The organism is Novosphingobium sp. BL-A-41-Hi4B-X5A (genome assembly GCF_055521705.1).
Map to the genome: position 1 here is coordinate 908771 of NZ_CM145500.1, position 55941 is coordinate 964711.

At 64.6% G+C, this 55941-nt stretch carries 53 protein-coding genes (2 of these 53 only partly in view); 17 read left to right on the forward strand and 36 right to left on the reverse strand.

Translation table 11 applies throughout. The features are described from left to right. The 5 genes from ACZ1JY_RS04160 to ACZ1JY_RS04180 all read right to left on the reverse strand — a co-directional run. Positions 1-1141, reverse strand: the 5' portion of a protein-coding gene (locus tag ACZ1JY_RS04160) for a type III PLP-dependent enzyme (RefSeq protein WP_465130454.1). The gene continues 83 nt to the left of window position 1, outside the view; the window shows 1141 of its 1224 coding nt (coding positions 1-1141); the start codon lies at positions 1139-1141; its stop codon lies off the left edge, out of view. A 172-nt stretch (positions 1142-1313) separates the two neighbouring features. Further along, complete coding sequence (locus ACZ1JY_RS04165; RefSeq protein WP_465130455.1) at positions 1314-2540, reverse strand: serine hydrolase domain-containing protein; 1227 nt, start codon at positions 2538-2540, stop codon at positions 1314-1316. Between the two features lie 41 nt (positions 2541-2581). Next, entirely contained in the window at positions 2582-3781 is a 1200-nt protein-coding gene (locus ACZ1JY_RS04170; protein WP_465130456.1) for a carboxynorspermidine decarboxylase, read from the reverse strand. 59 nt (positions 3782-3840) lie between these two features. Beyond that, positions 3841-4230, reverse strand: coding sequence for a GxxExxY protein (locus tag ACZ1JY_RS04175; protein WP_465130457.1), 390 nt, complete (start codon positions 4228-4230; stop codon positions 3841-3843). A 54-nt stretch (positions 4231-4284) separates the two neighbouring features. Continuing rightward, positions 4285-5490, reverse strand: a complete 1206-nt coding sequence (locus tag ACZ1JY_RS04180; protein ID WP_465130458.1) for a saccharopine dehydrogenase family protein — start codon at positions 5488-5490, stop codon at positions 4285-4287. 90 nt (positions 5491-5580) lie between these two features. Between ACZ1JY_RS04180 and ACZ1JY_RS04185 the strand changes: the two genes are divergently transcribed. From ACZ1JY_RS04185 to ACZ1JY_RS04195, 3 genes are all read left to right on the forward strand, one after another. Next, entirely contained in the window at positions 5581-6573 is a 993-nt protein-coding gene (locus tag ACZ1JY_RS04185) for a threonine ammonia-lyase (protein WP_465130459.1), read from the forward strand. A 64-nt stretch (positions 6574-6637) separates the two neighbouring features. After that, positions 6638-7069, forward strand: coding sequence for an MAPEG family protein (locus ACZ1JY_RS04190; protein ID WP_168904526.1), 432 nt, complete (start codon positions 6638-6640; stop codon positions 7067-7069). A gap of 27 nt (positions 7070-7096) precedes the next feature. Next, on the forward strand, positions 7097-7531 hold the full coding sequence (locus ACZ1JY_RS04195) for an MAPEG family protein (protein WP_465130460.1): 435 nt from the start codon (positions 7097-7099) through the stop codon (positions 7529-7531). Position 7532: 1 nt separating this feature from the next. Here ACZ1JY_RS04195 and ACZ1JY_RS04200 read toward each other — a convergent pair whose 3' ends face one another. The 8 genes from ACZ1JY_RS04200 to ACZ1JY_RS04235 all read right to left on the reverse strand — a co-directional run bounded on the left by ACZ1JY_RS04200 (position 7533) and on the right by ACZ1JY_RS04235 (position 16090). Next, positions 7533-8738, reverse strand: coding sequence for a class I SAM-dependent RNA methyltransferase (locus tag ACZ1JY_RS04200; RefSeq protein ID WP_465130461.1), 1206 nt, complete (start codon positions 8736-8738; stop codon positions 7533-7535). A 12-nt stretch (positions 8739-8750) separates the two neighbouring features. After that, positions 8751-10160, reverse strand: coding sequence for an NAD(P)H-hydrate dehydratase (locus tag ACZ1JY_RS04205; RefSeq protein ID WP_465130462.1), 1410 nt, complete (start codon positions 10158-10160; stop codon positions 8751-8753). Continuing rightward, positions 10144-10500 carry a hypothetical protein gene (locus tag ACZ1JY_RS04210; protein ID WP_465130463.1) on the reverse strand — a complete coding sequence of 119 codons (357 nt, stop codon included), beginning with the start codon at positions 10498-10500 and terminating at the stop codon, positions 10144-10146. Before ACZ1JY_RS04210 ends, ACZ1JY_RS04205 begins: the two co-directional genes overlap by 17 nt. Then, entirely contained in the window at positions 10500-12347 is a 1848-nt protein-coding gene (gene ilvD / locus ACZ1JY_RS04215) for a dihydroxy-acid dehydratase (RefSeq protein ID WP_465130464.1), read from the reverse strand. Before ilvD ends, ACZ1JY_RS04210 begins: the two co-directional genes overlap by 1 nt. Before the next feature lie 122 nt (positions 12348-12469). Beyond that, positions 12470-13192 (reverse strand): N-formylglutamate amidohydrolase, encoded by a 723-nt coding sequence (locus ACZ1JY_RS04220; RefSeq protein ID WP_465130465.1) that lies wholly within the window; start codon positions 13190-13192, stop codon positions 12470-12472. Then, the gene (locus ACZ1JY_RS04225; protein WP_465130466.1) at positions 13189-13986 is read right to left on the reverse strand and encodes a 4-(cytidine 5'-diphospho)-2-C-methyl-D-erythritol kinase; all 798 of its coding nucleotides are present in this window, start codon (positions 13984-13986) and stop codon (positions 13189-13191) included. Before ACZ1JY_RS04225 ends, ACZ1JY_RS04220 begins: the two co-directional genes overlap by 4 nt. Then, on the reverse strand, positions 13983-14327 hold the full coding sequence (locus ACZ1JY_RS04230) for a hypothetical protein (RefSeq protein WP_465130467.1): 345 nt from the start codon (positions 14325-14327) through the stop codon (positions 13983-13985). Before ACZ1JY_RS04230 ends, ACZ1JY_RS04225 begins: the two co-directional genes overlap by 4 nt. A gap of 113 nt (positions 14328-14440) precedes the next feature. Then, complete coding sequence (locus tag ACZ1JY_RS04235) at positions 14441-16090, reverse strand: electron transfer flavoprotein-ubiquinone oxidoreductase (protein ID WP_465130468.1); 1650 nt, start codon at positions 16088-16090, stop codon at positions 14441-14443. A gap of 110 nt (positions 16091-16200) precedes the next feature. On the opposite strand from ACZ1JY_RS04235, the gene ACZ1JY_RS04240 reads away from it, so the two are divergent. From ACZ1JY_RS04240 to ACZ1JY_RS04255, 4 genes are read left to right on the forward strand one after another with little or no spacing between them, the layout of a single operon-like run. After that, positions 16201-16980, forward strand: coding sequence for a uracil-DNA glycosylase family protein (locus tag ACZ1JY_RS04240; RefSeq protein WP_465130469.1), 780 nt, complete (start codon positions 16201-16203; stop codon positions 16978-16980). Between the two features lie 2 nt (positions 16981-16982). After that, positions 16983-18767 (forward strand): lytic transglycosylase domain-containing protein, encoded by a 1785-nt coding sequence (locus ACZ1JY_RS04245; RefSeq protein ID WP_465130869.1) that lies wholly within the window; start codon positions 16983-16985, stop codon positions 18765-18767. Continuing rightward, the gene (gene moaB, locus ACZ1JY_RS04250) at positions 18757-19284 is read left to right on the forward strand and encodes a molybdenum cofactor biosynthesis protein B (protein WP_465130470.1); all 528 of its coding nucleotides are present in this window, start codon (positions 18757-18759) and stop codon (positions 19282-19284) included. The genes ACZ1JY_RS04245 and moaB overlap by 11 nt, the downstream gene beginning before the upstream one ends. 51 nt (positions 19285-19335) lie before the next feature. Continuing rightward, positions 19336-20403, forward strand: a complete 1068-nt coding sequence (locus ACZ1JY_RS04255) for a PA0069 family radical SAM protein (protein WP_465130471.1) — start codon at positions 19336-19338, stop codon at positions 20401-20403. A gap of 861 nt (positions 20404-21264) precedes the next feature. Here ACZ1JY_RS04255 and ACZ1JY_RS04260 read toward each other — a convergent pair. The 9 genes from ACZ1JY_RS04260 to ACZ1JY_RS04300 form a co-directional block, all read right to left on the reverse strand. Then, positions 21265-21678 (reverse strand): DUF1330 domain-containing protein, encoded by a 414-nt coding sequence (locus tag ACZ1JY_RS04260; RefSeq protein ID WP_162896013.1) that lies wholly within the window; start codon positions 21676-21678, stop codon positions 21265-21267. 2 nt (positions 21679-21680) lie between these two features. Next, positions 21681-23300 carry a long-chain fatty acid--CoA ligase gene (locus ACZ1JY_RS04265; RefSeq protein ID WP_465130472.1) on the reverse strand — a complete coding sequence of 540 codons (1620 nt, stop codon included), beginning with the start codon at positions 23298-23300 and terminating at the stop codon, positions 21681-21683. A gap of 19 nt (positions 23301-23319) precedes the next feature. Then, positions 23320-26910: a DNA polymerase III subunit alpha gene (dnaE, locus tag ACZ1JY_RS04270; RefSeq protein WP_465130473.1), complete on the reverse strand. Its 3591-nt coding sequence runs from the start codon at positions 26908-26910 to the stop codon at positions 23320-23322. A 75-nt stretch (positions 26911-26985) separates the two neighbouring features. Beyond that, positions 26986-27474: a glutathione peroxidase gene (locus tag ACZ1JY_RS04275; protein ID WP_465130474.1), complete on the reverse strand. Its 489-nt coding sequence runs from the start codon at positions 27472-27474 to the stop codon at positions 26986-26988. Then, the gene (locus ACZ1JY_RS04280; RefSeq protein ID WP_465130475.1) at positions 27471-27704 is read right to left on the reverse strand and encodes a hypothetical protein; all 234 of its coding nucleotides are present in this window, start codon (positions 27702-27704) and stop codon (positions 27471-27473) included. Before ACZ1JY_RS04280 ends, ACZ1JY_RS04275 begins: the two co-directional genes overlap by 4 nt. A gap of 59 nt (positions 27705-27763) precedes the next feature. Beyond that, complete coding sequence (locus ACZ1JY_RS04285) at positions 27764-28027, reverse strand: hypothetical protein (protein WP_118073658.1); 264 nt, start codon at positions 28025-28027, stop codon at positions 27764-27766. A gap of 53 nt (positions 28028-28080) precedes the next feature. Beyond that, entirely contained in the window at positions 28081-28755 is a 675-nt protein-coding gene (locus tag ACZ1JY_RS04290; protein ID WP_465130476.1) for an ABC transporter ATP-binding protein, read from the reverse strand. Further along, the gene (locus ACZ1JY_RS04295) at positions 28748-29989 is read right to left on the reverse strand and encodes a lipoprotein-releasing ABC transporter permease subunit (RefSeq protein WP_118074738.1); all 1242 of its coding nucleotides are present in this window, start codon (positions 29987-29989) and stop codon (positions 28748-28750) included. The genes ACZ1JY_RS04290 and ACZ1JY_RS04295 overlap by 8 nt, the downstream gene beginning before the upstream one ends. 112 nt (positions 29990-30101) lie before the next feature. Beyond that, the gene (locus tag ACZ1JY_RS04300; RefSeq protein WP_465130477.1) at positions 30102-31037 is read right to left on the reverse strand and encodes an MASE1 domain-containing protein; all 936 of its coding nucleotides are present in this window, start codon (positions 31035-31037) and stop codon (positions 30102-30104) included. 348 nt (positions 31038-31385) lie between these two features. On the opposite strand from ACZ1JY_RS04300, the gene purF reads away from it, so the two are divergent. The 3 genes from purF to ACZ1JY_RS04315 all read left to right on the forward strand — a co-directional run bounded on the left by purF (position 31386) and on the right by ACZ1JY_RS04315 (position 34030). After that, the gene (gene purF / locus ACZ1JY_RS04305) at positions 31386-32876 is read left to right on the forward strand and encodes an amidophosphoribosyltransferase (RefSeq protein ID WP_118073655.1); all 1491 of its coding nucleotides are present in this window, start codon (positions 31386-31388) and stop codon (positions 32874-32876) included. A gap of 1 nt (position 32877) precedes the next feature. Continuing rightward, positions 32878-33585, forward strand: a complete 708-nt coding sequence (locus ACZ1JY_RS04310) for an SDR family NAD(P)-dependent oxidoreductase (RefSeq protein WP_465130478.1) — start codon at positions 32878-32880, stop codon at positions 33583-33585. 91 nt (positions 33586-33676) lie between these two features. Then, a complete protein-coding gene (locus tag ACZ1JY_RS04315) occupies positions 33677-34030 on the forward strand; it encodes a PilZ domain-containing protein (RefSeq protein WP_118074737.1) in 354 nt (117 codons plus the stop codon). A gap of 3 nt (positions 34031-34033) precedes the next feature. On the opposite strand, the gene ACZ1JY_RS04320 is transcribed toward ACZ1JY_RS04315, so the two are convergent. Both ACZ1JY_RS04320 and ACZ1JY_RS04325 read right to left on the reverse strand, forming a co-directional pair. Next, on the reverse strand, positions 34034-35302 hold the full coding sequence (locus ACZ1JY_RS04320; RefSeq protein ID WP_465130479.1) for a class I SAM-dependent methyltransferase: 1269 nt from the start codon (positions 35300-35302) through the stop codon (positions 34034-34036). A 37-nt stretch (positions 35303-35339) separates the two neighbouring features. Next, the gene (locus ACZ1JY_RS04325; RefSeq protein WP_465130480.1) at positions 35340-36737 is read right to left on the reverse strand and encodes a cryptochrome/photolyase family protein; all 1398 of its coding nucleotides are present in this window, start codon (positions 36735-36737) and stop codon (positions 35340-35342) included. A 66-nt stretch (positions 36738-36803) separates the two neighbouring features. Here ACZ1JY_RS04325 and ACZ1JY_RS04330 point away from each other — a divergent pair, with 66 nt between their 5' ends. After that, positions 36804-37544, forward strand: coding sequence for a phosphatase PAP2 family protein (locus tag ACZ1JY_RS04330; protein ID WP_465130481.1), 741 nt, complete (start codon positions 36804-36806; stop codon positions 37542-37544). Here the strand turns inward: ACZ1JY_RS04330 and ACZ1JY_RS04335 are convergent. The 3 genes from ACZ1JY_RS04335 to ACZ1JY_RS04345 all read right to left on the reverse strand — a co-directional run bounded on the left by ACZ1JY_RS04335 (position 37541) and on the right by ACZ1JY_RS04345 (position 41509). Then, entirely contained in the window at positions 37541-38479 is a 939-nt protein-coding gene (locus tag ACZ1JY_RS04335; protein ID WP_465130482.1) for a metal-dependent hydrolase, read from the reverse strand. The two genes, ACZ1JY_RS04330 and ACZ1JY_RS04335, sit on opposite strands and share 4 nt — an antisense overlap. Positions 38480-38561: 82 nt before the next feature. Continuing rightward, positions 38562-39614, reverse strand: coding sequence for a 2-oxoacid:ferredoxin oxidoreductase subunit beta (locus ACZ1JY_RS04340; protein WP_465130483.1), 1053 nt, complete (start codon positions 39612-39614; stop codon positions 38562-38564). Positions 39615-39625: 11 nt separating this feature from the next. Continuing rightward, positions 39626-41509: a 2-oxoacid:acceptor oxidoreductase subunit alpha gene (locus ACZ1JY_RS04345; protein WP_465130484.1), complete on the reverse strand. Its 1884-nt coding sequence runs from the start codon at positions 41507-41509 to the stop codon at positions 39626-39628. A gap of 203 nt (positions 41510-41712) precedes the next feature. Between ACZ1JY_RS04345 and ACZ1JY_RS04350 the strand changes: the two genes are divergently transcribed. Both ACZ1JY_RS04350 and ACZ1JY_RS04355 read left to right on the forward strand, forming a co-directional pair. Further along, positions 41713-42666 carry an alpha/beta hydrolase gene (locus tag ACZ1JY_RS04350; protein ID WP_118073650.1) on the forward strand — a complete coding sequence of 318 codons (954 nt, stop codon included), beginning with the start codon at positions 41713-41715 and terminating at the stop codon, positions 42664-42666. Next, a complete protein-coding gene (locus ACZ1JY_RS04355) occupies positions 42663-43148 on the forward strand; it encodes an RNA pyrophosphohydrolase (RefSeq protein ID WP_118073649.1) in 486 nt (161 codons plus the stop codon). The genes ACZ1JY_RS04350 and ACZ1JY_RS04355 overlap by 4 nt, the downstream gene beginning before the upstream one ends. A 12-nt stretch (positions 43149-43160) precedes the next feature. On the opposite strand, the gene ACZ1JY_RS04360 is transcribed toward ACZ1JY_RS04355, so the two are convergent. The 5 genes from ACZ1JY_RS04360 to ACZ1JY_RS04380 form a co-directional block, all read right to left on the reverse strand. Further along, a complete protein-coding gene (locus ACZ1JY_RS04360) occupies positions 43161-43667 on the reverse strand; it encodes a tetratricopeptide repeat protein (RefSeq protein WP_240344607.1) in 507 nt (168 codons plus the stop codon). Between the two features lie 66 nt (positions 43668-43733). Next, positions 43734-44921, reverse strand: a complete 1188-nt coding sequence (locus ACZ1JY_RS04365) for an RsmB/NOP family class I SAM-dependent RNA methyltransferase (RefSeq protein WP_465130485.1) — start codon at positions 44919-44921, stop codon at positions 43734-43736. Positions 44922-44931: 10 nt separating this feature from the next. Continuing rightward, positions 44932-46389 carry an IMP dehydrogenase gene (guaB, locus tag ACZ1JY_RS04370; RefSeq protein WP_465130486.1) on the reverse strand — a complete coding sequence of 486 codons (1458 nt, stop codon included), beginning with the start codon at positions 46387-46389 and terminating at the stop codon, positions 44932-44934. A gap of 91 nt (positions 46390-46480) precedes the next feature. Continuing rightward, on the reverse strand, positions 46481-48013 hold the full coding sequence (locus tag ACZ1JY_RS04375; protein ID WP_465130487.1) for a M28 family metallopeptidase: 1533 nt from the start codon (positions 48011-48013) through the stop codon (positions 46481-46483). A gap of 118 nt (positions 48014-48131) precedes the next feature. Continuing rightward, a complete protein-coding gene (locus ACZ1JY_RS04380) occupies positions 48132-48917 on the reverse strand; it encodes a 3-hydroxybutyrate dehydrogenase (protein ID WP_465130488.1) in 786 nt (261 codons plus the stop codon). A gap of 95 nt (positions 48918-49012) precedes the next feature. Here ACZ1JY_RS04380 and ypfJ point away from each other — a divergent pair, with 95 nt between their 5' ends. Both ypfJ and ACZ1JY_RS04390 read left to right on the forward strand, forming a co-directional pair. Continuing rightward, positions 49013-49870 (forward strand): KPN_02809 family neutral zinc metallopeptidase, encoded by an 858-nt coding sequence (ypfJ, locus tag ACZ1JY_RS04385; RefSeq protein WP_465130489.1) that lies wholly within the window; start codon positions 49013-49015, stop codon positions 49868-49870. A gap of 75 nt (positions 49871-49945) precedes the next feature. Then, complete coding sequence (locus ACZ1JY_RS04390) at positions 49946-50620, forward strand: hypothetical protein (RefSeq protein WP_465130490.1); 675 nt, start codon at positions 49946-49948, stop codon at positions 50618-50620. A gap of 24 nt (positions 50621-50644) precedes the next feature. Here the strand turns inward: ACZ1JY_RS04390 and ACZ1JY_RS04395 are convergent, their stop codons facing one another. The 4 genes from ACZ1JY_RS04395 to sdhC all read right to left on the reverse strand — a co-directional run bounded on the left by ACZ1JY_RS04395 (position 50645) and on the right by sdhC (position 54149). Then, positions 50645-51367, reverse strand: a complete 723-nt coding sequence (locus ACZ1JY_RS04395) for a hypothetical protein (RefSeq protein WP_465130491.1) — start codon at positions 51365-51367, stop codon at positions 50645-50647. 123 nt (positions 51368-51490) lie between these two features. Continuing rightward, a complete protein-coding gene (gene sdhA, locus ACZ1JY_RS04400; protein ID WP_465130492.1) occupies positions 51491-53302 on the reverse strand; it encodes a succinate dehydrogenase flavoprotein subunit in 1812 nt (603 codons plus the stop codon). Positions 53303-53305: 3 nt separating this feature from the next. After that, positions 53306-53689 (reverse strand): succinate dehydrogenase, hydrophobic membrane anchor protein, encoded by a 384-nt coding sequence (gene sdhD / locus ACZ1JY_RS04405; RefSeq protein WP_465130493.1) that lies wholly within the window; start codon positions 53687-53689, stop codon positions 53306-53308. Positions 53690-53723: 34 nt separating this feature from the next. Continuing rightward, positions 53724-54149, reverse strand: coding sequence for a succinate dehydrogenase, cytochrome b556 subunit (gene sdhC, locus ACZ1JY_RS04410; protein ID WP_465130494.1), 426 nt, complete (start codon positions 54147-54149; stop codon positions 53724-53726). A gap of 162 nt (positions 54150-54311) precedes the next feature. On the opposite strand from sdhC, the gene bla reads away from it, so the two are divergent. Continuing rightward, complete coding sequence (gene bla, locus ACZ1JY_RS04415; protein WP_465130495.1) at positions 54312-55172, forward strand: subclass B3 metallo-beta-lactamase; 861 nt, start codon at positions 54312-54314, stop codon at positions 55170-55172. Beyond that, positions 55169-55941, forward strand: the 5' portion of a protein-coding gene (locus tag ACZ1JY_RS04420; RefSeq protein ID WP_465130496.1) for a 50S ribosomal protein L11 methyltransferase. It continues 184 nt past the right edge of the window; only the first 773 of its 957 coding nucleotides appear in the window; it begins with the start codon at positions 55169-55171; its stop codon lies beyond the right edge, outside the window. Before bla ends, ACZ1JY_RS04420 begins: the two co-directional genes overlap by 4 nt.

Consider the following 55941-nt stretch of genomic DNA (forward strand, 5'->3'; position numbering starts at 1 on the left):
CTTCGAACACTTCCGTGGCGCCGAAGCCGTTGAACGCGGTCTTCATTGCCGCGCCATAGGCGCCGAGCATGCCGATCTCGATGTAGTCGCCCACCTTCATGTCCACCGGCAGTTCGAACGGACCTTCCATGTGGTCCATGTCGTCGCAGGTCGGGCCATAGAAGCTGAACGGCTCCAGCTCGATCTCGGTGTCGACGTCGTTCGCCACCTCGTCGCGCAGCACGCGGACGGGGAAGCGCCAGCCGACGTGGGCCGCGTCGAACAGCGCGCCGTAAGCGCCATCGTTGATGTACAGCTCGGCGCCGCGGCGACGTTCGACGCGCACGATCATCGAGTTGTATTCCGCGCACAGCGCACGGCCCGGCTCGCACCAAAGTTCGGCCGAGTAGGAAACCGGCAGCGATTCATAGGTGCGGTCAATCACGCCGAAGTAATCCTCCAGCGGCGGCGGTTCCATGCCCGGGTAGATCGACGGGAAGCCACCGCCCACGTCGATGATGTCGACGAGGACCGAAGCGTCGACGATGGCAGCGCGCACGCGCTCGAGCGCCTGGACATAGGCATGCGGGCTCATCGACTGGCTGCCGACGTGGAAGCACACGCCAAGCGAGTCCGCCACCTGGCGCGTCGCCTGGAGCAATTCCGCCGCATTGGCCAGATCGCAGCCGAACTTCGATGCGAGGCTCAGCTCCGAATATTCCGACGAGACGCGCAGCCGCACGCAGAGCGTCAGGTCTTCGGGCACGTTGCCTTCCGAATCTGCCGTCGCAGCCTTGATCTTCTCCAGCTCCTCGATCGAATCGAGGCTGAACACGCGCACGCCATAGGTTTGATAGGCTTCGCGGATCGCAGCCGGAGCCTTCACCGGATGCATGAAGCACAGCACTGCCTCGGGCAGCGTCTCGCGCACCAGGCGCACTTCCGCGATCGAGGCAACGTCATAGTGCGTAACGCCCGAATCCCACAGGATGCGGATCAGATCGGCCGACGGATTCGCCTTCACCGCGTACAGCGACTTGCCCGGAAACTTCTCCACAAAGAAGCGGGCAGCGCGCGCGGCGGCGTGCGGACGGTTCAAAATGGCGGGTTGTTCAGGCGCGGAGGCGCGAACTACAGCCAGTGCGTCAGGATGGATGTGCAACTCAAGGGACCCCCAAACGGAACGTTGAACGAAGCTGCCTTGCGGTTTGGAAGTCCCCATGGGGCAGCGAGAGGGGGGTAAATAAGGCCCTGCGCATGAATCTCAAGTGAAAATAACGCTGCCCAAAAGTCCCGTCAGGAAAATGAAACAAATCCAGACAGATCGCGAAAAATCAGGAACTTAATGCTTCGGCCAGTGCAGCCCATGCCGGGAGTGACAGCGGATCGTTGGCGCCATTGGCAGCAGTGGGGTGCGATGCGAATCGTGCCACCGTCATTTCCGCTGCAGGATCGACCCAGAGAGTCTGCCCGTGGATGCCGCGCGCAGAGAAGCAGCCACGGTTGTTGTTGCTGATCCACCACTGGCTGCCATAGCTCCAGCCAGGCAGTTGCGGATAGCGGTTGCGGTCGAAATGCGCCGGATCTCCGCCATGCGTCGCCCGCCGCACCACGGCTTCGGGAATGACCCCCAGCCCACCAAGGCGCATCGCCTCGCCAAACCGCGCCAGGTCCTCCAGCCTCAGGTTCAGCCCGCCACCCGCAAAGGCCGTTCCCGCCTGGTCCACGATGAGGTCGGCATCACCCCGCATCCCCAGCGGCCGCCAGATCCGCTCCGACAGCACATCAGCAAAGTGCTTGCCCTCGATCCGCGCGATCATCCACGCCAGCACCTCGGTATTCGGCGTGCGATAGGTGAAGCCCTTGCCATGCTCTCCGGACTTGCCGATCGTGGGCAGGTATGAGGCAAGATCGATCGGCCCTGCATAGTCCGTCGGGCGCGGTGTAAGCCCCAATGCCGCGCTGTAGGCGCCGATGCCCGAATTGGGATCGGCATAGTCCTCCGAGAAATCGAGGGCAGTGGTCATGTCCAGCACCTGGCGCACTGTCGCATCGGCAAATCCGCTGCTCGCCAATTCCGGCAAGTAGTCCGCCACCAGCGCCGCCGGATCGACCCTGCCCTCCTCCACCAGCATCTCGGCAACGGTGCCGACAAAGCTCTTGGTAACCGAAAAGGCGATATGCCGCGTCTCCGGCTCGGTCACCCCGAACCAGCGTTCGAACACCACCTTGCCGCGATGCAGGACAAGGATGCCGTCGGTGAACGCCTGGGTGAGCGACTGTTCGAACGTGACGGGCGCATCGGCATTGAGCGGCGTGAAGCTGACCTGCCCCAATCGCTCGTCAATCGCCCGCTCGAATGCCGTGCCTTCACCGCCCGCCGCCACGCGCCGCGAGGGCACGAACTGGCGCATGTTGGAATAGGACCAGCGGATCATCGGAAACCGCATGTGATCCGCGCGCGAGGCGAGCAGAATCTTGTCAGCAGGCGGCGGCGCGCCTTCCATCCAGCCCATCCGCACCGGATCGCTGGTCACGCCATCGAGCAAATCGCCCGCCATCGCCTTCTCCCGCCAACATTCTTGTCAGCGAGCAGCATGCCTCAGGAAAGCCGGTCGCGGAAGTCCTCGTAAGTGAAGCCGCGCACCTTCTCCAAGGCATCGCTCTCGCTGTCCCACAGCCAGATCGACGGCAGCGGCACGCCGTTGAAGGTCGTGGTCTTGACCATCGAATAGTGCGCCTGATCGAGGAATGCGAAACGCGTGCCCGGTTCGGCCCCATTTGGCAGCCGATAATCGCCGATCACGTCGCCCGCGAGGCAGGAAGGCCCGCCAAGGCGCACCGGCACACCGCCCTCACCGCCATCTTCGTACTCGTCGATCGGCAGTTCACCCAACATCGCCGGACGATAGGGCGCCTCGATCACGTCGGGCATGTGGCACGTCGCCGAAATGTCGGTGATGCCAAGCTGCATCCCGTTCCAGTGCGTATCCAGCACAGTGCCGACAAGTATGCCCGCGTCGAGCGCCACCGCCTCGCCTGGCTCAAGGTAGATTTCGCAACCCGTCCGCACCTTCACCTCGTGCAGGAAGGCAATCAGGTCCTCGCGTTGGTAATCGGCACGGGTGATGTGATGCCCGCCGCCGAAGTTCAGCCACTTGAGCTGCCCGAAGAACGGCGCAATCCGCGCTTCCAGCGCCTCCCACGTGCGCTTGAGCGGTTCGAAATCCTGCTCGCACAGCGTGTGGAAGTGCAGCCCCGAAACTCCCTCGAGGTGCTCCGGCAGCAACTGGTCCACCGGAAAGCCCAGCCGCGAATGCGGCGCACAAGGATCATAGCGCGGCACCTCGCCCTCGGCATGGAGCGGATTGATCCGCAGGCCGATGTCGAACGCCTCGCCCGCAGCCTTCGCCGCAGCGATCTCCCCGCCAAAGCGCGCGTGCTGCCCCGGCGAATTGAAGATCGCATGGTCCGAAAGCCGCAGGATCTCGCCCATGTCCTCGGCCTTGTAGGCCGCGCAATAAGTCGCGATCTCGCCCGAGTAATGCTCGGCCGCCAGCTTGGCTTCCCACAGGCCCGATGTGCAGACGCCATCGAGGTATTCGCCAACAATCGGCGCCACCTTCCACATCGAAAACGCCTTGAGCGCCGCCAGCACCTTGATCCCGGCCCGGTCGCGCACGTCGGCCAGCACCGCCAGATTGGCCCGCAACTTCGCCGCGTCGACGACGAACGCGGGGCTATCGACACGGTTAAGATCGAACGTGGCAAATGCGCCCGGATCGCCGGCCCTGGTTTCCATTTTCATACCTCGGATTGGTTCACGCAGAGACGCGGAGAAGAAAGGGGAGACGCAGAGATTTAGGCAGGCTGGTAGTCGTTTACCACCCTGCGAATGCCGTTCTTGAGGGTAGCTTCCGAGAAATTGAGAAGCAGCCCGACGGGCTGCTTCAACAATCGAAGATAGGTCAGCAACTGTTTGCCATGGGCCTTGCTCAACTGCTCAACGGCCTTGATCTCAAGGACTAGTCTTCCGTCAACAAGCATATCGATTTTGAACGCAGGATCGTAGGTAACGCCGTCGAAGACGGCCTTCACCTGCACCTGCCGCTCGACGTTGAAACCCTGTCGCCTCAGGCGACCAGTCAGTACGGACTCGTAGACCGCCTCATACAGACCAGGCCCAAGCTCCTTGTGAATGGCGATAGCCTCCGCAAGAACGATGGAGCACAACTCGTCAATCGCAAGCAAGGCCCCCTCCGCGTCTCTTCTTCTTCTCCGCGTCTCTGCGTGAAACAGAGAAAATCAGAACGCCAGCGGCCCCGCCAGTTCCTTGACCTGCCAAGGCAGGCCGTGGTTGTTCAGCATGTCCATGTAGGGATCGGGATCGAACTGTTCCATGTTGAACACGCCCGCGCCCGACCAGATGCCCTGCACCATCATCGCCGCGCCGATCATCGCGGGCACGCCGGTGGTGTAGCTGACCGCCTGGTTGCCGGTCTCGCGATAGGCGTCTTCGTGGTCGCAGATGTTGTAGATGTAGAAGGTCTTTTCCTCCCCATCCTTCAGGCCCGTGGCGATGTCGCCAATGTTGGTCTTGCCCTTGGTCGTGGGGCCGAGCGAGGCGGGTTCCGGGAGCACGGCCTTGAGGAACTGCAGCGGGATGATCTCCTTGCCCTCGTAGATCACCGGGTCGATCCGGGTCATGCCGACGTTCTGCAGCACGGTGAGGTGCGTGATATAGGCATCCCCGAAGGTCATCCAGAAGCGGATGCGCTCAATTTCGGGCAAGTGATGCGCGAGGCTTTCGAGCTCCTCGTGATACATCAGGTACATGTTCTTGGGGCCGACTTCCTCGAAGTCGAATTGCTGGCGGATGGTCAGCGCCGGCGTCTCTACCCACTCACCGTTGAGGTAGTGCCGCGCGGGCGCGGTCACTTCGCGGATGTTGATTTCCGGGTTGAAGTTGGTGGCAAAGTGCTGGCCATGATCTCCGCCGTTGCAATCGAGGATGTCGAGCGTGCGGATCGTGTCCAGCTTGTGCTTCTTCAGCCAGGTCGCGAAGACGCTGGTCACGCCCGGATCGAAGCCCGAGCCCAGCAGCGCCATCAGGCCCGCTTCCTTGAACTTGTCCTGATAGGCCCACTGCCACGAATACTCGAACTTGGCCTCGTCGATCGGCTCGTAGTTCGCGGTGTCCATGTAATTGACGCCCGCGGCAAGGCAGGCATCCATGATGTTGAGGTCCTGGTACGGCAGCGCAAGGTTCACCACCAGCACTGGCTTGACCTCGTTGATCAGTGCGGTGGTCGCGGCGACGTCATCGGCATCGATCTGGTAGGTGTCGATGGTAACGCCAGTGCGCTCCTTCACCGAAGCGGCGATCGCATCGCACTTGGACTTGGTGCGGCTCGCCAGCGCGATGCCGGTGAAGATATCCGAATTCATCGCCATCTTGTGGACCGCGACCGAGCCGACGCCGCCTGCGCCGATGACGAGAACTTTTGCCATGGTAACTCCAAATGCCAATTGTCCCGCCGCGTTCCAGACCTTGGGCCGAACGCGCAGGACATTCATGGAAAGGCCCTTTAGAGGAGAGCCATGACAAACCCAAGTCCTTCTGTCGAAACCCGCCAACCAACGCATGAAGGCGTGCTCCGCGCGGCAGAGAAGATGGCGCAGATTCTGCCACGAACCCCGCTGCTTCCGCTCGAACTGCCGGCGGGCGGCACCGTGTGGTGCAAGGCCGAAAGCCTCCAGCCGGTCGGCGCGTTCAAGATCCGCGGCGCCTGGCACCGGCTGTCCGACCTGACCGATGAGGAGCGGAGCCGCGGAGTCATTGCAGTATCCAGCGGCAACCACGCGCAAGGCGTCGCGTGGGCAGCCCGCAGGCTAGGCATCGCAGCCCGGATCGTGATGCCCAACGACGCGCCGCAGGTAAAACTCGCCGCCACCCGCGAACTCGGCGCAGACGTCGTGCTCTATGATCGCCCCGGCGGCGAGGATCGCGACGCCGTCGCCGCCACGCTCGTGGCGCAGAGCGGCGCGACGCTGGTTCACGCCTATGGCGATCCCTGGGTGATCGAAGGCCAGGGCAGCGCCGGGATCGAACTGGCCGCGCAGATGGAGTGCTTCGCCGACGGTGGCCCGACCCGCGTCGTCACCCCATGCGGTGGCGGTGGCCTTGCCGCCGGTCTCGCCCTTGCCCTGCCCGACGCCGAGATCGTGCCTGTCGAACCCGAAGGCTGGGACGACGTCGCCCGCAGCCTCGCCAGTGGCGCGATCCAACGCGTCTCCAGCGATGCCCCTCGCACCGCCTGCGACGCGCTGCAGACGCCTGCCACCTTCCCCATCAACTTCGCCATCATGTCCGCGCGCGGTCTCAGGGGATTGAGCGTAACCGAGGCCGAGGTGCGCGCCGCCCAGCGCTATGCCTTCAGCAGGCTGAGGCTGGTGGTCGAACCGGGCGGAGCCGCCGGCCTCGCTGCGTTGCTGGCTGGCAAGGTGGCGGCAGATGGACGCACCGCCGTCCTGCTCTCGGGCGGCAACGTCGATCCTGCCGCCTTTGCCCAAGTGATTGCGCACGAGGGATAAGTTGCATTTGACAATCTAACTCGCACCCCGCACTCTCCCGGCAATTCTCGGGGGAGATCTGAAAATGCAGGCGCAAATCCTCACGCCCGCCGCGGTCCTCGTGCTGTGGTCGATTGTCATGTTGTTCTGGATGGCCGGAACGCGACTGCCAGCCCTCAAGCAGAAGGGCGGCCTCGGCAAAGCGAAACCGGGCGGACGCGGACAGGACCTCGAAGGCGTCCTGCCCGACGAGATCAACTGGAAGGCGCATAACTACACCCACCTGATGGAACAGCCGACGCTGTTCTACGCGACCGTGATGATCCTTGCGATCATGGGCGCGGCTTCGCTCGATGTCGTGTTGGCATGGGGTTACGTTGCCTTACGCATCGTCCACTCGATCTGGCAGGCCACGGTCAACCGCGTGCCCGTGCGCTTCAGCCTGTTCCTGCTGTCAACGCTGTGCCTGATCGGCCTGGCATTGCGCGCCTTGGGAGCGACCATGGGCCACGGATAAAGACATCAAAAGAGGGGGAGAATGCCAATGAAGATTGCTCATATCCTGCAACCGGCTGTCGCACTCATGGCGTGGACCATGGTCATGTGGCTGTGGATGTACGTCACGCGCATTCCGGCCATGAACGCCGCCAAGGTCGATCCCGATGGCCTTGCCAAGGACCCCACCAAGACGCTCGACGATCTGCTGCCCGCCAGCGTCCAGTGGAAGGCTCACAACTACAACCACCTGCACGAAGCGCCGACGCTGTTCTATGCCGTCTGCTTGGTCATTGCGGTTGCGGGGGCAGGCAATGGTACCAGTGCCACCGTCGCATGGGCCTATGTGGCCTTGCGCGTCATCCACTCACTGGTGCAGGCGACCGTGAACAAGGTAATGGTCCGCTTCATCCTGTTCTCGCTGTCGAGCATCGCGCTCATGGCGCTGATCTACCACGCCGCGAAGATCGTCTTCGCCGCGTGACTCAATCGCGGACGAACAGGCTGGCCAGTTCCACATGGGTCGACCAGCGGAACTGGCCCACCGGCCGCAGCTCCGCCAGCCTGTATCCTCCCGCGATCAGCTTCACCGCATCGCGCGCCCAGCTGGCCGGGTTGCAGCTGATATAGACCACCCGCGCCACCTTGCTCAGCGCGATCTGCTCCACCTGCTCCTGCGCGCCCGCGCGCGGGGGATCGAGCACCACCGCCGCAAAGCGATCCAGCTCCTCTACCCGCAAGGGATTGCGGAACAGGTCGCGGTGCAGCGGGTGGACCGGCCGGCCGTTCATCCGCGCCGCGGCCTGGCAGGCAAGATGCGCATCGCGCGCTGCTTCGGCTGCGAGCACCTTGGTCTTCGGACCCGCCAGGGCAAAGGCGAAGGTGCCCAGCCCTGAAAACAGATCGGCCACCGTCGACGCCCCGGCCAGCCACTCGCGCGCAGCAGACACAAGCGCCGCCTCGCCATCGGCAGTCGCCTGTAGGAAAGCGCCGGGAGGCAGCGAAACCGGCGTACCGCCCAGCGTGACAGTCACCGGCTCCGGCTCCCACACCCCCTCAGGCCCATAGCCCGAATCCATCGTCAGCCGCGCCAGACTGTTGTCCCGCGCAAAGTCGAGCAGTGCCTCGGTCTTCGCCAGCCCCTCGGCGCTCAGGCCCTTCAGCCCCGCCGAAACGCCCTGATCGGTCAGCGCCAGTTCGATATCGACCGCCAGCTTGCGGTCACCCCATTGCTCCAGCAGCGCCCGCAGCGGCGCAACCAGTGCGAACAGTTCGGGCGCCAGCACATGACACTCCCGCATATCGACGATCTTGTGCGAACCCTGCTCGCGAAAACCGATGACCACGCGCTTGCCGATGGCCTGGGCATGCAAGGTCGCCCGGCGGCGCGAACGCGGCGGCGAGATGTGCGCCGCCGTGGCCACCACATCCTCGATCGCCTGCCCCTTCGCCGCACCGACGACGCGATCGTGCACGTATTCGACCAGCGCGTCCTCGGACAAGTGCTGCAACTGGCAACCGCCGCAGGTGGGAAAGTGCCGACATGGTGGATCGACGTGGTTCGGGCCATAAACCAGCGAACCATCAGCCTGCAGAACATCGCCGGGAGCCGCCAGCGCCGCATATCTGCCATCTGCCGTTGCGCCTTCCCCCTTCGCGGCAACACGCACGATCAGACCGGACTCACTCATTCAAGACATTCCCTAAACGCTACCGGCCCTAAAAGCCGCCTGCACGGCATGAGCCAGTTCGCCGGCCGTTAACGCAGGCCCGCACAGCCGCGCCGCTTCGCCGTGGAGCCATAGGCCTTCCTCCGCCGCGCGCAAGGCTTGGCCATTCGTGGCGAGCCGACTGGCTATCGTGCCGGCCAGTACATCGCCCGTTCCCGCAACCGAGAGCCACGATGAAGCGCGCGGGGCCACGACAACCTCGCCCCCGGGCGCCGCGATCAGCGTGTCCGGCCCCTTCAGCACCACGACTGCGCCCGAAACCTCGGCCAGAGCCTGTGCACGTTCCCGCCGCAGGCCTTTTCCCGAAAGCCCGAACGCCCGCTCCAGCGCCGCCATCTCGCCTTCGTGCGGGGTCAGCACACACGGCGCGCCCGAAAGCATCGCCGGTCGCAACAGAACCAGCGCATCAGCGTCCACGACCGTTGGCCGACCCGCATGAAGCGCAGCGGCGAGCAAGCGCGACGCCCCATCAGACCGTCCAAGACCGGGGCCGACCAGCAGCGCCGAAGTCCGCGCGTCAGCCAGCAGGGCCGCGCTGTCGCTCGTCACAACCAGTTCGGGCGGCACTCCCGCTGGCGCCGACTGCGCCGCGAGCTTGACGTACCCGGCGCCTGTGCGCAGCGCTGCCGTCGCCGCCAGCATGGCTGCCCCAGGCATTTCTCCACCCACGATCCCGAGCATCCCGCGCCTGTACTTGTGCGCATCAGGCGCCGGCGACGCCAGCCGCAGCCGCTCCAGCACTCGCGCTGCACCAGGCACCTGCGCTACACCAATGTCGACCAGCCTGGTTGCCCCCATCGCCGCACACGCGGGCATGGCAAAATGCGCATGCTTCCACGCCCCCAGGGCCACCGTCAGCGTCCAGTCCGGCAGCCCAGCGTTCAGCGCCGCGCCGCTGTCGCTCTCGATCCCGCTCGGCACATCAATGGCGATGCGATGGCGATGCAGCGCCGCGAGCCGTGCCAGCAGCGCCAGAAGGTCATCCGGCAAGGCCCGCGTCAGCCCGCTCCCGAACAGGCAGTCGACGAACACATCCCCCGCGCTCACGCTGTCAGCCGAAACGACCGCTCCTCGGTACAATGCTCTTGCATTGCCCGCCGCATCGGTCGCCGGCTCGCGCGCCTGCACGACCTGCACGGCATTGCCATGTTCGCGAAGATATTCGGCGATCACCCAGCCATCGCCGCCGTTGTTGCCGGGTCCGCACAGCACGGTCACCGAACCGCCGCCCGCGATCCGCCGCACCCATTCGCCCGCGCCGCGCCCCGCCACGCGCATCAGCGCATCGACGCTCGTACCCGCCGCGATCAGGTCCTCCTCGGCGGCGCGCATCTGCGCCACGATGAGGACCTGCGAGAGCACGGCGTCACGGCTGCGGGGCATCATCCTTCATCCTTGCCGGGAAGCGGTAGCGGTCCCCCGCCACCGAAACTTCGAGCACGCCTTCGGAGGACCACTGCGCGGTCGCTTCATCGGCGCCATCGGCCGATACCACGCCGCGCCCGTCGTCCACCATCTCGAACCGGCGAAAGCCCCCGGCCTTGTGCCGAACCGTCAGGAAGCGCTTCTCGCCAACCCGCGAATCCTCGACGAAGCATTCCGGCAGAAACTTCGCCGCGCCGCCCACCGCGCAATCGATCACGCGGCCCTTGGGCACTTCCTCAGCCTTCGAACAGGCCGCCAGTACGGCGCAGATCAGCAGCGCTGGCAGGCCCGCGCGCATCAATCGATGCCAAGCTGCTTGAGATCGCGCACCGCGCCCCGCGCCGCGCTCGTGGTCATCGCGGCGTAGGCTTTCAGCGCGGTCGAAATCTGGCGCGGCCGCTCCTGCGCCGGTTTCCAGCCCTTCGCGTCCTGGCCTGCGCGACGGTGCGAAAGTTCCTCGTCGCTGACCGCCAGATGGATCGTGCGGTTCGGGATGTCGATCTCGATCATGTCGCCGTTCTCGACCAGACCGATCTCGCCGCCTTCCGCCGCTTCGGGCGAAGCATGGCCGATCGAAAGGCCCGAGGTGCCGCCCGAAAAGCGCCCGTCGGTCAACAGCGCGCAAGCCGCGCCAAGGCCCTTCGACTTGAGGTAGCTGGTGGGATAGAGCATTTCCTGCATGCCCGGCCCGCCCTTCGGCCCTTCATAGCGGATCACCACCACATCGCCAGCCACGACCTGCCCGGTCAGGATCGCCGTCACCGCCGCGTCCTGACTTTCATAGACCTTGGCAGGGCCTGCAAACTTGTGGATCTTCTCGTCCACGCCCGCCGTCTTCACGATGCAGCCATCGCGCGCAATGTTGCCATAGAGCACGGCAAGGCCGCCGTCCTTGCTGAAGGCATGGTCCGCCGAACGGATCACGCCGCTTTCACGGTCGAGGTCCAGCTCGTCCCAGCGGCGGCTCTGGCTGAACGCCACCTGCGTCGGCACGCCGCCCGGCGCCGCCTTGAAGAATTCCTGCACGCTAGGCGAATTGGTGCGCTTGATGTCCCAGCGATCCAGCGCCTCGGCCAGCGTGCGGCTGTGCACGGTCGGCAGGTGGGTGTGGATCAACCCTGCCCGGTCCAGTTCGCCAAGGATCGCATAGATGCCACCCGCCCGGTGCACGTCTTCCATATGCACGTCGTTCTTGGCCGGAGCGACCTTCGACAGGCACGGCACGCGGCGGCTCAGGCGGTCGATGTCCGACATGGTGAAGTTCACGCCCGCCTCGTGCGCGGCGGCCAGCAGGTGCAGCACCGTATTGGTCGATCCGCCCATCGCGATATCGAGGCAAACCGCATTCTCGAACGCATCGAAACTGGCGATCGAGCGCGGGAGCACGCTGGCATCGTCCTCTTCGTAATAGCGCTTGCACAGGTCCACCGCGAGGCGCCCCGCTTCGAGGAACAGGCGCTTGCGATCGGCGTGGGTGGCCAGCGTCGAGCCATTGCCTGGCAGCGACAGGCCCAGCGCCTCGGTCAGGCAGTTCATCGAATTGGCCGTGAACATGCCCGAGCACGAACCGCAGGTCGGGCAGGCCGACCGTTCGACGGCGGCCACTTCCTCGTCGGTCATCGTGTCGTCGGCTGCGGCCACCATCGCATCGACCAGATCGAGCGCGTGCTCCTTGCCCTTGAGGATCACCTTGCCTGCTTCCATCGGCCCGCCCGAGACGAACACGACCGGAATGTTGATTCGCATCGCCGCCATCAGCATGCCCGGCGTGATCTTGTCGCAGTTGGAAATGCAGACCATCGCATCGGCGCAATGGGCGTTGACCATGTATTCCACGCTGTCGGCGATCAGGTCACGGCTTGGCAGTGAATAGAGCATGCCGTCGTGGCCCATGGCGATGCCGTCATCGACTGCGATGGTGTTGAATTCCTTGGCAACGCCGCCAGCCGCCTCAATCTCGCGCGCGACCATCTGGCCAAGGTCCTTGAGGTGAACATGGCCCGGCACGAACTGCGTGAACGAATTGACCACCGCGATGATCGGCTTGCCGAAATCCTCGTCCTTCATGCCGGTGGCGCGCCACAGTCCGCGCGCGCCCGCCATGTTGCGGCCATGGGTGGTGGTGCGTGAACGATAGGCGGGCATTGTGCGAACTCCGGACAGGGAATCAGTTTTTATGGGCGACTTGGGAGCGTTCCCTAGCCCACGGAATCGGCCGCTGTCGAAAGTATTAATTACAACTATGTCAGCCAAAAGTGGCGGAAAACCTAACTGATTGCGACCGCAACCTGATTGGCAATCCGCGCCAGCCGCTCGGCCCATTCAGCTTGGCCCTGAGCATCGCTGATCAGGTCTTGTCGCACCTCTATGCCCAGGTAGGGCCTTCCGTCCGCCTCGGCATGGCGGTTCATTGTCGCGTTCAGCAGCCTGCCCGAATAGGGCAGCTGATCCCCAACGCAGAGTCCTTCGGCTTCCAGAAGCGGAATAGCGATCCGCGCTGCGCGATCATCCTCGTTGTAAAGCACGCCCACATGCCAGGGCCGAGACTCGTCGCTCGAGGCTAGTTGCGGCGTAAAGCTGTGCAAGGACAGGATCAGCGCCTGCGGCACATCGGCCAGAAGGTCGGCCAGCGCATCGTGATAGGGCCGGAAGAACCGCGCCAGCCGCGCCTCGTGGCCGGCATGATCGAGCGCATTGCCGGGGATCGCATGGCCATCGCTGGCAATCGGCACGACGGTCGGCAGATGCTCGTCGCGATTGAAATCGCAGACCAGACGGCTGACCCCGCCCTGAAACGTCGCGATTCCCGGCCGCTGCGCCATGAACGCGCCCACCTCTGCAACGCCGATGTCCACGGCGATATGCTGGTTCAACAGGTCCGCAGCGATGCCGAGCTCAATATCGTCCGGCACGTGGTTGGAAGCATGGTCCGAAACCACGAGGATGCCGCCGAAGCGCGGCTGACCGAGGATGGCGAAGGCCTCGCTCACCGCAACGCCCCTGCCAACGTCCACCACTCGGCTGGCATTGCCGCCTTGGCCGCATCGCGCAGTTCAGGCGTATCGTAGAGCGCAAAGCACGTCGCGCCCGATCCTGACATGCGCGTCAACCAAGCCCCCTTCCGCGCCAATGCCGCCAGCACATCACCAATTTCTGACACCAGCGTCAGCGCCGGGGCTTCCAGATCATTGCGGCCAGCAAGGGCCATTTGCCGAAGGTTCTCGCCCTCCATCGGCCCGCGATCAACGCCATCCCAGGCCTTGAACACCGGCCCGGTAGCCAGCGGAATACGCGGATTGACCAGCAGAACCGGCGTGCCCGCAAGATCGTTGGCAATCGGCTCCAGCTCGGTCCCGGTCCCGCGCCCGATACAGGTCACGCTTTCCACGCAAGCCGGCACGTCCGCCCCCAGCTTCGCCGCCCGCGCATGCCAGTCCTCCGGCAAACCATGGCTGTCCCGAACCATCCGGAATATCGCCCCGGCATCGGCTGATCCGCCACCCAGCCCGGCCGCCACCGGCAGATTCTTCTCCAGCGTGACCGCCCAGCCCGGCCCATGCGGCAGCGATTGCAAGGCTTTGGCCACGATATTGCCGAACGGATCGTCCAGAGCGCCGCCAAACTCGCCGACAACGCGCAGCGAATCCGCCTGCGCAGGCGAAGCGCTCAGCACATCGCCTGCATCGACGAAGGCAAACAGCGTCTCCAACTCATGATACCCATCCTCCCTGCGCCGCCGCACGTGCAGCGCAAGGTTGATCTTGGCGTAAGCGGTTTCTTTCATCTCTTTGGCCTATGGGTGCGGCAAGAGATAAGCCACCAATGCGAGAAAACCGCCGCTCCAACGGAAACCGCCCCGAGCAGCCCCAGGCTCAACCACCCCCAGAAGTTCATTGTGGATCCAAAAAACCAAACTGAAATAAAAATTGACCAGTAACCAACGATACCTCCCCATCTCGAGGCGGTTCGATATTTCAATGAAAGCTTGGTCACCGTGCTTGCCGTCGAGACATGCTTCAAGTCAGTCTTCGAAGGGCGGACATTTCCCCAAGGCATCCTGCCATATAAATCAAGCATCCAAGCAAGCGCAGCAGAGAACAGCATCACCACCAGCGAGTAGGCCATAAACAAGCGCCTCCAGCCTCGGTTTACCAATGTCAATGCGATGTTCGCAAGCTCATGACTTCATGTATGCTGAACAGAGTGAATTCCTCCCCGTGCCGGGGAGGAATTGAACATCACATATTCGGATAGTTCGGCCCGCCGCCACCTTCCGGCGTGACCCACTCGATGTTCTGGGTCATGTCCTTGATGTCGCAGGTCTTGCAGTGGACGCAGTTCTGGGCGTTGATCTGCAGGCGCGGGTTGCCTTCCTCCACGCCGACGTACTCGTAGACGCCCGCCGGGCAGTAGCGCTGCTCAGGCCCCGCATAGATCGGCAGGTTGATCCGCGTCGGCACCGTCGGGTCCTTCAGCACGAGGTGGCTCGGCTGGTCTTCCTCGTGATTGGTGTAGGAGAACGAGACGCTGGTCAGGCGGTCGAAGGTGATCACGCCATCGGGCTTCGGATAGGCGATCGGCTTGTACAGATCGGCGCGCTGCGTCGCCTCGCTGTCGCGGTGGTGCTTCATCGGCTTCCAGATGCCAAAGCCGCCGATGGTGCGCAGCCACATGTCAGCGCCCGCCAGCACCGTGCCCAGCTCGCCGCCGAACTTGGCCACCAGCGGCTGCGCGTTCTGGACCTTCTTCAGTTCCTTGGCGATCCAGCTGTCACGCACGGCCGCATCGTACTCGACCATGTCGTCCTTCTCGCGGCCCGCGGCCATTGCCGCCGCGATGGACTCCGCCGCCAGCATCCCGCTCTTCATCGCGGTGTGGCTGCCCTTGATGCGCGGCACGTTGACGAAGCCGGCCGAGCAACCGATCAGCGCACCACCGGGGAACGACAGGCGCGGCACCGACTGCCATCCGCCCTCGTTGATGGCACGCGCGCCGTACGACACGCGGCGGCCGCCCTCGAGGATCGCGCGGATTTCCGGGTGCTGCTTCCAGCGCTGGAATTCCTCGAACGGATACACATAGGGGTTGGCGTAATCGAGCGCGGTGACGAAACCCAATGCCACCTGGTTGTTCGCCTGGTGGTAGAGGAACCCGCCGCCCCACGAATTCGATTCCGAAAGCGGCCAGCCTTGCGTGTGGATCACGCGGCCCGGCGCGTGCTTTTCGGGATCGATGTCCCACAGTTCCTTGATGCCGATGCCATAGACCTGCGGCTCGCAATCGCGCTCAAGGTCAAAATGCGCCTTGAGCCGCTTGGTCAGGTGTCCGCGCGCGCCCTCGGCAAAGAGCGTGTACTTGGCGTGGAGTTCCATGCCGGGCTGGTAGTCAGGCTTCTTCTCGCCATCCTTGCCAATGCCCATGTCGCCGGTGGCGACGCCCATCACCGCGCCGTTCTCGTCGAACAGGATCTCCGCCGCCGGGAAGCCGGGGAAGATCTCGACGCCCAGTTCCATCGCCTGTTCGGACAACCAGCGGCACAGGTTGCCGAGCGAGCCGGTATAGTTGCCATCGTTCGACATGAACGGAGGCATCGGCCAATGCGGGATAGACATCTTGCCGGTCTTCGACAGCACCCAGTGCCAATTGTCGGTCACCGGCACTTCGGCCATCGGGCAGCCCTGTTCGCGCCATTGCGGAAGCAGTTCATCAAGCGCCTTCGGGTCCACCACCGCACCCGAAAGGATGTGCGCGCCGATCTCCGAACCCTTTTCCAGGATGCAGACCGAGATATCCGGGTTCACCTGCTTCAGCCGTATCGAGGCAGCCAGGCCCGCAGGTCCCCCGCCAACGATGACGACGTCATACGGCATCGATTCCCGTTCGCTCATGCCTCGATATCTCCCGACTGCTGCTAAACGCACGATTGAATTTCGAATGTGCCTTGAAAGAGGGCACTGGCAAGGTCAAGACCGCAAATTGGACTGGAAGGAAAGACAGGTTGCCCGATACCGCTAACGCGAATGGCCACGATTGGGATGCTGCCGTTACGGCGGCGCTCGACTGGTGGCGCGATGCGGGCGTGGACCATGCCTTCGTCGATGATCCGCAGGACTGGCTGGCCGAAGCGCGCAAGCCCAGGGAAGCCGCGCCACCTGCCCCGATGAAGCCGCTGCGCGAACTCGCGGCAGAGCGCGATGATTCGCCAAAGGTCGCAAAGGTCAGTGCCAAGTCCGATTGGCCGCAGACGCTCGAAACCTTCGCGCCATGGTGGCTTGCCGAACCCGCGCTCGCCCCGGCGGGGCTCAAGCGCCTGCCTCCGGTCGGTGCGCAAGGCGCGGACTTGATGATCCTCGTGCCGATGCCCTCGGCCGACGATGGCGACGCATTGCTCTCGGGCCGGGCAGGGCGGCTGCTCGATGCCATGCTCGCCGCGATGAGCATTGCCCGCGAACAGACCTACCTCGCCTCGGCCCTTCCCGCACATGTCCCAATGGCCGATTGGCAAGTCCACAAGGAGTCCGGCCTTGGCGACGTCCTGCTCCACCACATCGCGCTGGCGGCTCCCAAGCGGCTGCTGATACTCGGCGCATCGGGCATTTCGGCGCTTCTCGGCCACGACCCGCCGAATTTGGCTCAAAGTTTACGGGCAATTAATCAAGAAGGGCCACCACTCCCTGCGCTGCCGGCGTGGGATCTCGAAGCCATGTTGCAGCGCCCTGCCCTCAAGGCAGGTTTCTGGAGCCGCTGGCTCGAATGGACGGGGACTGAAACGATTTGAAGCTGGCTCGCGCCAAGACGTTCACGCTGCTCGCGCTCGCGACCTCGTCGCTTGGGCTTTCCGCTGTCCCGGCTCACGCCAACAGCGCAGCGGTCGACTATTTCCGTGGCCGCGCCGATCGCACCGCCGTCCCCTCGCTGTTGAGCGCGGACGATCGCTCCTACTATAAGAGCCTGTTCTCCGCGATCGAGCGGGAGGATTGGACGCAAGTCCAGACCCTGTTCGCCCAGCGCACGGACGGACCGCTGCACACCGTCGCCCGCGCGCAGTACATGCTCGCCGCTACCTCGCCCAAGGCAGAGCTCGCGCCGATCACCGAAGTGCTGACCAAGGCACCCGACCTGCCGTGGGCCGAGCAGCTTGGCCGCCTTGCCCTCAAGCGCGGAGCGACCGAACTGCCTGCCCTGCCCGCAGCGCAGCGCCTCGTCAGCCTCCCCAACGTCTCGAAGCGCATCAAGCCGCGCCCGATCGATGACGGGACGATGCCGGCCGGTGTCGCCGCTGCCATTCAGGACCGTATCAAGTTTGACGATCCGGTCGGTGCGCGCGTGCTGCTCGATGGCGTCGACGCCACGCTCTCTCCCGCTGCCCGCGCCGAATGGCGGCAGAAGGTCGGCTGGGCCTTCTATATCGAGAACGACGACGCCACCGCGCGCGCCCTCTCGCTGACGGCCGCCGAAGGCTCGGGTCCTTGGATTTCCGAAGCCTACTGGACCGCAGGCCTTGCCAGCTGGCGTCTCGGCGATTGCCTTGCTGCCGCCGATTCGTTCGAGAAGACCGCAGGCTCTGCCCATAACGACGAGCTGGCCTCGGCCGCGCATTATTGGGCCAGCCGCGCCTGGCTGCGCTGCCGCAAGCCGGAGAAGGTCTCGGCCTCGCTGCGCAACGCCGCCCGTTTCCGCGAAACGCTTTACGGGATGATGGCGTCCGAAGCACTGGGCATGCGCGAGAGCACGCCGCCGGTGGCTCCGGACTTCTCGCAGAATGATTGGCAGCAGCTGCGCGACGTCCCCAACATCCGCACCGCCGTCCAGCTGGCCGAGATCGGCGAAGACGGCCTCGCCGACGAAATCCTGCGTCACCAGGCCCGCATCGGTGCGCCCGGGCAATACGCCCCGCTCTCGCGCCTCGCCCGCGACCTTGGCCTTCCCTCCACCCAGCTGTGGATGGCCTACAATGCTCCGGCAGGGGCGCGGCCCGATGAATCCGCGCGCTTCCCTGCGCCGAAATGGACACCGGCCACGGGCTGGAAGGTCGATCCGGCGCTGCTCTTCGCGCACTCGCTGCAGGAATCGAACTTCCGCACCGCCGTCACCAGCCCCGCCGGGGCCAAGGGGCTGATGCAGGTCCGCCCGGGCACGGCCAAGGACATGGCCCGCGTCGAACCGATGATGGCCGGGCGCGATCGCCAGCTCGATCTGCCTGACGTCAACCTCGCCTTCGGCCAGCAGTATCTTCAGCAGCTGCGCGATTCCGACGCGACGCAGGGCCTCCTGCCCAAGGTCATGGCCGCCTACAACGCCGGGCCCCTGCCGATCAGCCGCTGGAACACCGAAATCCGTGGCGGCAGCGATCCCCTCCTGTGGATGGAATCGATCCCGTATTGGGAAACGCGCGGCTACGTCTCGATCGTCATGCGCAATTACTGGATGTACGAAAAGCAGGCGGGCGGCCCGTCCGAAAGCCGGATGGGGCTCGTCCAGGGCATGTGGCCGAAATTCCCGGGTCTGGATGGTGCTGGCAACATAAGGCCAGAGAACTTGAGGATAGCATCGCGTGGCAATTGATACTTCGCGCGAATTCAAGCCGATCAACATTGCCCTGCTCACCGTTTCCGACACGCGCGGCCCGGCCGAGGACTCTTCAGGCGACATCCTTGCCGAACGGATCAAGGCAAAGGGCCACAAGCTTGCCGCCCGCGCCATGGAAAAGGACGATGCCGATCGTATCGCCAGTCGCCTCAACAACTGGATCGACGATCGTACGGTCGATGCCGTGGTCATCACTGGCGGCACCGGCCTCACCGGGCGTGACGTGACGCCCGAAGCGCTTGATCGGGTCAAGACGCGCGACATTCCGGGCTTTGGCGAACTTTTCCGCTGGTTGTCCTACAAGACCATCGGCACCAGCACGATCCAGTCCCGCGCCTGCGCCGTTGTCGCGCGCGGCACCTATATCTTCGCCCTGCCCGGCTCGAATGGCGCGGTGAACGACGGCTGGGACGGCATCCTCGACGAACAGCTCGACAGCCGCAACCGGCCCTGCAACTTTGTCGAACTTATGCCGAGGCTCCTGGAAAAGTAAGTCTTTCCAGTCGCTATTGCATTTTCGTTCCACTTATGTTCCAATCCAGCCATGGCAGTCCATGGCAGAGGCGCACAATCCGCAAATGTCCCGACACGCTTCGGCCTCGCCACGCGCGAGGTTGACGGCGACTGGCTCGACGCGCGCGAGGATATCGACGGTCCCGGTCCCAAGCTGCGCACGACGGTCACCGAAGAACATTCCCGCTCGATCCTCACCTTCAACCGCTCGCCCGACATCCCCTTTGATCGTTCGGTAAACGCCTACAGGGGGTGCGAGCATGGCTGCGTGTACTGCTACGCTCGGCCCACCCACGCCTGGCACGATCTCTCGCCCGGCCTCGATTTCGAAACGAAGCTCTTTGCCAAACCCGATGCGGCAAAGCTGCTGCGTGAAACCCTGGCCAAGCCCGGCTACATGCCCGCTCCCATTGCCATGGGCACAAATACCGATCCCTACCAGCCGATCGAAAGCCGTTACCGCATCACCCGCCAGGTGCTCGAACTCTGCCTCGAATTGCGCCACCCGGTCACCATCACCACAAAGTCCGCGCGCGTACTGGATGATCTGGACCTGCTGGCCGAACTCGCCCGCAGCAATCTGACCGCGGTCGGCATCTCGGTCACCAGCCTCGACCCGCGCCTGTCCGGCCTTCTCGAACCGCGTGCAAGCAGTCCTGCCAAGCGATTGGAAGCCCTTGGAAAGCTTGTTGCCGCCGGCATCCCCACCCATGTTTCGGTCGCCCCGGTCATTCCGTCGATCACCGACCAGTTCATGGAAGGCATCCTTGAGGCCTCCGCAGACCGTGGCGTGCGGTCGGCCAGTTGGATCATGCTGCGCCTTCCACACGAAGTCGCCCCGCTGTTCCGCGAATGGCTCGACACGCACTTCCCGGATCGCGCATCGAAAGTCATGGGGATCGTCCAGTCGGTTCGCGGCGGCAAGGACAACGACGCGCAGTTCTTCACCCGCATGAAGCCGAATGGCATCTGGGCCGACCTCATCCGCACCCGCTTCCGCGTCGCCTGTCGCAAGCACGGCATCGGCAGGGCCCACATCGATCTGGACTGCGCGCAGTTCAGAAAGCCCAGCCCCAACGGCCAGTTGGACCTGTTCTGATCAGCCCATCCTGCAAACCTCACCTTGAAAAATCCTCGTCACCCCGGGCTTGACCCGGGGTCCCGCTATTCTTCTGCACCCCCTCGCAACAAGAAAGCGGGATCCCGGGTCAAGCCCGGGATGACGAGGAAGGGCTGCGGACAACTCTTGACAAAACGAACCATATAGGTTATAAGCCCCGCCCACAGGTCAGGAGAGGGCACAAGGCCAACCCGCTCCTCTCCCTTCGGACGCCGATGCTGTGGCAAAGGCTTCCGGCGCGATCGGTGCGGCAGGTGCGCGCGGGTTCAACGAGGGGCGTAAAGCCCAAGACCCACCGGGCAATCCCTGTCGTTACCAAAGGACAGACAGGACACCCCAGGGCTGATAGCACGGCGCCGAACCCTGAGCGACGCTGCGGATGCGGAACCCGCCATGATTGTGCGACAAAGTCAGCACAAACGACAGGTTCTTTTCACGCAGCCGCTTGCCAGAAGCCAAGGCAGCCCGCGAGCCGCTGCCAACGCTTCGTCCCGTCACCTATGTCCGACCATCAGGCTGAGCCGATCAGGGGTCCGGAACCGCCCCCCGGCCACTCGCAACCGGTCCCGCGCCCCATCCCTTGCGTGCCACAACGGCACCGCACCGGTCGCGCGATCTGTCAGCTTCCCCTCGGCGTTACCGTCCGCACTCGCCAGCGGATGCTTTTTTGCATCGAGCGTGGAATGGTTCACGCAGAGACGCAGAGGAAGAAAGCGAGACGCAGAGTCTTTGGGAAGGCGCCTGCGGCGCAGCCGCCTCAAACTCTCTTCTCTCCTCCGCGTCTCCCCTTTCTTCTCCGCGTCTCTGCGTGAAACAGGAAAACGCTGGGCCAGCGAAAAACTAAGCTCCCCGAAACCGGATCAACCGGCTATCGGCCACCGCCGCGGTGCGATGCGGCAGAGCATCGCGCGCATAGACCTCGTCCTTCACCATCGCGAAGAACGCCCCGGCGTCGGGGTAGCCCATCACGAAAGCCTCGTCCCATTCGCCCTGCGGACCGGTAACGACGCATTCCATCGGCGCATGCCAGACCATCGCTGCGCCTGAATCCTTGACCAGCGCCTGAAACGCCTGCTTGTAGATCGCGTAAGCCTCGCGCCCGGTCAGGCCCTTGCCGTGGTTCGGATGCCCTTCCGGATACTCGGCCAGATCGCGATACTTGATCAGGTTGAGCATGTGCAGCGGGGTATCGCGCGGCAGGGACTTGAAGACCTCGAAGTTCTCCCGGCTCGGATCGATATAGGTCTCGGCCACGCTCAAGCCACCTTGTCCCAGGCGAAGTCCCTGAACTGCTCACGCAGGTCCTTCTTGCTGATCTTGCCGGTGCCGGTATGCGGGATCTCGTCCACGAACACCACCGCATCGGGCACCCACCACTTCGCCACGACTCCACTCAGGAAGCTGCGGATTTCCTCCTGATTGCACTCCATGCCCGGCTTCTTGACCACCACCAGCAAGGGCCGCTCATCCCACTTGGGATGATAGACGCCGATCGCCGCCGCCTCGGCCACCGCCGGATAACCGATCGCCGCGTTCTCCAGTTCGACCGAGCTGATCCATTCGCCGCCCGACTTGATCACGTCCTTGGTCCGGTCAGTCAGCTGCAACGTGCCATCGGCATGGATCACGCCGACATCGCCAGTGTCGAACCACTGCCCGGCGACGACCGCGTCGGCTTCGGCCTTGAAATAGCGCTTCACGATCCACGGACCGCGAACCTGCAGCGCCCCTGCCGTCGTGCCATCGCGCGGCAGCACCTTCTCGGGATCGTCCAGATCGACGCAGCGGATTTCCACCCCGAACGGCGGCCGCCCCTGCATCGCCTTCACCGTGACCTGCTCGTCGAACGAAAGTTCGTCCCAGTTCCAGGTCTCGGCCCCCGTCGTTCCAATCGGCGAAGTCTCGGTCATCCCCCAGGCATGAGCCACCCGGCGCCCAGCACGCATGAACCGCTCGATCATCGCGCGCGGCATCGCCGAACCGCCGGTGACGATGGTCTGCAGGCTCGGCGGGATTTCGCCGCCGTTGTGGGTGTCGACATGTTGGAGCAGCGCCAGCCACACCGTCGGCACGCCGGCCGAGCAGGTCACCTTCTCGCGGTTCATCAGCTCGCACAGCACCGCGCCATCGTTCACCGCCGAATAGACGAACTTCGCCCCCGCCGCCGCACCCGCCCACGGCAAACCCCAGCTCGCCGCGTGGAACATCGGCACGATCGGCAGCATGACCGAACGACAGTCCATCCCGAACACCGGCGGACTGATCGCGCTTAGGGCATGGAGCATCGTGGAGCGGTGCTCGTAGAGAACGCCCTTGGGATTGCCGGTGGTGCCGCTGGTGTAGCAGAGCATACAGGGATCGCGCTCGTCACCGTCGTGCCATTCGGCATTGCCGTCCTCGCCCGAAATCCATTCCTCGAAGTGCAGTGCCGGTTCGCTGCTGTCGAAGCAGATGTAGTGCTCGACCGTCGGCCAGCGCGGCTTCATCCGCTCGACAATCGGCGCCCACTGCCGGTCGAACAGCATCACCCGGTCTTCGGCGTGATTGACGATATATTCGAGCTGGTCATCGAACAGCCGGGGGTTGAGGGTGTGGAGGATGCCGCCAACGCCGACCGCGCCGTACCACGAAACCAGATGCCGATGGTGGTTCATCGCCAGCGTCGCGATGCGGTCGCCCGGCTGCACGCCCAACTTGCGCAAGGCCTGGGTCATGCGCAGGGCATCGTGACGGATGCCGGCCCAGTTGGTCCGCGTCTCGCTGCCATCGGCCCAGCGGCTGACGATCTCGCGGGTCGCATGCTCGCGCGCGGCATGATCGATCAGATGTGTGACCCGCAGCTTCCAGTCCTGCATTGCGCCAAGCTGCTGAGTCATGTCTCTCTCCATCCGGTTCTTATTCGACCAGCCGCAGATGCCTTTCCGGTCTTGCGGTCAGGGCGACATTGGCGAGTCCTTCTATCGGAATCAATCGCTCGATTAAGTCGCTGTCCAGTTTAAAATCATTGCCAAGGCGCACGAGCGGCTCCTTCGGCCCGCCGGTGCGCAGGCGCGCGAGCACTTCGCCCGTACCGCCGGACCCGCGCGGCAGCAGCAGCGCCAGCTCGGTAACGGCCTCGGGCCTGCTCACTTCCAGCTTGAGCAACATCCGCGACGAACTCGTCACCGAAGCCAGCGGGCGCGCCCCGCGCACCGTCACGCGCGGCGGTTCGTCCGGATTGGGCCGATCCAGTTCGACATTCAGCAGGACGCAAGTCCCTTCCTTCGCCCATTGCTGGAATGCTTCGACCAGCGATTCCTCGAAGCACGAGGCCGAGAACAGCCCCGAGCTGTCGGAGAAGTCGGCCATGACGAAGTCCTTGCCCTTCTTCGTCTTGCGCTTCTGCACGTTCTCCACCAGCGCCGCCATCACCGCGCCGGAACGCCCGCCCGGCTCGCCGCTGCTGGTCATCAGGCTGCCATAGGAACGCGCCCCATTGGCCGAGGCGACCGCGCGATATTCCTCCACCGGGTGCGCGGCGAAGTAGAACCCGAAGTTTTCCCGCTCCGCCGCCATCTGGTCGGCCCGGCTCCACGGCTTCGTCTCGGCAAGGCGCGTGGCGGGCGTGGCGTGGTCATCCCCGCCGAACAGACCGCCCTGCCCCGACGTGCGCGAGCGTGCCGCCTCGTCCGCCACCGCCATCAGCAATTCGGCATTGGCGATCACTTGCGCGCGGTTCGGTTCGAGGCAATCGAGCGCCCCGCCTGCCGCCAGCGCCTCCAGCTGCCGCCGGTTCATCGATCCTGCCGGAATGCGCCGGAACAGGTCGTCGAGCGAGGCATAAGGCCCGTTGGCCACGCGCTCTTCGACGATCTGCTCCATCGCCTTTTCGCCGACGTTCCTGAGACCCGCCAGCGCATAGCGCACGGCAAACCCGTCCTGCGTCCGCTCGACGGTGAATTCGGCCTCGGAATGGTTGATGTCGGGACCTGCCAGCGCCACCCCGTTGCGGCGCATGTCGTCAACGAAGACCGAGAGCTTTTCCGACTGGTGCATGTCGAAGCACATCGAGGCGGCATAGAACTCATGCGGATAGTGCGTCTTCAGCCACGCCGTCTGGTACGCCAGCAGCGCGTAGGCCGCCGCGTGAGACTTGTTGAAACCATAGCCCGCAAACTTGTCGATCAAGTCGAACAGCTCGTTGGCCTTGGCCGCCGGAATGTCGGAGACGGTCTTGCAGCCATCGACGAAGCGCTGGCGCTGCGCGTCCATCTCGGCCTGAACCTTCTTGCCCATCGCGCGGCGCAGAAGGTCAGCGTCGCCCAGCGAGTAGCCCGCCAGGATCTGCGCGGCCTGCATGACCTGTTCCTGATAGACGAAGATGCCGTAAGTCTCGGCCAGAATGCCCGCGAGCTTCTCGTGCGGATACTCGATGCTTTCGAGGCCGTTCTTGCGCCGCCCGAACAGCGGGATGTTGTCCATCGGGCCGGGGCGGTAGAGCGAGACGAGCGCGATGATGTCGCCGAAGTTTGTGGGCTTCACCGCCGCAAGCGTGCGCCGCATGCCTTCGGATTCCAGCTGGAACACGCCGACGGTATCGCCCGATTGCAGCAGCTTGTAGGTCTGCTCGTCATCCCAGGCGAGGGCCGAAAGATCGATGCTGATGCCGCGCTTGGCCATCAGGTCCACCGCCTTGCGCAGCACCGACAGCGTCTTGAGGCCAAGGAAGTCGAACTTGACCAGGCCCGCATCCTCGACATGCTTCATGTCGAACTGCGTGACCGGCATGTCCGAGCGCGGATCGCGGTAGAGCGGCACCAGTTGCGCCAGCGGACGGTCACCGATCACCACGCCCGCCGCGTGGGTCGAGCTGTTGCGCGGCAGGCCTTCGAGCTGCATGGCAAGGTCGATCAGGCGCTTGACCTCGGGATCGCGATCGTACTCGCGCTTGAGTTCGACCACTCCGTTCAGGGCGCGCGGCAGCGGCCACGGATCGGTCGGATGGTTGGGCACCATCTTGCACAGCCGGTCGGTCTGGCCATAGCTCATCTGCAGGATGCGCCCGGTATCGCGCAGCACCGCGCGGGCCTTCAATTTGCCGAAGGTGATGATCTGCGCCACGTGGTCCAGCCCGTACTTGCGCTGGACATAGCGGATCACCTCGCCACGCCGGGTTTCGCAGAAGTCGATATCGAAGTCCGGCATCGAGACGCGTTCCGGGTTGAGGAAGCGTTCGAACAGCAGGCCCAGCTTGATCGGATCGAGGTCGGTAATCGTCAGCGCCCAGGCGACCAGCGAGCCTGCGCCCGAGCCGCGCCCCGGCCCCACCGGAATGTCGTTCTCCTTGGCCCACTTGATGAAGTCGGCCACGATCAGGAAGTAGCCGCCAAAACCCATGCGGTTGATGATCGCGATCTCGAACTCGAGCCGCTTGCGGTAGTCGAGCACTTCCTCCCACACCCCGGCAACATTGAGCTGCGGATAGTCAGCGGCATCAGGCTCGGCATCGGGGCCAAGGCACAGCACGCGCTCCAGTTCGGTATGTGCGGCTTCGGGATAATACGGCTGCAACCGCAGGACGAGGCCCTTGCGGCTGTCCTGCGCGCACATCCGCGCCTCGCCTTCCTGGTCGCCGGCAAGGCTGGGCAGGATCGGCTTGCGCTTGGGCGGCATCACCGCGCAGCGTTGCGCCACGACGAGAGTGTTCGCCAAGGCCTCCGGCAGGTCCTTGAACAGCTCCTCCATCACCGGCGCGGGCTTGATCCACCATTCCTTGCTCGAACGCGGGCGGTCGGCGCTGTCGACGTGGGTGGAACTGGCGATGCACAGCATGGCATCGTGCGCGTCATAGAACCCGCGCTCGGCAAAGCAGGCGGGATTGGTCGCCACCAGCGGCAGGTTGCGCGCATAGGCCAGATCGATCAGCGCCTCCTCGGAGGCTTCTTCGACAGGCTCGTTCCGCCGTGCAATCTCGATGTAGAGCCGCTCGGGGAACAGCTCCTGCAAGCGGTCGAGATAGGCCTCGGCGGCGCTCTGCTGCTGTCCTGCCAGCAGTCGCGCCAGTGCACCCTCTCCCGCTGCGGTCAGGCAGATCAGGCTGTCGGTATGGCCGACAAGGTCCGCCAGCACAACATGCGCCTCGAACTCCAGCGGCCGGTCAAGGTGCGCGCGGCTGACGAGATGGCAGAGGTTGTCATAGCCCTTGGCATCCTGCGCATAAAGCGCCAGCCAGTCGACCGTCGGCGCGGCGGGTCCGAAACCCGTCGCCGCGCCATCGCGCTCGGGCCGCGCCACGGCGAGCATCGTGCCGATGACCGGCTGCACCCCCATGTCCTTGCACGCCTTGGCATAGGCGACGCTGCCATAAAGCCCGTTGCGATCGGTAATCGCCGCCGCCGGAAACCCCCGCTCCGCCGCCGTCTTGGCAATAGCCTTGGGATCGATCGCCCCGTCGAGCATCGTGTAGGACGAGAAGATGCGCAAGGGAACGAAGGGGGCGTGGGGCATGCGCTCAAGGTAGGAAAAAGGCCGCGCTCTTGCGAGAGGCGCGGCCTGCTTTTTCCCCCGAACCGAATGCCGGTCTCAGAGCAGCTTTGCGATATCCTTGGCAATGCTCTCCGGCTTGTCTGTCGGCGCATAGCGGCGCACGACCTTGCCATCGCGGCCGATCAGGAACTTGGTGAAGTTCCACTTGATTGCCTTGCTGCCAAGGATGCCGGGCGCTTCCTTTTTCAGCCAGTCATATAGCGGATCAGCGTTGTCGCCATTGACCTCGATCTTGGCCATGAGCGGGAAGCTGAGGCCGAAGTTGACCTTGCAGAAGCTCTCGATCTCGTCCGCCGTGCCCGGCTCCTGCCCGCCGAACTGGTTGCAGGGAAAGGCCAGCACCTCGAAGCCCTGGTCGCCATAGTCCTTCCACAGCTTCTCGAGGCCATCGTACTGCGGGGTGAAGCCGCACTTGGAGGCGGTGTTGACCACCAGCAGGACCTTGCCGAGCTTGTCGGCCAGGTCGATCATCTCACCGTTGGGCTTCTTCGCCTTGAAGTCGGCGATGGTCGCTGGTCCGCTCATGCCAGTCCCTCCCTTGCCGCCAGCTCAAGAATCTCGCCGACGTTGAGCGATTTGCCGCCAGCAACGTCAATTACCAGCCGGGCGCGCTGCGAAGCATCCATCGCGGCCACTTCCGCTACCAGTTCGCGCAAGGGCGCCTTCTTGAGGACGCTGAAATTGTACTGCATTTCCGAGCCGGCATCATTGCGTTCATGCAGCGTGGCTTCGGCATTCCAATCAAGACTGGACATGTATTCTCCCCTTGTCGTGCAAATGGTTCGCACGACAAGGGGAGCGGATCAACGGCAAATCAGGCGGGAAAGTCGATGCGGTGGGCCAAAGCCTGAATCTCGGCAGGCGAATACTGGCGGTCGCCGGATTTCTCGATAACCAGGTTCACCCGCTCGCTTTCGGACATGCGCGCGACCATGCGCACCATGTCGGCAAAGGTGCCGGCGTGCAGCGAGGCAAAGCCGTGGAACACGCCATCGGCGGCCTCCCGGCGCAGGACAACGGCGTGGTCATTCCAGAATGCAGCCGCATCTGCGGCTTCGGCGCGGATCGTGGTGTTCATGAGATACGATCTCCTTCTTCACGCCAAAAACGCGCGAAGGAGACGTTGTATCCCTATTCGAGCACGCCTTCGTGCAGGCGCACCACCCTGTCCATGCGCATGGCGAGACGCTCGTTGTGCGTGGCGATCAGCGCTGCGCTGCCCTCGCCCCGCACCAGCTTGAGGAACTCCTCCAGCACGCGATCGGCGGTAGCCTCGTCAAGGTTGCCGGTCGGTTCGTCGGCCAGCACCAGTTCGGGCCGGTTGGCCAGCGCACGCGCCACCGCCACGCGCTGCTGCTCGCCGCCCGAAAGCTGGCTGGGCCGGTGATCGAGACGCTTGGCAAGACCCAAGGCCGTGAGCAGTTCGGTTGCGCGCGCTTCGGCCTCGGCCCGGGTCCTGCCCGCCACCATCTGCGGCAGGACCACGTTCTCGGTGGCGTTGAAATCGGGCAGCAAGTGGTGGAACTGGTAGACGAAGCCAAGGTGATCGCGGCGCAGCGCCGTGCGGTCATCGCCTGAAAGCTGCGAGGCATTGGTGCCCGCAATCTCGATCAGCCCGGAAAACCCACCTTCGAGCAGACCGATGGCCTGCAGCATGGTCGACTTGCCCGAGCCAGAAGGCCCCAGCAGCGCGACGATCTCGCCGGGGCGGATCTCGAGGTTCACCCCCCGCAGGACGTCGATGGTCACCCCGCCTTGGCTGAACGAACGGCGCAGGTCCTTCAATCTGACGACTGGATCACTCATAACGCAGCACCTGAACCGGGTCCGTGCTGGCAGCCTTCAGCGCGGGATAAAGCGTGGCAAGGAACGAGAACAGCAGCGCCATCAAAGAGATCGTGGCGATCTCGACCGGGTCTGACCGGCTGGGCAGTTCCGTCAGAAAGCGGATCGACGGGTCCCACAGGTTCTGACCCGTAAGCCACTGGATCGCATTCACGATCGGCTGGCGGAAGAACAGGAACACGAAGCCCAGCAGAAGTCCGGAAACGGTGCCCAGCGCGCCGATCACGAAGCCGATCGTCACGAAGATCTTGAGCAGGCTCTTCCGCGTCGCGCCCATCGTCCGCAGGATCGCGATGTCGCGCGTCTTGGCGCGCACCAGCATGATCAGCGACGAGAGGATGTTGAACACCGCCACGAGCACGATGATCGACAGCACGATGAACATCGCCACGCGCTCCACCGCCAGCGCCTCGAACAGGCTGGCGTTGATCGTCTTCCAGTCGGTGACGACGGCAATGCCATCGAGGCTCTTGGCAACGGGAGCCAGGGTCTGGGACACGGTGTCCGCGTTGGTCGTCGTCACCTCGATCATGCCGATGGAATCGCCGGTCAACAGCAGGGTCTGCGCATCGGCGATGGGCATGACGACATAGGCATTATCGTAATCGTAGATGCCCACTTCGAAGATGGCGGATACGGTGTAGGCGATCTCGCGCGGGACCGTCCCAAACGGCGTCGAGCGCCCTTGCGGATTGATGATCGTGATGCTGTCGCCCACTCGCGCACCGAGGTTCTGGGCAAGGCGCGAGCCGATTGCGACATTGCCCGAACCTGGCCGCAGCGAGGCGATCACCCCGTCGACGCGCTTGTCCTCCAGCCGCTTGATGTCACCCGCAGTGTTGCCGCGAACGAGGATGGCCTCGACCCGGCCGTTGAAGCTGGCCAGCAGCGGCTGCTCGATCAGCGGCGAGGCGTGCGTCACGCCGGGCGTTGCCTCGACCTTCTTGAGGATGTCCTGCCAGTCATCGAGCCGCCCTCCATAGGCCTGGATGATCGCATGGCCGTTCAGCCCCACGATCTTGTCGAGCAATTCGGCGCGGAAGCCGTTCATCACGCTCATCACGATGACCAGCGCGGCCACGCCGAGCATCACCGCGACGAGGCTGATGCCGGCAACAAGCGCGATGAAAGCCTCACCCCGCCCCGGCAGCATGTAGCGCTTGGCGATGGTCCATTCGAATGGCGACAGGATCAAGCAGAAGTCCTCAGACAGGAATAGGCCGCCGGAATGCCGGAGACGGTTGCGGATGTAGGCTGGAGCGCGGCAAACGGCAATGTCTTCGGCAATCGGTATGCCCAGGCGCCTTTCAGAACACGCCTCTGGTCCGTTCCAGTTCGGCGATCCGCGTCTGCATCTCCTGCATCTCGATGATCCGGCGATGGCGCTCGCACGAGAGCGGGAGGGCCGCCAGAACGCTCACGCCGACGTAGAGCTGGAAGAACTGGATGCGATCGCCGAATTCGACGTCCATCCCGGCAATCGGGCCGTGCCCCAGGATCGTCATCGCGCCGCCGATGACGATCAGCAACAGTGGCATCAGGGTGGTGATCGCGGCAGGCACCAGCGCTGAGGCAACCATCAGGAATACCAGCGGGAACACCAGCAGCGCGCGCATGTCGAGCAGGAAGACCAGCGCGGTCAGGCCCATGAATGACCCGAACACGAGCGCGGCCAAAGGCAGTTGGCGCGCTGGCGGCAGGAAGCTCCGTCCACGTGCCAAACGATGGTAGACATAGTGGAACACAGGCAGGCACGCGACCAGTCCCAAGGCGTGGCCGATGATCCAGCGCGTGAAATTCTCGACCGGCGGCTGGCCAAAGGCGAACCAGGCCAGGAACGATGCGATCCCCCCGGTCACCAAAGGAACCGTCAGCCCGATGCCGAGATAGAACGAGGCTACCCATTCGAGGATGTCGTGCGGCCAGAAGGCGTCGGTGATCCGTCGCCAGACGAACGCGACCGCAATGGCCTCGGCCATGTTGATGAACGCCAGTGGCACCGCCAGGACCCAACCAAACCCGAAGTACCCGGTTGCGATGGCACTCGCGAACCAGCACGGGATGACCCACTTCGACCAGAGACGGAACGGAAGATGCACCAGCCGCCCGGAGAGGAGCGCTGTGGCGATCCAGACCATCGCAACGCCACCGGTAAACCGCCCGAACGCCACTGCCCCATAGGCCAGCGCAAAATATGCGAAGGCGGTGCAGACCGGATCGGCAAAGGTGCGGGCAAGGCGCATTACCCATACATGACACTGAACGGGTTAATTTTTCGCAAGCCGGGACACGCTCGATCATGACTTGCGCAGATCAGTGAAGGACCACGTTCAGCAGGTAGGAAGTCGTCCCCCCGATCACGAAAAGCGCGACCAGAGCCAACAGCGCGATACCGATCAACCTCACCTGCAACTCCATGCTCCGCCTGTCCGTGGCCCCAACTACGCGCCAGAAGACTCGCGGTTCCCCGGGCTCGGAACGACCTGCGACGATGCATTACGAACCTTGCCCTTGCCAAGGCACGCAAACGTCGCCATTTGGGCGCCAGAAACCGGCCGGCGCACACGCGCCCACGCGAGTCCATGGGACCCATGACCACAGATCACGAATTTCTCGATGCAACGCCGTGGGACGTCGGCGCCGATGACGACAAGCTGCGCGAGGAGTGCGGCATCTTCGGCGTACTCGGCGTTCGTGACGCGGCGGCGACAGTCGCGCTCGGCCTCCATGCCCTGCAGCACCGCGGGCAGGAAGCTGTCGGCATCACCAGCTTCGACGGGCGGGAGTTCTATTCGCGCAAGGGCATCGGCCACGTCGCGGCAAACTTCTCGACCGGATCGGCCATCGCCGAACTGCCGGGCATGATGGCCTCGGGCCACGTCCGCTATTCGACCACCGGCGGCGCGGGCCTGCGCAACGTGCAGCCGCTCTTTGCCGATCTTGCCTCCGGCGGCTTCTCGATCGCGCACAACGGCAACATTTCCAACGCGATGTTCCTCAAGCGCGATCTCGTCCGCAAGGGCGCGATCTTCCAGTCGACGTCGGATACCGAGGTGATCATCCACCTCGTCGCGACGAGCCGCTACCCCACTCTGCTCGATCGCTTCGTCGATGCGCTGCGCCTGATCGAGGGCGCCTATTCGCTGATCTGCATGACCCCGCAGGGCATGATCGCCTGCCGCGATCCGCTTGGCATCCGCCCGCTCGTGATGGGCAAGCTCGGTGACGCGGTGGTCTTCGCCAGCGAAACCGTCGCGCTCGACGTCGTCGGCGCCGACTTCGTGCGCGAAGTGGAGCCGGGTGAACTGATCCAGGTCGATCTGGACGGCAATCTCAGCACCCACCGCCCCTTCGGCACGCCCAACGCCCGCCCCTGCATCTTCGAGCACGTCTATTTCAGCCGCCCGGACTCGGTCATGGGTGGCAGCTCGGTCTATCAGGTGCGCAAGGCCATCGGCGCGCAGCTGGCGATGGAAAGCCCGGCCGACGCCGACCTCGTCATCCCGGTGCCAGACAGCGGCGTTCCTGCCGCGCTCGGTTACGCCCAGCAGTCCGGCATTCCGTTCGAACTGGGCATCATCCGCTCGCACTACGTCGGCCGCACCTTCATCCAGCCCTCGGACGGCGCGCGCAACGCTGACGTGAAGCGCAAGCACAACGCCAACCGCGCGCTCGTCGCCGGCAAGCGCATCGTGCTGATCGACGATTCGATCGTGCGCGGCACCACCAGCCTCAAGATCGTGCAGATGATGCGTGATGCCGGCGCTGCCGAAGTCCACATGCGCATTGCCAGCCCGCCGACCGAGCATTCGTGCTTCTACGGCGTCGACACGCCCGAACGCTCAAAGCTGCTCGCCGCGCGCATGGACGTCGCCGCCATGGCCGAGTTCATCCACGCCGACAGCCTCGCTTTCGTCTCGATCGACGGCCTTTACCGCGCCGTGGGCGAGGCCGAGCGCAAGAAGTCGTGCCCGCAGTATTGCGACGCCTGCTTCACCGGCGAATATCCCACGCGGCTGACCGATCTTGCCGATCGTGACAGCCCCGACCAGCTTTCGCTGCCGGTCGGAAAGGTCGCGTAAGATGAGCCTTGCGGGTCAGGTCGCGCTGGTCACCGGCGCCAGCCGCGGCATTGGCGCGGCCACGGCCAAGGCACTTGCCGCTGCCGGAGCGCACGTCGTTCTGGTGGCGCGCAATGCCAAGGACCTCGAAAAGATCGAAGAGGAAATCTTCGAAGCAGGTGGCAGCGCCACGATTGCTCCGGTCGATCTCTCCGAAGCTGACAGCATCGCCCGTCTTGCCACGGCGATCTCTGGCCGCTGGAAGGCGCTCGACATCCTGGTGATCAACGCTGCCGTCCTGCCGACGCTTACCCCGGTCTGGCAGATCGATGCGCGCGAGTTCAACCAGGCACTGACGCTCAACGTGCTGGCAACGCAGGCGCTTCTCGCCGGCTTCGACGGCATGCTGCGCAAGAGCCAGGACGCCCGCGTCATCGGCGTGACGAGCAGCGTCGGCGCCACCCCGCGTGCCTACTGGGGTGCCTACGGTGCTACCAAGGCAGCGTTCGATAACCTGCTCAACTGCTATGGGCAGGAAGTGCGCAACACCGCCTCGATCCGGGTTGCCGTGGTCGATCCGGGCGCAACCCGCACCAAGATGCGCGCCCGCGCCTACCCCGGCGAAGACCCGCAGACGGTCAAGGCTCCGGAAGTCGTTGCTGAACGCATCGTTACGCTTCTTGGTGAACAATTTGCCAGTCCGCACCGCATCCGCGTTAACCAGGACTGATAGCGCCTAATTAACGTAGCCGCGCGATTCTTTGCAAAGGTTTGCCGACCCGTCGGCAGGCCGCAAACGCAATGGGTCGAGGTCGCCCGGCATGACGACGACGGATTGGAATACAAACATCTATGGGCAGGCCGCGCTCGAGGATCGCAGCGCGCCCCGCCAACGTGTCAATATTCCGGCAACGCTCAGGCCGTCCGGCGGCAAGGGCTTCCAGACCGTCGTGCTCGATCTATCGCTCGGCGGTTTCTGCGCCAATGCGCTCCAACGCATGCACACCGGCAATCGCTGCTGGCTGACCCTGCCCGGCATGGAAGCGCTGCAGGCCGAGGTTGTGTGGTGGGATTCCGGCCGCGTCGGCTGCGCCTTTGCCAACCTGCTCAGCCCCATCGTCCACGACAACATCCTCGCCCGCTATCGCGGTGACGGCGTGTTCCGCCGCCCCTGACGCTTATCGCTTTACCAGCGTCACCTGGCTGACGTTGATCCCGCCGCCGCGGAACCCGCCTTCGCAATACATGAGGTAATATCGCCAGAGGTTGACGAAACGCTCGTCGAACCCGGCAGGCAACCTTCCATCGACCACAGCGAGGTCTAGTGCCTCGCGCCACAGCTTTAATGTGCGCGCGTAGTCGAGCCCGAAGTCCTCGCGATCCTGCCACGTCAGCCCGCGTTCCTGCGCCAGTCGCGCGAACTCGCGCTCACTGATCAGCAGGCCGCCGGGGAAGACATAGGCCTGGATGAAGTCTGCACTGGCGGCATAGGCATCGAACAGGTCGTCACGGATGGTGATGTACTGCAGCGCCGCCCGCCCGCCGGGCTTCAGGCAGCGGGCAAGGCAATCGAAGTAGGACGGCCAGTATTCACGCCCCACCGCCTCGACCATCTCGACGCTGGCGATCGCGTCGAACGTGCCATCGACATCGCGATAATCTTGGTGGCGGTACTCGATCCCGCCCAGCCCCGACGACGCCAAGGCATCGCGCGCCCATTCCAGCTGTTCGTCGGAAAGGCTGATGCCGGTCACCCGCGCTCCGGTCGTCTCGGCCAGCCGCCTCGCGAGAAAACCCCAGCCGCAACCGATCTCGAGCACTTCGCTGCCGGGTTTTAGCGCCAGCCTGGCGCCCAGCCGGTCAACCTTGTTCGCCTGCGCCTCGGCCAGCGGTGCGTCAGCTGAAATGCCGTCCCACAAGGCGCTGGAATAACTCATCGTCGCGTCGAGCCACTGGCGGTAGAAATCGTTGCCGAGATCGTAGTGCGCGGCGATGTTCCGCCGTGCCTGCGCTCGCGAATTCTTGCGCAGAAAATTGAGCGCCCTGCCCGCCAGCCGCCACGGGCCTTTGGCGCGGCCGACGTCGCCAAGAGTCGCCGCGTTGCGCATGAACAGATCGAAGATCGGCACCGGATCGGGGCTGTCCCATTCGCCTTCGACCCAAGCTTCATACCAGCCGATCGAGCCTGCCGTGGCCAGCCGCACAAGCGCATTCCAGCTGTGGAGGTTGATGCGGGCCACCGGCCCCTCGCCCCGCCCGCCGACAGTTCGCTGGCTGCCATCCGGCAAGGTAGCGTGGATCGTGCCAAGAACCAGACCGCGGTCGATCCTTTCGACAACGCGCTCGAACGGTCCGGCAAACAGGTGTGCGAACCAGCGGCCGACGGCAGACATGTTCCAGCCCCCAGCCACCAGATGTCGTCCCCTCGATGGCGTCTGTGCAGTCATGGGCGGGATATGCGGCTCCGCAGCGTAACGCGCAAGGTCAGCCATGCGCCTTCATTGCATCATGTGCCGCCAAAGCCCGCGCCCGCGCTTCGGCATGCGGCACGATCTTGCGGATATAGCCCTGCGGCGGGAACGTCGGGTCGTGGATTTCGGCATCGGACAGATGTCGCAGTTCAGGCACCCACTTGCGGATGTAACCGGCTGCATCGAACTTCGGCGATTGCGTGAGCGGCGCCATGATCCGCACGAACATGTTCGAATCTACCCCGGTGCCCGCGGTCCACTGCCAGTTGACCGCGTTCGAACCGTAGTCGGCATCGACCAGCGTGTCCCAGAACCAGCGCTCGCCTTCGCGCCAGTCGATCAGCAGGTGCTTCACCAGAAAGCTCGCCGCGATCATGCGCACGCGGTTGTGCATCCACCCGGTGCGCCACAGTTCGCGCATCCCGGCATCGACGATGGGATAGCCGGTGCGCCCCCGCTGCCATGCTGCCAGCCCCTCGGGATCGTCACGCCACTTCAGCCGGTCATAGGCTTCGCGCGCGTTTTTCGAACCATATTCCGGGAACTGCACGATCACGTTCTGCGCATAATCGCGCCAGCCAAGCTCGCTCAGGAACACGTCGACCGATCCGCCAGCGTCGGCGACCCGCTGCCACACCGTCGCCGGGGATATCTCGCCAAAGTGCAGGTGTGGGGAAAGGCGTGACGTTCCTTCGATCGAAGGCAGATTGCGGCATTCGTCGTAGCGTGCGGCGCGGTCGGCGAAGACTTCAAGACGTTTGCGCGCGCCCTCTTCCCCGGGGGTCCATTCCTCGCGAAACCCGCCTGCCCAATCCGGCGCGGTTGGCAGCAGCTTCCAATCATCGAGTTTGTCGCTCGTGGGCCAATGCTCCGGCGCCTCCAGCTTCTGCGGCGCTTCAGTCGGATGAGCAGGCGGCATCCGCTCCTTCAGCGCGTGCCAGAACGGCGTGAAAATCTTGTACGGCGCGCCGCTTCCTGTCTTCACTGCACCAGCAGGGGCGAGGTAGTTCCCATCGTGCAGGACAAGTTGCATGGCCTTGGCTACGGCCTTCTCCGCATTGCGCCACCACGGCTCGTAGTGGTGCAACGCATGGACGACCCGCGCCCCGGTTTCGCGGCGCACAGCCGCCAGTTCCTCTTGCACCTTGCCTCGCCGCAGGATCAGTCGCGAGCCCCGCTTGCGTAAGCTGGCATCCAGGCTGCCAAGGCTGTGATGCAGCCACCAGCGCGAGGCACCACCCATGCGGCAGTGCCTGGGCGTCTCGTCATCGAGCACATATACCGGGATAACCGGCCCGGCCTCGGCGGCTGCCAGAAGCGCAGCCTGATCGGCCAGACGAAGATCGCGCCTGAGCCAGACGATTGACGGCTCGGCCTGCGTCGAGGATGGCACCAGTTCCCTTTCCTTCACGTTTGCAACCCATGGCAAACCGTTGTGCGGGAACAACGTTTGCCCATGTCTCGTTCCTAGCAACCGATGATCGAACCCTCCCCCGAACGAAACCTGCCCCAAAGGGCGCGAAGCTGGCGGATTTCGCCCCGCCATGCCCTTATCGCGGCGGCGGCGTGCTGGGCAGGGTTCATGATGGTCGTCCTGCTGGTCATGACCGAACGCGGTGAGGCAATGGACAGCGCTGGCCTGCTGTTCTGGCGACGCGGTGCGGACCTCGTGCCCGCCGGTCCGCAATGGCTGCTAGAGGCGGTGCGCGATCTGACGGCGCTTGGTGGGGTCATGTTGCGCAACCTCATCCTGATCGGCGTGCTCGCCGCGCTGCTGTTCCTGCGTCTGAAGCGCGAGGCGGTCCTGCTGACCGCGACTGTCATGGGCGGATGGCTGGTCAACTCGCTGGTCAAGCTAGCGGTCGGCCGCCCCCGCCCGATGATCGTGCCGCACCTTACCGAGGCTGGCGGGCAGAGCTTCCCCAGCGGCCACAGCTTCAACTCGGCGGTGATCTACATCGCCATCGCTCTGGCCTTTGCCGCCATGAGCCCGCGCCGTTCGGTGCGCTGGACCCTGATCATCAGCGCCGTGGTCTTGAGCATCGCCATCGCCGTCAGCCGCGTCTGGCTCGGCGTCCATTTTCCGACCGACGTCGCAGCGGGGTGGCTTGGCGGAGCGGGCTGGGCGTTCCTCGCCTCGGCGCTGCTGCACCAGCCCGCCAAGGCCGTGGCAGAACAGGCCGACGACGTGCTGGAGACGCTGACGCCCCACCCCTAACAGGCAGGCAGGTTGACCACCGTGTTGAAATTCCGCGCCATAGCCGGACCCGTGAAACGGGCATCGGCAAACGTGACCGTGGCCTGACACCCCTGCGTCTTGACCCTTGCGACCGGCATCTGGGACCAGGCAAGGAACTTCACGGCCTCCGGCGTGGCGCGGGCCGCCTGCTGGACCAGCGGTAATGCCATGTTGTCGGGCACGCTTGCCCCCTGCCCGGTCACACGCAGTGCACCCTGCAACGGATCATAATGGCCGAAAGAGATCACACCGTTCTCTCGCCAGATCATGTCGCGCTTCCAGAAGCGCAAGGGCGCGGGCGAGGCAAAGACGCGGTCGGGCTGCGGATAGGGCTCGCTCATCACCAAGGCATCCCGCGCCAGCTTGGAAATGCCGATGTTCGCGCCGATGAACAGGACTGTTGCAGCCAGCGCCAGCAAGGCAGGCCCTCCCCGCTCTCGTCGCCGCGCCAGCCAGATGCCGCTGCCCAGCATCGCCAGCAGCCACGGCGAGACGATGAACAGGCCGTCGGTGTGGAACCATTCCTCACTCATCGGCGAGAGCAGCTGGATCGCATAGACGTTCTGCAGGTCGAGCAGCGGATGCGTGATCGCGCCAAGGTAGCTGAGCAGCACCAGCCAGCCGAACCGCAACGGCGGCGCGTCGGGCGCAATCCTCCCGAGCGAAGCCTGCCAGCGGTCCAACAGCCAGAGCAGCCCTGCGAGCAGTGGCGGCATCAACACCACCCCGCCGACCAGCCCATGCGTGAACCCGCGATGCATGGCGAGCGGCGCCCACGGCGCCCAGCCGAAGAACACGTCGATGTCCGGCATGTTCGCCGCCAGCACCAGCGACGCCAACCCTTTGCGCGTCCGATTCTTCAGCCCGGTTTCCGCCAGCGCCCATCCGACCAGGCTATGCGTCAGGTTGTCCAATCGATGACCTCAAACAGAAAGGCCGCAAGAGCGCGCGCCTGACGCACTCTTGCGGCCTTCGAAGCCTTAGGCAATCCAGCTATCAGACCGGATCTGCAGCCGTTCCGCTGACGGTCCAGGTCTGGCCCTTGCCGAGAAGCTTGGCGAGGTTGGCGTCCTTGCCCTTGCGGGCCTGTTCGTCCTGGCCGAGCAGCACGTCCTCGTAGGACGGACGCGCGTCGTCGTAGATCACGCCCAGTGCCATCGGGAACGGGCCGAACGGCATTTCCACAAGCATGTGCGCGAGCGCGCGGTTCTTGACGTTGTGGACGATCACGCCCGCCGCCTGCCAATCGCCATCTACCACATCGACGACCTTGAGCGTCAGCGTCTCCATGTCGAGCGCGATGCCCTTCACCCCGCCCGACTTTTCCGAACCGAACAGCATCGGCTCGCCATCGGTCAGCCACAGCTGGTTCTGGTCGGCCACGCCCTTGGCGACGAAATCGTCGAAGCGGTCCTTGTTGTAGACGATGCAGTTCTGGAAGATTTCGACGAAGGCCGCGCCCTTGTGGGCGTGGGCGGCCTTGAGCACGCCGGGCAGGTTCTTCGACACGTCGTAGGCCCGCGCGATGAAGCGCGCGCCAGAACCCAGCGCGAAGGCGCAGGGCAGCGCGGGACGGTCAACGGAGCCGAGCGGCGAGGTCGGCGAATTGGTGCCTTCGCGGCTCGTCGGCGAGAACTGGCCCTTGGTCAGGCCGTAGATCTCGTTGTTGAACAGCAGGATCTGCACGTTCACGTTGCGACGCAGGATGTGCATCGTGTGGTTGCCGCCGATCGACATGCCATCGCCATCACCCGTCACCAGCCAGACGTCGAGGTCTGGGTTCGCCAGCTTGATGCCGGTGGCAAAGGCCGGTGCGCGGCCGTGGATCGTATGGAAGCCGTAGCTTTCCACATAGTAGGGGAAGCGGCTCGAGCAGCCGATACCCGAAACGAACACGGTGTTCGAAGGATCGGCGCCGATCTCCGGCAGGGTGCGCTGCACCGCCTTGAGGATCGCGTAGTCGCCGCAACCCGGGCACCAGCGCACTTCCTGGTCGGTTTCCCAGTCCTTGAGCGTGGTCTGGACCGCGATCTTGGTCATCTCGTTCATCTTCGTAACCTTTATGCGAGCGCAGCTTCGATCGCGGCTTCGATTTCCGCGATGGTGAAGGGCTGGCCGCTGGTCTTGTTGAGCGGCTGGGCGTCGATCAGGAACTGGTCGCGCAGCACGGTCTTGAACTGGCCGGTGTTCATCTCGGGCACCAGCACCTTTTCATAGCCGCGCAGCAGATCGCCGAGGTTCGACGGCATCGGCCAGATGTGGCGGACGTGGACGTGGCTGACGTCCAGCCCCTTGCGGCGGGCGCGGCGCACGGCCTGGTAGATCGGGCCATAGGTGCTGCCCCAGCCGACGACCACGAGCTTGCCCGAGGTCTCGCCGTGGTTGACTTCCTGCAGCGGGATCGAGTTCGCCACGCCTTCGACCTTGGCCTTGCGGGCATCGGTCATGATCTGGTGGCTGGCGGGCGAGTAGTCGATGTTGCCGGTGCCGGGGTTCTTCTCGATGCCGCCGATGCGGTGCATCAGGCCGGGGGTGCCGGGCTTGATCCACGGACGCGCGCCCTTTTCATCGCGCGCGAAAGGCAGCAGCTCGCCGTTGGGGCCGTTCTTCGCTTCGAGGAACGTCACCGGGAATGGCTTGAAGCTTTCGGGATCGGGCACCTTCCACGGCTCGGCCGCGTTGGCGATGTAGCCGTCGGTCAGGAGCATGACCGGGGTCATGTATTCCACCGCGATGCGGCAGGCTTCGATGGCGACTTCAAAGCAGTCCGAAGCGCTGCGTGCCGCGATCACCGGCATCGGCGCGTCGCCGTTGCGGCCATAGACCGCCTGGTAGAGGTCCGACTGCTCGGTCTTGGTCGGCAGGCCCGTGGACGGACCCCCGCGCTGCGAGTTGACGATGACCAGCGGCAGCTCGGTCATGATGGCAAGGCCCATTGCCTCGCCCTTGAGCGCAATGCCGGGGCCAGACGACGAGGTCACGCCCAACTGGCCCGCATAGCTTGCGCCGATGGCCGAGGCGATTGCGGCGATCTCGTCTTCCGCCTGGAAGGTGGTGACGCCGTATTCCTTGAGCCGGGCAAGGTTGTGCAGGATCGCGGAAGCCGGGGTGATCGGATAGCCGCCGAAGAACATGTGCAGGTCAGCGAGCTGCGCGCCCGCAACGAGGCCGAGGCTGATCGCTTCGGCGCCGGTGACGGTGCGGTAGAGGCCCGGCTCGCTCTCGACCGGAGCGATATGGTACTGCTTGAGCGGCCCTGCCAGTTCGGCGGTTTCGCCATAGGCATGGCCCGCGTTCAAAGCGGCGATGTTGGCCTGCGCCAGCACCTGGTTCTTTGCGAACTTGGCGTTCAGCCAGTCGACCAGCGGTTGGCGGTCACGGTCGAACATCCACAGGGCCAGGCCCAGCGTCCACATGTTCTTGCAGCGCAGCGCTTCCTTGTTGCCAAGGCCGAAGGGCTTCACCGCCTCGAGCGTCAGCGCCGAAATGTCGAACGCCAGCAGCTGCCACTTCTCGAGGCTGCCGTCCTCGAGCGGGTTGACCTCGTACTTCGCCTTCTCGAGGTTGCGCTTGTTGAACTCGCCGGTGTCGGCGATGATCAGGCCACCGGCCTTCAATGCGCCGACGTTGGTCTTCAGCGCCGCCGGGTTCATCGCCACGAGCACGTCGGGCTGGTCGCCCGCAGTGTCGATCTCGGTCGAGCCGAAGTTGATCTGGAAGGCAGAGACGCCGAACAGCGTGCCTTGCGGCGCGCGGATTTCCGCCGGGAAGTCCGGGAAAGTGGCAAGGTCGTTGCCCGCCAGCGCCGTGGAAAGGGTGAACTGACCGCCGGTCAGCTGCATGCCGTCGCCCGAGTCACCGGCGAAGCGCACGACCACAGCTTCGGGGGTCGGCGAATCCTTGCCGCCCGTCAGCGCGTCCGGTCCATCAACTAGTGTAGCCATATCGTCCTCTGCTGCGCCCGGGAGTTTCACCCAGTGCTGACACGCGCCTATGCCCCTCGTGTTCCGTTCGCAAAGAAGAAAATCTGCGCAGGGCGAAAAATCCTCCTGCGCTCTTGATTCCGATCCCGCTTGCCAGTCAAGTTGCAAAAGCCAACTTACCACGGTGTTTATAACGAATCCTGTTTGCGGGACGAGGAACTGTCATGACCGATCAGAAAACCCACTACGTGCGCCCCGACGTTCAAGCCTTCCTGGGCTTCCTCAACAGCACCGATGCCCCGCCGATGAGCCAGATGGGTCTGGAGGCTGCGCGCGCCAGTTACATTGCGATGGGTCAACTCGCCGAAGCCGATCCGCGCGAACTTGCCGTGATCCGCGACCTGACCTGCCCCGGCCCGGCAGGTGACATTCCGCTGCGCCTTTATGACCTGCGCGAAACGCGCGAGGCAGGGCCTGCGGTGGTGTTCTTCCACGGCGGCGGCTTCGTAATCGGCGATCTCGACAGCCACCACAGCCTGTGCACCGAAATCGCGGCAGAACTCGATCTGCCGGTGATCGCGGTGGACTATCGCCTCGCGCCTGAACACCCCTTCCCCGCCGCGCCCGACGATTGCGAGGCAGCAGCGCGCTGGATCGCGGCGAACTCGGTTGCATTGGGGCGCGAGATCACCGGTCTTATCCCGATGGGCGACAGCGCCGGTGGCAACCTGACGATCGTGGTCACGCAGGCGCTGGTCGAAAGCCCGGCGGCGGTGCCGGTGATCATGCAGGTGCCGATCTATCCGCTTTCCGACGACAAGCCCGATCACCAGTCGTTCCTCGATTTTGCGGAAGGCTTCCTGCTTACCTCCGATTCGATGAACTGGTTCGCCAATGCCTATCAGGCGGTGACCGGCCACAAGCGCGCCTATCCGATCTATGGCGAACACTCGACCACGCCGCCGACGGTGCTAGTGACGGCAGGCCTCGATCCGATTCGCGACAGCGGGCGGGTCTATGGCGCGGAACTCATCCGGTCTGGAGCAGAAGTCGTCTTTCTTGAAATGAAAGGGACGATCCACGGGTTTACGCAGGTGCGCAAGGCGATCCCGAGCGCGCAGGCCGACATGCAGTCGATCTTCAAGGCGGTTCGGCTGCTATTGGAAAGGTTGAAATGAACGACGAATTTGCCGGGCTTCCCTACCGTCCCTGCGTCGGTGTCATGCTTGTGAACAGCGCCGGGCGCGTGTTCGTGGGCAAGCGGATCGACAACAAGGAAATGGACGCCTGGCAGATGCCGCAGGGCGGGATCGACGATGGAGAGGACCTCCACGCCGCCGCCCTGCGCGAGTTGCAGGAGGAGACCGGCGTCGCCTCCCACCTCGTCACGATCATCGCCGAAACGCGCGACGAACTGCTCTATGACCTGCCCGATTTCCTAATGGGCAAGATGTGGGGCGGCAAGTTCCGCGGCCAGCGCCAGAAGTGGCTGCTGATGCGCTTTTCGGGCGAAGACACCGACATTGACCTCAATGCCCATGAACATGCCGAGTTCGAGGCGTGGCGCTGGGTCGAGCCCGAGCAGGTTCCGGAACTGATCGTGCCGTTCAAGAAGCGGGTCTATCGGCAGGTGGTCGAGGAATTCCGCAACCTGATCTGACCGGTCACCGAGTCAGTTCGTCTCGACCTTCTCGGCCGGGATCACGGCTTCGGCCGACACGACCTTCTTGGCCGGACCGCGCGCGATGGCGGCGGAGAGTTCTGCGGTTTCGGCGCAGCTCTTGCCGCACAGGCCCTCTAGCCGGGTCAGGTTGCGCCGGGCCTTTTCGAGAGCGCCCTTCTCTACCATTGCGCCACCCTCACCGGAAATGGCGACAACGTTGTTGGGATCGCGTTCAAGCACCTGGCGATAATAGTGGATCGCCTTGCCCTGCAGCCCATCGCGGCGGGCGGCATCGGCCAGCGCCAAAAGCGCAGGATTGCTGGCGGGGTCGATAGCCAAGGCCGCTTCGAAGCTGTCCGTCGCGGCCGAAACATCACCCTTGGCGAGCGCGGCGCGGCCATCCTTGAGCAGCACTTCGACGCGGGGATCGGCAGGCGCCGTGTTCTTCGCCACGCCCATGCTACCGGTAACGCCCACGACGAGCGACAGAGCGAGGGCAATGGGGGCGTAACGCATCAGCAGCTCCTTGGTCCGGTTACCTTGGGAAGGACCATCATTGAATGAACCCGCGTCCATGACGCTTCAGTTAACACGGCGTACGAGCGTTGCGAAGAAAAACCCGTCAGTGCCATCCCCAAAGGGCGTAAGCCGCCAGCCGCGCCCGCGCGCCCGGCCCGCAGGCAGCGGCGGCAGCGCGACATCCCAGCCCGGGTTGGACAAAAGGAAGGCCTCGATCCGGTCCGCACCCTCGGCATCGAGCAGCGAGCAGACCACATAGGTAAGCCGACCGCCCGGCCTTACCAGCGATGCCCCGATATCGAGCACATTGGCCTGCATCGCACAGTAGCGCTGGATCGCCTTCGCATCGAGCCGCCAGCGGGCCTCCGGATTGCGCCGCCAGGTACCCGTGCCCGAACAGGGCGCGTCAATCATCACCGCATCGGCCTTGCCCCGCCAGTCGGCCAGCATTTCCGCCTCGCACCCCGGATTGAGCAGGCGCGTCTCGACCAGCACGCCCGCGCGGGCCGCGCGCTCGGGCAGGCGCGACAGGCGGGGACGGTCGATGTCGCAGGCGAGCAGCTTGCCGCGATTGGCCATCGCCGCGCCGAGCGAGAGCGTCTTGCCCCCTGCCCCGGCACACAGGTCCACCACCGCTTCGCCGGGCTGCACGCCGAGCGCCATGCAGGCGATCTGGCTCCCGGCGTCCTGCACCTCGAACAGCCCCTCGGCGAACTCGGGCCAGGATTCGACGGCCGTGCCCGAGGGCAGCCGCAAGCCCTGCGGCGCGACCGTTGGCTCTGCCTCGACCGGCAGGCGCGGACGCATCTCGTCGCGCGTGGTCTTCAGGACGTTGGCCCGGATATCGAGCGGCGCCCTTCCCAGCAGCGCGGCCTGTTCCTGATCATCAAGGCCAGAAGCGGCGAGCTGTTCCGCCAGCCACGCCGGCGCAACGCCACCGATCGCCACTGGCTCGCCTGCCTCGATCAGCGCAGGCCCATAGTTCGATCCATCGAACAACCCGGCCAGCGCCGCGTCCGCTTGCGCCAGACGCAGCATCGCGGCGCGCCCCGACACCGGCACTTCGCCGCATGCCCGGATCGCGCTCCACACCAGTTCGCGAATGGCGCGACGGTCCTTCGAGCCGACATAACGCCGCGCCCGGAACCAGTCCGCCGCAATCCGGTCTGCCGAAGCCCCTTGCGCCCTGGCTGCCGCAATCACTGCATCAAGCAGATCGATCGCGGCCTGAACCCGCGCCGGAGGCGTCATTCAGCGGCCCTCAGCCAACCTTGTAGTTCGGCGCCTCGCGCGTGATCGTCACGTCGTGGACGTGGCTTTCGCGAAGCCCGGCGTTGGTGATGCGCACGAACTGCGCACGCTTGCGCAGGTCTTCGATCGTGCGGCTGCCGGTATAGCCCATCGCGGCTTTCACGCCGCCGACGAGCTGGTGGACAACGTCCTTGGCCGGTCCCTTGTAGGGCACCTGGCCTTCGATCCCCTCGGGCACCAGCTTCATCTGGTCCTTGATGTCCTGCTGGAAGTAACGGTCAGCCGAGCCGCGCGCCATCGCGCCGACCGAGCCCATGCCGCGGTACGACTTGTAGGCGCGGCCCTGATAGAGGAACGTCTCGCCCGGGGCTTCCTCGGTGCCGGCCAGCATCGAGCCGATCATCACCGAGCTGGCGCCGGCGGCAAGCGCCTTGGCCGCATCGCCGGAGGTGCGCAGGCCGCCATCGGCAATGACCGGAACGCCCGACTTTTCGGCTTCCTCGGCGCATTCCATCACGGCGGTAAGCTGCGGCACGCCAACGCCCGCGACGATGCGCGTGGTGCAGATCGAACCGGGGCCGATGCCGACCTTCACGCCATCCGCACCTGCATCGATCAGCGAGCGGGTGGCTTCGGCGGTGGCAACGTTGCCCGCAATCACTTGCACCGAGTTGGACAGCTTCTTGGCCGCTTCGACAGCGCGGGCGACATCACGATTGTGTCCGTGTGCCGTGTCGATGATAACGACGTCGCACTCGGCCTCGACCAGCGCCTGCGTACGCAGCAAGCCTTTCTCGCCCACGGTGGTGGCGGCGGCGACGCGCAGGCGGCCGGCGGCGTCCTTGGTGGCATCGGGGAAGGTCACGGCCTTCTCGATGTCCTTCACCGTGATCAGGCCGATGCACTTGAACGCATCGTCAACCACCAGCAGCTTCTCGATCCGGCGCTGGTGCAGCAGGCGGCGCGCTTCGTCGCCGCTGGCGCCGAGCTTTACCGTGGCAAGATTCTCGTGCGTCATCAGTTCGCGCACCGGCTGCTGCGGATTGTCGGCGAAGCGCACATCGCGGTTGGTGAGGATGCCGACCAGCTTGCCCGAAGCCTCGACCACGGGAATTCCGCTGATCTTGTGCTGGCGCATCAGGGCCTGAGCCTCACCCAGCGGTGCATCGGGCGAAATGGTGATCGGATTGACGACCATGCCGCTTTCGAAACGCTTGACCGCGCGGACCGCAGCGCACTGCTCTTCGATCGAGAGGTTGCGGTGGAGCACGCCGATCCCGCCCAGCTGCGCCATGACGATCGCCATGTCGGCCTCGGTCACGGTGTCCATCGCCGAGGAAAGGACCGGAATGTTGAGATTGATGCCGCGGGTCAGGCGCGTGCGCGTATCGGCCATCGAGGGCACGATATCCGACTCGGCAGGACGCAGCAGCACGTCGTCGAAGGTAAGGCCGAGAGGGATATCCATGATGCGCGCCACTTCCAAAGGTCCGGGGAGATTCGTGGCGGCCCATGTAAACAGGAAGGGGCGGTTCCGCTAGGGGGTTTGGTTCCCGAATTCAGGGCCGTCTTGCAGGCGCCGCCGAAGCACGTGCCGGGTAGCGCTTCGGATCGGCAAAGGCGCGGATCAGTTCGACCTGCAGGTTCACGTCATCAGCCATCCCGGCATAGTCGATCCACGGCCCCGGCTGGTCGCTGGGACGATGATAGGTATCCTCCATGAAGCGCTCGGTCCGCTCCATGTCACCGTAGGAATTGCTGACCATCACCGCCGGTACATCGTGCTGCATCAGGATGAAGCTGTCCTGCCGCCGGATATAGGCGTTCGCCCCCTCCCCTGCGGCAAGCTTGCGCTTCATGCGCTTGACGACATCGGCAATCAGCGGGTCGAGCGGGGTCAGCCCCTTGCCGACCACGCCGATCGGCCCGCCTGGCGGGACCAGCCCGGTGCTGTCGACATTGAACGCCGCCACGAACCGATCGAGCGGGATCGGCGGGTTTTCGGCAAAGGCCATCGCGCCGAGCAGGCCGAGTTCCTCCCCGGTGGTTGCGAGGAAATAGACGTCGCGCTCCAGCGGTTTGCCGCGTGAAAGTATGCGCGCGGTCTCGGTGAGGACAGCGAGGCCCGATGCATTGTCGATCGCGCCGTTGCAGATCACGTCCTCGGCCGGCGCGCTGCCGCATTCGCCGAAATGGTCCCAATGCGCCATCATCAAGACCGCCCCAGCCGAAGGATTGCGGCCTTCCAGCTTGCCGATCAGGTTGTGGGTCTTGATCCGGGTCTCGCGGCTGGTCGCCTCGAAAGTGCCGGATATGCCGAGAAGATAAGGGGAAAAGTCTGCTGCCCGGGCATCTGCCTGAAGCCTGGCCACGGTCGGCCGTGCCGTCCCTGCGAGCAGCGCCTCGGCCGTTGCGGGCGACAGGAATGCCTCGATCTCACTACCGATTCTCTCCCCTGCCACGGCGTAGCCGGCGCGGCGTCGGCGGGCGATCACGTCCTCCAGGCCCCGCTCATCATCAAGAACGGTGACAACCGCGAGGGCACCGGCATCAAGCAACCGCCCAGCGCGATCGCCTGCCCGCTCTCGCGCAAGGCCCTCCGGCAGGCTGTCGAGCATCACGGCGACCCGTCCGGCCAGTTCGGCGCGCGCGGTGACGGGTGACGTGGCTTGCCCGACGAACACCAGCGGCGCATCCTGCACAAGGCTGCGCAGGCCCGACGTCACCACGAACACGCTGTCGGCCGGCAAGTTCACCCGCTTGCGGCCACGCATGAAGCTGGCGCGTGACAGCACCGGCTCGCGCTCGACCAGTTCGACCGGGGCGAACCAGCCATTGCCAGGCATGTTGGTCCCGGCAGACAGGCCGATGTCGAACCACTGACGCGCGAGATAGCGCAGAGTCTTGGTTTCACCCTCGGTGCCCGGTTCGCGTCCGTCGAATGCGTCGCTCGCCAAGGTCTCGACGTGGCTTTTCAGCGCGATCTCCACCGGGCCGGGCTTCTTCGGCGCCGGCCGCGCGGAGACGAGGAGCAGCGCGCCGAGGACCAAGGCCCCCCGTATCGCCATCGTGCTGCCCCCGTAACGCTTCATCGCCGACCCCACACGTCTCGTCGCAGACCCTTGCTCTCAAAAGCAGGAGCGCGGCGCAAGTTCCCAATTGGGGCGTGGATGATGAACAGAACTTTACATAGGAGGTGGTGGTTGCCCTTTATTGCGCCACCCAGCCACCATCGACGTTGTAATTCGCGCCGGTGATGTTGCGCGCTTCGTGGCGGCACAGGAACAGCGCGAGCGCTGCGCAATCTTCCGGCTGGACGAATTGCTTGGTAGGCTGCCGCTCCAGCAGGACATCGTTGATGACCTGATCGCGCGTCAGGCCCCTCGCCTTCATCGTGTCGGGAATCTGGTTCTCGACCAGAGGCGTCCAGACATAGCCGGGGCTGATGCAGTTCGCGGTCACGCCGTCGGTTGCAAGTTCCAGTGCAAGCGTCTTGGTCAGCCCGGCAATGCCATGCTTGGCCGCAACGTAGGCGGCCTTGTAGGGCGATGCCGTGAGCGAATGCGCCGAGGCGGTGAACAGGATGCGGCCCCAGCCCTTGGCCTTCATGCCGGGAATGCACAGGCGGCAGGCGTCGAACGCGGCCGTGAGGTTGAGCGCGATGATCGTGTCCCATTTATCGACCGGGAATGACTCGACCGGGGCGACGTGCTGCATTCCGGCGTTGTTGATCAGGATGTCGACCGCGCCAAACTCCGCGAGCGCGGTGGCGACCATCGCTTCGGTGCCTTCGCGCTTCGTCAGGTCGCCCGCGGCAAAGATCGCCCGGCCGCCGCTTACAGCGGCAAGTTCTTCGCATAGCGCCTTGATCTGTTCGGCATCACCGAAGCCATTTAGAACAATGTCCGCTCCTTCTGCAGCCAGCGCCCGCGCATAGGCGAGGCCGATGCCCGAGGTGGAGCCGGTGATGAGCGCGCACTTGCCCTTCAGGAACATTCGATTACTCCGAGGTTTCTGGATGGATTGATCGCGCTGGCATCGCGGGCGGCTCGCCGCTTGTCCAGTCGCAAACGCAAAAAAGGGGATTGCCCATGCGGCTCGACGATTTCGACAGTTCCATCAATGTCCAGGACCAGCGCGGCGGCGGCGGCTTTCCCTTTGGGGGCGGCGGCAAGGTCGGTTGCGGTTCGATCGTGATTGCGCTGATCGCGGCGGTGGTGTTCGGGGTGGACCCGATGCAGATGCTCGGTTCGATGCAGCAGGGTCAGATGTCGGCACCGGTCGAGCAGCAAGGCGGCACGTCGCTTGCCGAAAGCTGCACGGTCAACGAATTCAGCAAGGAAAGCTGCAATGCGCTGTCCTCGCTCAACAAGACCTGGGGGCCGCTGTTCCAGCAGGCGAATATCCCGTTCGAAGCCCCGACGCTGGTGTTCTACTCGCAGAACGGCCGCTCCGGCTGCGGCGCGGCGCATAGCGCCATGGGGCCGTTCTACTGCCCGAGCGACAGCGGCATCTACATCGACACCGATTTCTACACGGAAATGGACCGGCAGATGGGCGCCGGCGGGGACTTTGCCCGCGTCTACGTGATGGCACACGAGTATGGCCACCATATCCAGAGCCTGCTCGGCACTTCGGCGAAGGTGCGGCAGTTGCAAAGCCAGAGCCCGAGCCAGGCCAACCGCTATTCTGTCGCGCTCGAGCTTCAGGCGGATTGCTACGCCGGGGTCTGGGCAGGCCGCAACCGCGACCGTATCGAAGCGGGGGACATCGAGGAAGGGATGCGCGCGGCGCACCAGATCGGCGACGACACGCTGATGAAGGCCGCTGGCCGCCGCCCGGTCGAGGACGCGTTCACCCATGGCAGCGCGGCGCAGCGGATGCAGTGGCTGCGCAAGGGCCTGGAAACAGCCGACGAGGATCAGTGCGACACCTTTGCCGCGCTATAGTCGAAAGCCGTTAACATTAATTCATGGAACAGAAAGCCGGGCCGTGGCTTCATACTGCTAAACGGGGAGCAGCAAATGAAGTTTACCAAGGCCCTTCGGTTCGCAACGATACTGCCTTGCACGCTCGTCGTTGCCTTTCCTGTCGCCGCACAGACTGCGGTTTCGGAGGAAAAGGTGACGGCGGGCGATGTTGTTACAAAGCCCTTGTCCGACCTCAACATCAAGAAGGACGAAGTGCCGGACATCCTCATCGCCGCGCGACAGAAGCCTTATGATCTTGCCGGCATGCGCAAGTGCCCTGCGATCGCGGCAGAGGTCACCAAGCTCGATGCTGTCTTGGGCGATGACATCGACGTGGCGCGCGACGATGGCAATTCGACGCTCAAGATGGGCAACATCGCCAAGTCGCTGGTCGGCTCGCTGATCCCGTTCGGTGGCGTAATCCGCGAAATCAGCGGAGCCAACGCCCAGCAGCGCAAGTGGAACGAGGCGATATACGCAGGGTCGGTGCGCCGCGCCTATCTCAAGGGCGTGGGCGAGCAGCGCGGCTGCAAATACCCTGCGCGCGCGGCAAGCCCCAAGGACGTTTCAGCCCTGTGGTCCGCGCGTGAAGCGGCAGAGGCCAAGTCCGAAAGCGACAAGAAGGCCGACAGCAAGAAGGACGACGACAAGAAGTCGTCAAAATCGAAGTCGGGCAACGCCGATCCGATCCGCTTCGAAAGCAAGCCAGTCGTCCAGAAGGCTGACTGACAGCCAGCCCCGACCCGCTACTGTTCAGCCTTTGGCCTTGAGTTTGGCCATTTCAGCGTCGAGTTCCTCAAGCACCTGCTTGCGGATCTTGTCTGACAGCGTCTTGTCGCCGGCGATTTCCTCGCGCGCCTGACGAATGCCGGCGAGCGCTTCGGCCATGGCATGCTTCTCGATGTCTGCCTCATTACCGCAAGTGCGGATCCGCACGCGGGTGACCTTGCCGTCATTTTCTTCGGAAGCGTCGACGTTGGCGTAGGCATTCTTGCCCCGGCAATGCGGCCCGTCCTCGGAAACGATGTCGGTCACGCCTTCGCTTTCGCCGTCGATCACGATGACGCGCTGTATGCGGCGTTCGCCCTTGCCGGCGAGCGGCGGGGCCGGAGGCATGGGCGGAACGGGCGGAATGCTTGCCTCGGCGCGGGCGATCTTGGCCTCCACGTCGACATCCGACATGGGCTTGTCGCTCTTGAACACAAAGGTCTTGCCATCGCGAGTGACGGTGCGGACGTAGTCCTGTCCATCCGCGCCGCCATGCCTTTCGACGATGACGATTTGCTGCTCCATGCCCGGCGCAGGCGGCGCTGGCGGTGCGGGGGGTGACGGCGGAGCCGGAGGTGCGGGTGGCGCGGGCGGAGCCGGTGGCGTCGGCATGTCCGTCATGCCTTGGGCCATCGCGCCCGCCGCGCTGACGATCAGGGCAGCCCCTGCAATCAAGGCCCACTTCGCACGCTTGGTACCAATGTTCATCGAACTGCCTCCCCGGGCTGCCCGTCGTGCGGGCCAGAAATGACTGATGCCGGAGTATTCCTACCCCGGCATCACATCATTCAATGATCGACAAACGTCTGGCCCTGTTGGACCAGCGTCAGGTCAGTACACGCGCTTCTTCGGCTTGATGTACTCGACGTCGTCGGTCAGCGTGTATTCGTGGACCGGGCGGTAATCGAGGCGGACCTCGCCGCCCTTGCCGCCCCAGCCATTGAACCAGGCTGCGGTGTGCTTCATCCACTCGGCATCGTTGCGATCGGGGAAATCCTCGTGCGCGTGGGCGCCGCGGCTTTCCTTGCGGTTGTAGGCCGAATGCATGGTGACCGAGGCCTGGCTGATCAGGTTGTCCAGTTCGAGCGTCTCGACAAGGTCCGAGTTCCAGATCAGCGAACGGTCGGACACGTGGATGTCTTCCATGCGCTTGTAGGTGTTGGCGAGCTTGACCTTGCCTTCGGCCATCAGCTCGTCGGTGCGGAACACCGCGGCGTGGGCCGACATCGTGCGCTGCATATCGACGCGAACTTCGGCCGTAGGCGAGCCGCCCTTGGCGTGGCGGAAGTGATCGAGGCGGGTCAGCGCGAGGTCCGCGCTGTCCTTGGGCAGCGAGTTGTGCGACGTGCCCGGCTTGATCAGTTCCTTGAGGCGCAGGCCGGTGGCGCGGCCGAACACGACAAGGTCGATCAGCGAGTTCGAGCCAAGGCGGTTGGCGCCATGGACCGAAACGCAGGCTGCTTCACCCACCGCGAACAGGCCGGGAACGACCGTTTCGGGGTTGCCGTCAGCACCGATGGTGACCACTTCGCCGTGGTAATTACAGGGGATGCCACCCATGTTGTAGTGGACGGTCGGAACCACCGGCAGCGGCTGGCGGGTCAGGTCGACACCGGCGAAGATCTTGCCGCTTTCGGTGATGCCCGGCAGACGCTCGGCCAGGACGCCTGCATCGATGTGATCGAGGTGCAGGTAGATGTGGTCCTTGTGCGGGCCAACGCCGCGGCCTTCGCGGATTTCCATGGCCATCGAACGCGAGACGACGTCACGCGAGGCGAGGTCCTTGGCCGAGGGTGCATAGCGCTCCATGAAGCGCTCGCCCTCGGAGTTGGTGAGATAACCGCCCTCGCCGCGCGCGCCTTCGGTGATCAGCACGCCCGCGCCGTAGATGCCGGTCGGGTGGAACTGGACGAACTCCATGTCCTGCAGCGGGAGCCCTGCGCGCAGGACCATGCCGCCGCCGTCACCGGTGCAGGTGTGAGCCGAGGTAGCCGTGAAGTACGAACGGCCGTAACCGCCGGTTGCCAGCACGACAGCATGGCTACGGAAGCGGTGGATCGAACCGTCGTCCATGCACAGCGCGATCACGCCGCGGCATTCGCCGTTCTCCATGATCAGGTCGATCGCGAAGTATTCGATGAAGAAGTCGGCGTCGTACTTCAGGCTCTGCTGGTACAGCGCGTGAAGCATGGCGTGGCCGGTGCGGTCGGCAGCGGCGCAGGTGCGCTGCACCGGCGGGCCTTCGCCCATGTTCTGCATGTGGCCACCGAACGGACGCTGGTAGATCGTGCCTTCGGGGTTGCGCGAAAACGGCACGCCCGCGTGCTCGAGCTCGTAGACCGCCGCCGGGGCTTCGCGGACCATGTACTCGATCGCGTCCTGGTCACCCAGCCAGTCCGACCCCTTGACGGTGTCGTACATGTGCCAGGTCCAGTGGTCGGGCGAATTGTTGCCGAGCGAGGCGGCGATGCCGCCCTGCGCCGCCACGGTGTGCGAGCGCGTCGGGAAGACCTTGGTGATGCAGGCGGTGCGCAGGCCGGCCTGGGCCGAACCCATGGTGGCGCGCAGGCCCGAACCGCCGGCACCGACGACGACAGTGTCGTAGGTGTGGTCGATGATCTTGTAGGCAGGCTGAGTCGTCATGTCTTATGCGCCCCCGAGCGCAATGCGCAGAACCGAAAGGATGCCGAAGGCAGCAGCCGCAAAGGGCACTGCATTGACCAGAAGCCAGGCGACGACCTTGCCGCCTTGTTCATGGACATAATCTTCCAGCATGACCTGCACGCCCATACGGGCATGGGTGAAGGTGTTGATCATGATCAGGATCAGCGCGATCGACGGCAGCGGGCGCGCCACCCAGCCGCGCACCGTGGCGTAGCTGTAGTCCGGCAGCAGCGCGAGGCTGACGATCAGGAACGTGATCAGGACGAGATTGCCCACGGCCGTCAGGCGCTGCGTGAGCCAATGATGGGTGCCTTCGTGGCTGGAGCCCAGCCCGCGAACGCGACCGATGGAGGTGCCGTTACCCATGAGATGCCTCTCTAGCTAAGGTTCGTGCCGGCGCTCAGCGCAGCAGCACGAAGGCCCAGAATGCGATGGTCAGAAGGACCGAGATGACGATCGTCAGGCTCGACCAGCGGGCGTTGGTTTCCAGCTCGTAGCCGGCGCCGATATCGAGGATCAGGTGGCGGATGCCCGATGCGGCGTGCTGGAAGAAGGCCCAGGTCAGGCCGACAAGCACGATCTTGCCGAGAATCGCCGTGACCGTCTGCAGGCCGCCGCCGGTGCCGAGCCACACGTAATCGAGGAAGGTCTGATAGGCCGAAGCCCCGCTTGCCAGCGCACCGATCCACCACAGCAGAAGCCCCAGGCCCGCGAACGCAAGGCCGTTGCCGGTGATGCGGTGCAGGATCGAAACCAGCATGGCCGGGCCCCAGCGCCAGATCTGGAGATGCGGAGAAATCGGCCGTGCCTTGCGCGCCTGCGCCATGAACATACCCCCTCGACTAGGTACAAGGATCGCGGAAAGGACAGCCCCCCGCGACGGATTGCGAGTCCTATTAGTCGAAAAGACCGCCTGCGCAAGCGTATGCGGGATGTAAAAAAGGACAGCCGGTTGCACTCGCCCAGCGCGGTGCCTAGACGGCCTTGCATGAGCCTAACTCTCGTCCTGCTGGCCGCAACTGCGGCGACGCCCCCCGCCCCGCCTGCCCGGTCCGATGCCGTTGCGCTCGCGCGGTCATGCGAAGACAAGGATGGCTTCTCCGATCCCGCACCGCCCGCCCGTGTCTTCGGCAATGCATGGTATGTCGGCACTTGCGGGGTGACGGTCCTGTTGATCACAGGTCCGCAGGGACACATTCTGGTCGATGCCGGGATGGAGGATGCCGTACCTCAGGTGCTTGCCAACGTGCGGAAGCTCGGCTTCAACCCGAAGGACATCGGCCTGATTGTTTCCAGCCATGAACACTTCGATCACGTCGGCGGGCTGGCTGCGTTGCAGAAGGCAACGGGCGCGCGAGTGGTGGCAACCGCCGAAGCGGCCAAGGTCATCCGCAGCGGCAAGATCAGCCCCGCTGATCCGCAGGCGCAGGAAATCCATGGCAGCCCCCCTGCCCGCGTCGACTTCATTCTCAAGACCGGTGACGTGTTCAGCATCGGTCCGCTGAAGATCACCGCCTTCGCCACGCCCGGCCACACCGAAGGTTCGACCAGCTGGCACTGGAAATCGTGCGAGGGCAACGACTGCCGCACGATCACCTACGTCGACAGCCTGACCGCGCTGCCGCTCGGCACCTACCGCTTTGCCGATCACCCCGAGCGCGTTGCGATGTTCCGTAAGACCTTCGCGCAAGTCGAGGCGCTGGAGTGTGGCATCCTGCTGACGCCGCATCCCTCTGCCAGCGCGATGTTCGAGCGGATGAGCGGCGCGGCGCCCTTGGCCAGCCCGGACGCCTGCAGGGCACTGGTGGCTGGCGCGAGGGACCGTCTGGAAAAGGCACTTGCGAAATGAGTTGGAAAGTCACCGTCTTCGCGCCGCGCGACGTCGTTCAGGCTGCGCTGATCGCGCATGAGGACGCTTGGGACTGGGACCACGACATCGTCATCGCCGGGAGCGAGATCGCCGAGGACAAGCCCGAGGACTGGCAGCTCGAAGCATGGCTCGACCGCAAGCCGACCAAGGCCGACCAGAACGCCATCGCGGACCTGTTCGAGGGCACTCCGCCCAAACTGAACATCGAGAAGCTGCCCGAGACTGACTGGGTGACGCTGAGCCAGCAGGGCGTCGAGCCGATCCGCGAAGGCGTGTTCCACGTCCATACACCCGAGTATGCGCCGCTCGACGAGCGCGGCGTGAGGGACTTTGTCATTCCGGCGAGCCAGGCGTTTGGCACTGGCCAGCACGCGACGACGGCGGGATGCCTTGCCATGCTGAGCCATATGAAGCGGCAGGGCGTGACCGTGCGCAACCTTGCCGATATCGGCACCGGCACCGGTCTGCTCGGCTTTGCCGGGCTGCATCTGTGGCCAAGGGCGCGTGCCATCGCCAGCGACATCGATGCGGTCTGCGGGCCGGTGGTGGCGGAGAACGCGGCCAACAACGGGATTCCGCTCGGCGATGGCGCCGGGCGCATGGCAATGGTCATTGCCGCCGGCATGGATCATCCGCTGCTGGAAGCGGCTGGCCCTTACGACCTGTTGATCGCCAACATCCTGGCCGGCCCGCTGGTCGAACTGGCCCCCGAGTTTGCCCGCGCCGTAGTGCCCGGTGGCAGCGTTCT

Excerpts from the sequence above, each read along its gene's own strand:
- ACZ1JY_RS04195 (WP_465130460.1), top strand. The coding sequence starts at position 7,097 with ATGAAGATTGCTCATATCCTGCAACCGGCTGTCGCACTCATGGCGTGG.
- ACZ1JY_RS04300 (WP_465130477.1), bottom strand. The coding sequence starts at position 31,037 with ATGCGCCTTGCCCGCACCTTTGCCGATCCGGTCTGCACCGCCTTCGCA.
- ACZ1JY_RS04390 (WP_465130490.1), top strand. The coding sequence starts at position 49,946 with ATGAAGTTTACCAAGGCCCTTCGGTTCGCAACGATACTGCCTTGCACG.
- ypfJ (WP_465130489.1), top strand. The coding sequence starts at position 49,013 with ATGCGGCTCGACGATTTCGACAGTTCCATCAATGTCCAGGACCAGCGC.
- ACZ1JY_RS04350 (WP_118073650.1), top strand. The coding sequence starts at position 41,713 with ATGACCGATCAGAAAACCCACTACGTGCGCCCCGACGTTCAAGCCTTC.
- sdhA (WP_465130492.1), bottom strand. The coding sequence starts at position 53,302 with ATGACGACTCAGCCTGCCTACAAGATCATCGACCACACCTACGACACT.
- ACZ1JY_RS04285 (WP_118073658.1), bottom strand. The coding sequence starts at position 28,027 with ATGAACACCACGATCCGCGCCGAAGCCGCAGATGCGGCTGCATTCTGG.
- ACZ1JY_RS04235 (WP_465130468.1), bottom strand. The coding sequence starts at position 16,090 with ATGAGCGAACGGGAATCGATGCCGTATGACGTCGTCATCGTTGGCGGG.
- guaB (WP_465130486.1), bottom strand. The coding sequence starts at position 46,389 with ATGGATATCCCTCTCGGCCTTACCTTCGACGACGTGCTGCTGCGTCCT.
- ACZ1JY_RS04185 (WP_465130459.1), top strand. The coding sequence starts at position 5,581 with ATGACAAACCCAAGTCCTTCTGTCGAAACCCGCCAACCAACGCATGAA.
- ACZ1JY_RS04170 (WP_465130456.1), bottom strand. The coding sequence starts at position 3,781 with ATGGAAACCAGGGCCGGCGATCCGGGCGCATTTGCCACGTTCGATCTT.
- ACZ1JY_RS04280 (WP_465130475.1), bottom strand. The coding sequence starts at position 27,704 with ATGTCCAGTCTTGATTGGAATGCCGAAGCCACGCTGCATGAACGCAAT.
- dnaE (WP_465130473.1), bottom strand. The coding sequence starts at position 26,910 with ATGCCCCACGCCCCCTTCGTTCCCTTGCGCATCTTCTCGTCCTACACG.
- ACZ1JY_RS04210 (WP_465130463.1), bottom strand. The coding sequence starts at position 10,500 with ATGCGCGCGGGCCTGCCAGCGCTGCTGATCTGCGCCGTACTGGCGGCC.
- ACZ1JY_RS04290 (WP_465130476.1), bottom strand. The coding sequence starts at position 28,755 with ATGAGTGATCCAGTCGTCAGATTGAAGGACCTGCGCCGTTCGTTCAGC.
- ACZ1JY_RS04375 (WP_465130487.1), bottom strand. The coding sequence starts at position 48,013 with ATGAAGCGTTACGGGGGCAGCACGATGGCGATACGGGGGGCCTTGGTC.
- ACZ1JY_RS04360 (WP_240344607.1), bottom strand. The coding sequence starts at position 43,667 with ATGCGTTACGCCCCCATTGCCCTCGCTCTGTCGCTCGTCGTGGGCGTT.
- ACZ1JY_RS04165 (WP_465130455.1), bottom strand. The coding sequence starts at position 2,540 with ATGGCGGGCGATTTGCTCGATGGCGTGACCAGCGATCCGGTGCGGATG.
- ACZ1JY_RS04200 (WP_465130461.1), bottom strand. The coding sequence starts at position 8,738 with ATGAGTGAGTCCGGTCTGATCGTGCGTGTTGCCGCGAAGGGGGAAGGC.
- ACZ1JY_RS04365 (WP_465130485.1), bottom strand. The coding sequence starts at position 44,921 with ATGACGCCTCCGGCGCGGGTTCAGGCCGCGATCGATCTGCTTGATGCA.
- ACZ1JY_RS04330 (WP_465130481.1), top strand. The coding sequence starts at position 36,804 with ATGATCGAACCCTCCCCCGAACGAAACCTGCCCCAAAGGGCGCGAAGC.
- sdhD (WP_465130493.1), bottom strand. The coding sequence starts at position 53,689 with ATGGGTAACGGCACCTCCATCGGTCGCGTTCGCGGGCTGGGCTCCAGC.
- ACZ1JY_RS04355 (WP_118073649.1), top strand. The coding sequence starts at position 42,663 with ATGAACGACGAATTTGCCGGGCTTCCCTACCGTCCCTGCGTCGGTGTC.
- ACZ1JY_RS04230 (WP_465130467.1), bottom strand. The coding sequence starts at position 14,327 with ATGGCCTACTCGCTGGTGGTGATGCTGTTCTCTGCTGCGCTTGCTTGG.
- ACZ1JY_RS04395 (WP_465130491.1), bottom strand. The coding sequence starts at position 51,367 with ATGAACATTGGTACCAAGCGTGCGAAGTGGGCCTTGATTGCAGGGGCT.
- ACZ1JY_RS04310 (WP_465130478.1), top strand. The coding sequence starts at position 32,878 with ATGAGCCTTGCGGGTCAGGTCGCGCTGGTCACCGGCGCCAGCCGCGGC.
- ACZ1JY_RS04265 (WP_465130472.1), bottom strand. The coding sequence starts at position 23,300 with ATGACTCAGCAGCTTGGCGCAATGCAGGACTGGAAGCTGCGGGTCACA.
- ACZ1JY_RS04380 (WP_465130488.1), bottom strand. The coding sequence starts at position 48,917 with ATGTTCCTGAAGGGCAAGTGCGCGCTCATCACCGGCTCCACCTCGGGC.
- purF (WP_118073655.1), top strand. The coding sequence starts at position 31,386 with ATGACCACAGATCACGAATTTCTCGATGCAACGCCGTGGGACGTCGGC.
- bla (WP_465130495.1), top strand. The coding sequence starts at position 54,312 with ATGAGCCTAACTCTCGTCCTGCTGGCCGCAACTGCGGCGACGCCCCCC.
- ACZ1JY_RS04180 (WP_465130458.1), bottom strand. The coding sequence starts at position 5,490 with ATGGCAAAAGTTCTCGTCATCGGCGCAGGCGGCGTCGGCTCGGTCGCG.
- sdhC (WP_465130494.1), bottom strand. The coding sequence starts at position 54,149 with ATGGCGCAGGCGCGCAAGGCACGGCCGATTTCTCCGCATCTCCAGATC.
- ACZ1JY_RS04225 (WP_465130466.1), bottom strand. The coding sequence starts at position 13,986 with ATGAAAGAAACCGCTTACGCCAAGATCAACCTTGCGCTGCACGTGCGG.
- ilvD (WP_465130464.1), bottom strand. The coding sequence starts at position 12,347 with ATGCCCGCCTATCGTTCACGCACCACCACCCATGGCCGCAACATGGCG.
- ACZ1JY_RS04345 (WP_465130484.1), bottom strand. The coding sequence starts at position 41,509 with ATGGCTACACTAGTTGATGGACCGGACGCGCTGACGGGCGGCAAGGAT.
- ACZ1JY_RS04320 (WP_465130479.1), bottom strand. The coding sequence starts at position 35,302 with ATGACTGCACAGACGCCATCGAGGGGACGACATCTGGTGGCTGGGGGC.
- ACZ1JY_RS04315 (WP_118074737.1), top strand. The coding sequence starts at position 33,677 with ATGACGACGACGGATTGGAATACAAACATCTATGGGCAGGCCGCGCTC.
- ACZ1JY_RS04275 (WP_465130474.1), bottom strand. The coding sequence starts at position 27,474 with ATGAGCGGACCAGCGACCATCGCCGACTTCAAGGCGAAGAAGCCCAAC.
- ACZ1JY_RS04255 (WP_465130471.1), top strand. The coding sequence starts at position 19,336 with ATGGCAGTCCATGGCAGAGGCGCACAATCCGCAAATGTCCCGACACGC.
- ACZ1JY_RS04190 (WP_168904526.1), top strand. The coding sequence starts at position 6,638 with ATGCAGGCGCAAATCCTCACGCCCGCCGCGGTCCTCGTGCTGTGGTCG.
- ACZ1JY_RS04340 (WP_465130483.1), bottom strand. The coding sequence starts at position 39,614 with ATGAACGAGATGACCAAGATCGCGGTCCAGACCACGCTCAAGGACTGG.
- ACZ1JY_RS04205 (WP_465130462.1), bottom strand. The coding sequence starts at position 10,160 with ATGCCCCGCAGCCGTGACGCCGTGCTCTCGCAGGTCCTCATCGTGGCG.